A 42,431-nucleotide genomic window follows, 5' to 3' on the forward strand; every position below is an offset into this window, starting at 1 on the left:
TTCGTCACCATAATCCAAGATGGCCAGCGGATGGCTGCCTTATAGGATGCAATCTTTTCCACTCTGCGGCATAAGCGCAATGAGAAAAACCGATTTCACCAAAATCAACTTATTTCTCTTTGTTGCGGGAGACAAACCGCGCATCAGACGCGGTTTGCTGCCGATGCGGGGACCATGCGCCGTCACCGCCCGGTCGGATGGTGGTGCGCAGGAACAGGTTGCCGACCGTCTCGAAGACCAGCGCAAAATCGTAGCACAGGCTCTGATGGCGCTGGTAAATCAGATCCAGCCGCGCCTTGGCCGGCACGCAGATCCGGCAATAGATCGCGTCGGTTTCCTCTGGTGTTTCGCACCGTTCGAGCAACGCCGCCTCGTGCCGGTGATAGGCGATCGAAGCCAATCCGGTCACGCCGGGGCGCGATTGCAGCACCCGCGCGTAAAGGTCGGGAAAGCGTTCGACATATTCCCGCAGCGGCGGCCGGGGACCGACAAAACTCAGATCTCCCTTCAGGATGTTCCACAATTGCGGGAACTCATCGAGCCGCTTTGAGCGCAACCAGGCCCCGGTAGGGGTGATGCGCGCCGCCTTGTCGCCCCCCGAGACGCCCGCGTCCTGACCGACGACGGTCATGGTCCGGAGCTTCCACAGGCGGAACGGTTCATCCACCCCCTTCATCCGCTCGGCGACGTAAAACAGCGGGCGGCCTTCGCGGATTAGCAGCCAGGCCAGCAGCCCCAGCAGAACGGGACCCAGGACCACCACCAGCAGCGATGCGAAGAACAGATCCAAGATACGCTTGCGCCAGGTCATCGCGTGACGGATATGCCCTAAATTTGCGTCATTCGGCTATCGTGGTATCCGGGCGCGCGCGCGCTGTCCATCCCGGCCTGCGCCTCGGCCAGCGGTATTGCAGGTAGATGATCTTCACGGTACCGCTGGGATATCCGGCCGGACCGACCTTGGTGCCGGTAAGGTCCCAGCGAGCGAGTAAGCCATACCAAATACACTGGCCCATATTGGCGTGCAGGCATTAGTGACACGAGGACTCATCCGGCAGGCGGATATGGGTTGGATACTGGTGGGCTGCATCCTGCCCGATCTGCCTTGGATATTGTTGCGGGCCCTGCCGCTGGAGATGTCGCCCTATGAGTTGCGGCTTTATGCCATCGTGCAAAGCTCGCTTGCGCTGAGCCTCGTCGCGGTGGCGGCACTTGCCTGCCTGTCGGCGCGTCCCGCCCGGACCGCGATGATCCTGGGGCTGGGCTGTGTGCTGCATCTGCTGCTGGATGCGACGCAGACCAAATGGGCCAATGGTGTCGTGCTGTTTGCACCGCTGGACTGGCGAGTGGTTAATTTCGGTCTCTATTGGCCGGAAAGCTGGCCAACTGTGTTAATGACCGGTTTCGGGGCCGCCTATTTCATATGGGTGCTTTTGCGAGAGCGCCCCTGGACGGGCGCAGCCCCGAAATTCAGCCTCGCACCGGGGCGGCTTGTGCTCGCGACAATGGGGATCGCACTCTATCTGATCCTGCCGCTTCCCCTGATGTCTCGCGCCTTGCAGGTGGATCCGCATTATGTCGCGACCCTGGTTCAAACCGAGGCCCGTTCCGGCCGTATCGCAGGGTTCGATCGCGCCCACATGATCCGCGATGCGGCAGGCACCCCGTTTCTGCTGCCCTGGACCGGCGAGCGGTTGGCACTCGCAGGGCGGGTTCCGCCGGAAGAGGCCGACCTGATCTCGGTCACCGGATCTTTTGCGGAGGAAGGGGTCTTCGGGATCGAGGCTTTGCATGTGCATCCATCCGGGCGTCGCGATTTCCTGTCCTATCTGGGTCTGATGACCTTGCCGATCTGGGGCGCGGTTCTGCTTTACAGACGCCTTGTTCGCCGTAAAGTTGTGGGCTAGGGTGCATTTCGAGTTCGCTGGTTTCGTGGAAATCACGGCTTGACCTAAGGGCATGCGCGAGATTCCGCTGCAACAGTGGGCGACCTGGACATTTTCTTGCCACTTTGAGGACCTCAAAGTGGCGCGGAACTTCCTTCAGATTGACTAAACTTGGCCGGAACATATCTTGTGGGACAAATAAAAAGAATGACAACGTTTTGAGCAGAACATGACGGCAATCGCGGAGTTGCAGGGCAACGCACATTTAACATCGACAGAGACAAATATGTTCACCAGCATTGTCAAAGGCTACGCAGTGGCGCTGATTTTGGGCGTTGCCGGAGGCTATGTGATTGGTGGTCCGATATGGGCCTGGCTTTTGTTCGTGTGGATTGCGGGTGCCCCGATCACTCTGTTCTTCTCCGAACTCTTCGGACAGGCCCGCAGGGCTGAGGAAACCAAGTCCCGGTCGCCGGGTATCCCGAGCGCCGTCATGGCAGGCACGCAGGAAACCCCCAAGCAGTAATCTGCTGTTCGGTTAAGCGTTCTCAGTAGGCTCCAGGTGAGCGCCCGCGCAGTACCATCATCGCCGTCTTGGCGGTAATGCGCAGATCCTCCATCAGCGACCAGTTCTGGAAATACTCGATATCCATTGCGATCCGCGCCTCATAGGTCGCGTCCGAGCGGCTGCTGGCCTGCCAGGGACCGGTCAGGCCAGGGCGCATCTGGGTATAAAGCTGCGCGGCCGAGCCGTAACGCACCAGTTCCTCGCGCGTGACCGGGCGCGAGCCGACAATGCTCATGTCACCGCGGATGACGTTCCAGATCTGCGGCAGTTCATCAAGGCTCAGCTTGCGCAGGCGGTGCCCGATACCGGGGATGATGCGCGGATCGTTACGCAATTTGCGATAGATCGCCCATTCTCGCTGCGCGACCGGATCGGTTGCCAGAATATGGGCCAGACGCGTATCGGCATCCTTCATCATGGTGCGGAATTTCAGACAGTTGAACTGCCGCCCACCACGACCGACCCGCTTATGCGCATAGAACACGCCGGGGCCGTCCCGAAGGACGATCAGGCTCGCGATCAGCAGCATCAGCGGTGCGAACAGCACCAGCATCAGAACTCCGACTGTGATGTCGAACATGCGTTTTGCTAGAAATTTCAGTCTTGTGTCCCGTACTTCGGACACGTCTTCAGATATATAAAGATTGCTGCCGTGATCAAACACGTCGTAATCTCCCCCAACACAGATACACCGCTCGATTGCGGCACTCACTACCAAAAAAAACCAAAGCTCAGCCCCCAGAGCTCCGTTAGTAAATTATTTACTATTCATTAAACTTACAGATCGTTTCCCCGGGTTGGCAAGGCAAAACCCCATTGCGACCACTTTTATGCCATAATTCCAACCGCACGCTGTGCATTTTTTTGCGAAAATACCGAAAAATCTTCAGATTTTACATACATTGGTGACGTTCCGGACACAACCTCTGCTGCACCCGGCAAAAGAGTCGCATGCCCGGCTGCATATCAGCGCAGCCGTCGCCGGACCGCCTCGCCTAGTTGGTTGGCGAATCTGCCAAACGCCCGCGGGCGGCGCAGCAGTTCCAGTGTTGCAAGATCGGGGCGGGCACCCCGCAACGCCTGCATCGCGGATTCCGTGGTGGCAAGATCGGCGATACGCGCCTGACGGCGGCGCATCAGGGTCACGCAATCTGCTGGCAGTGTCGCGACATGGCGATCCAGAAACGCAGCATCGGCCCGCGCCAGCGCCCGTGCGTGACCGGGGTCGAGCCGGTTCGAGATCGACCCGGCACGGGTGGTATACAGATAGCCAGGCTTCGGTGTGAACCACAGCTCTGCGCCTCGCGCCAGCATCTCCAGCATCAGGTGGAAATCCTCGCCATTGCGTAACCGGGGGTCGTATCTCACGTCTTGCGCATTCAGAAAGCGCCGCGAAAGCAAAGGTTTGAGATAGCCAAGGCTGGGCCGGCCGGGGTGCGCCTGATTGCCGGCCAGGAATGCGGTCAGATCCCAGCGCACCGGCCCCTCTATGCCGCTTATATGAGGGCTGCCGACTGGCTGCTCCGCCTCGTCCAGCGGCTGGAAATTGTCATAGATGGCGTCAGCGCTTTTGGCGCGCGCCAGCGCGATCATCGAGGCCAACCGTTCCGGCGCCATAGCATCATCGGAATCGAGCACCGCGATCCAGTCACCCCTAGCCCGGTCGATCCCGGCATTGCGCGCCACCCCCGGCCCGCCATTCTGCGCCAGTTGCAGCACCGAAATTCGCGCGTCCTGCGCCGCCATCCGGTAGGCCAGCGCTGCGGTGCCATCGGATGAGGCGTCATCGATGACGATCACTTCGAGGCTCACGTCACGCTGCGCCAGCGCGCTCTGCACGCTGCGCGCCAGATGCGCCTCGGCCTTCCAGGCGGCGATGATCACGGTTGCGTCGGTCATGGGGTCAACTTAACTTGCGGACATATTCGAAACTCCGGACGGCGGCGGGAAGTTTTGGGTGGTTCTGGTTGTTCTATAGAGTTGGGCAAGGGTTTGGCACCATGAAATTTTACGGTCTTTTCCATCAGGCATGCGGCGTGCTGTGCGCGCTGACCCTTGCACTGGCGCTCACCCCGGCAGTGGCAGGCGCGCAGACCACGGGCGGGGGGTTTTTCTCAAGGTTGAACGATCTGGATTCGAAGGACTGGTTTGTTTCGAATTTCAGGATAAAGAATCCCAGTTTCCGAACCGGCTGGAGCCGCAGCGCCGTGTGGAGCAACCCTGCCGACGGCGCCCTGATCCTGTCACTGTCGCCGACCGTCTCCGGGGCAAATAAGGATTTCGTGGGGGGCGAGGTCCAGCGTCGCCAACCGACCTCTTACGGCCATTACGAGATCGTCATGACCGCTGCGCGGGGCGAGGGGGTGATCTCGTCCTTCTTCACCTATACCGGCCCGTATTTTGGTAACCCCCATGACGAGATCGATTTCGAGTTCCTGGGCCGCGATACTACAAAGGTCTGGGTGAACCGATTTGTCGGCGGAAAGAAACTCCCGGGACAATGGCTGGATCTGGGCTTTGACGCCTCCGAGGATCCGCATCTCTACAGTTTCGACTGGCAGCCCGACAGCCTGACCTGGTCGGTGGATGGGCGGGAATTGTTGCGCGTGACCGCCGATGAGGTCGATATCCCCGCCTTGCCGCAGAAAATCTACATCAATATCTGGGGTGGGGCCGAGGGGCAGAGAAACTGGTCCGGCGTCGCCCCGCGCGCCGCCCGCGCGCAGGCGCGCTATTATTGTATGTCCTATCGCCCGCTCGGCGCCAGCACCCGGCGCTGCTCGGATCTGCCCGGCTGGTGAGGCGCGCTCCATGACGGACCCTTCCGCCCCGCAGGTCACGGTTGTCATCGCCGCCTGGAATGCCGTTGCGACACTGGAACGCGCGGTGCAGAGCGCCTTGCAACAGACCGTGCCGGTCGAGGTGGTGGTGGTGGATGACGCTTCAACCGACGACACGGTGGCTGTGGCCGAACGGCTGGCCGCCGCCGACCCGCGGCTGCACCTGCTGCATCAGCCGGAGAACTGCGGACCATCCGCTGCGCGCAACCGGGCCATCGCCGAGAGCACCGCGCCCTGGATCGCGGTGCTGGATTCAGACGATTTCATCGACCCCGACCGCCTTGAGCGGTTGCTGGCCATCGCCACGGAAACCGGGGCCGCGTTCGTCGCCGACGACCTTCTGAAGGTGGACGAGGCTGATCCATATGGTCCGCGTGACCGGATGTGGTCACAAACCGATATCGGCCGGATCGAGGTAGATGCCGCGATGTTCGTCGAGGCCAACCTGTCGGTGCGCTATGGTGGGCGGCGCGAGATGGGGTTCCTCAAGCCACTGATGTCGCGCGCCTTTCTTGAAGCACATGGGTTGAGCTATGAGCCGCAGATCCGGCTGGGCGAGGATTACGTGCTTTATGCGGCGGCACTGGTTGCGGGTGCACGCTTTATCCTGACCGACCCTGCGGGCTATGTCGCGGTGGTGCGGCCGAACTCGCTGTCGGGGTCGCATCCCACATGTGCGCATGAGCATCTGATTGTCGCCGACCGGGCCTTGCTTGCCACCCCGGGACTGGCGCCACGCGCGAAAGCGGCGCTGCAGGCGCATTTACTGGAACAACAGAAGAAATGGGCCTGGCGGCGGCTGATCGACGCCAAACGCGCCCGTGATCCACTTGCGGCGGCGGCGGCTTTTCGCGCGCCTTTACCGGTGATGGCCGACCTGGCTGGTCGGCTCTGGCACGATCTGCGCGCGCGGCTGGCAGGCGATCGCCCGGGCGCGCAGGAATTCGATGTGCTGGTGGTGGCCGATGGTCGGTTTTCGGGCGGCAGCACCGCCGCGCTGGTGGCTGATGTCACCGCGCTTGCCGGGTTGGGGCTGCAAATCGGGCTGCTCTTTGTGCGCTCGGCCTATCTGGATGATGAACGCGATCCGATGAACCCCAACGCGCTTGCCTTATGTGATCTCGAAGGAGTGACGCAGTTGGCACCCGATCAGACCGCGCGTGCGCCGCTGGCCTTCCTGCATCACCCGCTGGTCTTCTTCAGAGGCATCGAAGAACGCGCGCGGCTCAGCGCCGACCGGGCGGTGATCGTCACTCATCATGCGCCGTTCCGCAATGACGGCTCGCTGGAATATGACCCGGTCACCACCGCGCGTCGTGCCCGACGGGCGCTGGGGCTGGCACACACCCCCTGGTTTGCGCCGATCTCGGGCGTGGTGCGGCGGCAACTGGCCAGTTTTGCGCCCCTGCTGCGGATGAGCTCCGAGGACTGGCCCAATATCTTCGACCCCGCCGACTGGCCCGACAAAAGCCCGATCCTGCAGGGGCCCAGGATTACCATTGGCCGCCATGGCCGCGCCGACGCGCTGAAATTCCCGGCCACTGGCCCCGAGATCGACGCTTCACTGCCTGCGGGACCGGACATCACCGTGCGCATTCTGGGTTGCCCCACCGAGGCGCTGGTCGAAAAGGGCGCTCACCCTGACACCTGGGAGGTGCTGCCCTTCGGCGCCGAGCCGGTGGCAGCCTTCCTCAATTCGCTCGATGTTTTCGTCTATCACTACCATTCTAAGCTGACCGAAGCTTTCGGGCGCACGGTGCTTGAGGCGATTTTGTGCGGGCGGGCCTGCCTGGTCGATCCCAGGCTGGAACCCACCTTTGGCGATATGGTCGACTATTGCGATCCTGTCGACACGCGGGATGCACTGGCCCGGATCGCTGCTAATCCGGATGCCACACGGGTGCGGGTGGCGCGGGCGCGCGACCAGGCGATCGAGATATACGGGCGCCCGTCGCTGGGCCCGCGCTGGGAGCGGCTGACCGCCGACCCGGGCGTGTCCGGGAGGGCCATGGCGGCGGTGCCGCCAACAACCGCCCTGCGCAAGTTGGTCGGGCTTTACCGGCGGCGTGTAGGCGGTGCGACGGGCTGACGGAGTGCGTATCCCATGAATTTCCAGTCCAAGATTGCACGCCGCGCCTATCGGTTGGCGCTGCCATCGCTGAAGCTGCGCCGAAGCCGCCCGGCAGATCAGGCACCGCTGTTCGTGATCGGTTCGGGGCGTAGCGGTAATACGCTGGTACGGCGGGTGCTGCTGGCATCGGAGCAGATCTATATCCCACCCGAGACCTATGTGTTGGGCGATCTGATCGAGGGCTGGCCGCAGATGGCGCTTCTGCCCTGGCGGCAGAAGGTCTGGCTGTTCTGTGCCCAGTTCGAGAAACATTATCATTTTCCGACTTTCAGGCTGGATAATCTCAATGATTTTGCTGCCGAGGCGGAAAAGCTGGAGCCCCGGACTCTGCATGCGCTGATCCTGGCTTTTTATGCCTATCTGGCGCGCAAGGATGGCAGCAAGGCCACGCGCTGGGGCGACAAGACCCCGTGGAACACCTATCACCTGCCTGCGATCGGGGCGATGTTTCCCCACGCACGCTATGTCTGGCTGATGCGCGACGGGCGCGATGTGGCGCTGTCTTATTACAAGGCTGGACTTTATGACAGCCTGGCCGAGGCGGCGGTCCGCTGGGCCGACGCCAACCGGGCCTGTCAGCGCTTCGAACGATGGTGTCCGCATCTCTACCGGCTGCGCTATGAGGATCTGGTCACCGACCCCGAGGCCACCTTTGGCGCGTTGTTTGCCTGGTCAGGGCTGCAGTTCCACCCCGATATGCTCGAGAGCCAGCCGGGGGTGATGGGCGATGTGGAACTCGAAGGGCACCACACCCGCGTGCGCGACCGGATATCATCCCGCTCGGTCGGGCAATGGCGCGACAAGCTGGGTGCGGCGGAGCTGGGCGCGCTGCCGCCGTGGTTCTGGGAGCAGCTGCGCGTCCTGGGTTACGTGGACTGATCAGCCCGCAGGCCGGGTCGCCACATAGATCGCATCCCCCCGCATGGTGGCGTATTGCGCCGCCATCTCGCCATCGGCGGTGATCACGTCCAGATCGAAACCGGCGGCGCGGATACGGTCGGCAAGATCGGCACCGAAAATGCGCACATGGTCGTACTGGCCGAAATGCAGATGCTGTTCGGCGCTGCCGCGAATGGCGGGGTTTTCATAGCTTGTTCCCCACGCGGGGATGACCGGCGTGGTCAGGATGGCGAAACCGCCCGGGCGCAGCACCCGCCGCAGTTCGGGCAGCGCTTTGCTGTCATTCACATGTTCCAGCACGTGGTTGGCCATGATCGTGTCGATGCAGCTCTCCTCCAGCGCCAGATCCTCCATGTTCAGTTCCAGATCGGCCCGGCCCGGTTCGATATCGGCGGTCTGGTACTGGTCGCATTTCGGTTTCAACTCACGGGTCAGCACCGGTTCCGGTGCAAAATGTAGGAACCGGCCAAAGCGCTGGCAGCGCGCGTCACCATCCATCCACAGTTTCAGGAAACGGTGACGCTCGCGCGAATGGCAATCGGGGCATTCCGAGGAAAACCGCATCGCATCCGAGCCGAAGATCGGATCGAACTGTCCCTGATAGCCGCAAAGCGGGCAATGGAAGGCGTGGATCTCATCCGCCGGGCGCGCCCGTTCGGCCAGCGTTTTGGCCAGGCGCTGCATGTCATAGGGTCTGAGATTGGTGGTGATGGCCTCTGCCGTGCGCCGGGCCAGCTTGCTTAAAATCTTCATACTCTCTCATACCTCTTAAAATCGGTCTCTAAGCTCTACTCTCATGGTTTTCTCATGCCATGTCCGTTTCACCCGGTCGTCGGCGCAAGTTTTGGCAGGATCTGCTCACTCATGAATCCGGTCAGCTTACGGGCATAGGCCTCGGGGCTGAATTCCCGGCGCACTCGGTCCTGCGCGGCCTCGGCAAGGCGCGCGCGCAGCGCCGGATCGGAGAGCAGCGTGCCGATGCCGCGCGCCATGTCTGCGGCTTCGGGTGCAACCAGTATCGAGATTTCGTCATCCAGCACCTGTGTATGGGTGGGCAGGCGGGTGGCCAGCAGCGGGCTGCCGCTGTCGAGATAGGAATAGACTTTCATCGGCGTATTGCGCCCCTGCGTGCGGGGCGAGACCACGATCGAGGCCTGGGCCAGATATTCACCGATACGCTCGACCGGGCGCGGGCCCAGCAGCGACACCTGATCGGCCACACCCAGCTGCTCGGCCAGGGCGCGATGCTCGGCCACGTGGGTCTCGGACCCGCCGATGATCACCAACCGCGCGTGATGCCCGTCAGAGATTGCCCGGGCAAACCCCTCGATCAGCAGACCAACCCCCTGATAGCTTTCCAGGTTGCCGATATACATCACCACCGGTTCGTCAAAGCTGCAATCCTCCGGCGCGGCTTCGGGCAGAGCCTCGGTGACCAGGGTCACATCCTCGAGCGTCTGCACCGGCAGGCCCGGCGCATACCCCTCGACCAGATCCTGCAGCGCGCGGCAGCAGGTGATGGCGCCGATGCTGCCACGTGCGGCCCGCGCCTCGGCCCCTTCCAGCAGGCGCCGCAGCCAGCCGGGCAGATCGAATTTGTCATCCATCTGCTCGGGGATTGAGCTGTCCACGTCATAAAGATAAGGCACCCGGAAAAATGGCTTGAGCATCAGCGCGATAAAGGCCGCCTCTTCGACGGCGATCACCAGATCGTATTTACCGCGCAGCATCCGCCAGGCTGCCATCGGCAGCATCACCGCGTCGCAGATCACTTTCTTCAGCGAAAAGCCCGGGGGCATGTTCCGGGTGCCCGGCAGGGCAGGGAGCCGGTGCAGTCGGACCCGTTCAATTCCCGGATCGGTGCCCTCGGCATAGACCAGCACGTCGCAGTCATGCCCCTCGACCGAAAGCACCTGCAGCAATGCGCGTACCGCGATCGGAGTGCCGCGGGGCACAAAGAAGGGCTGCGGCGCCAAAACCAGGACCCGCATGACTCAGCCTTCCGCCCAGGCCAGGCGTGCCACCGGTATCCCGAGGACGTCGGCACGGTTTGTTCCCGCCGCAGCCCACATCCTGGCAATGAGGAGATGCGTATCGCCTGCAATCATGCTTTTCACTCAAATCAGTCTGGCGACAAGCTAGTGCGGAATTGTGACAAAAGAAAGCCGCAGGCCGCACTCGCTCCGGGCTTGATGCCGGTCCGGCATTGGTGTGTAGTCGGACCGGTTCCTTATTTCCGTTTTGCGGAAGGCCTTTTCATTTGTCCGGATTGCCGGAGACGCGCTGTTTGAGCAGAAAGGCAGCATTTCCACATGTTCGCGACTTGCATGAGAGGCCCTGATGACGATGGGCCGTATCGGAATCTGGGCGGCGGATAATGGGCAAGCGCTTTCTTGCAAGTGCCGGGGCGTTGAGTGGGGCTCGTCTGCTGACTGCTCTGTCGCAACTGCTGGTCCTGCCGATCATCGCCCGGTATCTGACAGCCGAGGAGTTCGGGCTGGTGGCGCTGGCAATGACGCTGGTTCTTTTCGCCCAACTGTTCAGCGACGCGGGGCTGAGCAGGTCTCTCATACGGCAGGAACAATACCATCCAGAGGAATGGAGCGCGGTCTTTTGGTTGCTCTTCGGTATCGGGCTGGGGTTGGCGCTGATCGCGCTGGCCATCGCTCCGGTCTGGGCCTGGGTGTTCGAGGCGCCGGAACTGTTCGGGATGGTCGCCGCCCTGTCCGTGACCCCCATGTTCCTGTCCCTGGCCGCAGTGCCCAATGCGCGGCTGGAGCGTGAAAACCGTTTTGGAACGCTGGCGCTGATCCGAGCAGGGGCGGCGCTGGCCGGCATGATGGCTGCTGCGGCCCTGGCGCTGGCCGGGGCCGGTGTCTGGGCGATGGTGGTTCAACAGATTCTGCTGACGGTGATCCAATGCGGCGCAGGCTTGGCGTTCAGCGGGTTTCGCCCGATGTTGCCTCGATGGCAGTCGCAGCTGAGCAATCATTTGATCTTTGCCCGAGATTCCCTGGGAGCTTCGTTGCTGCAAACCACGCAGCGGCAGGTGCCGATGATGCTGATCGGGCATCATCTCGGTCCGGCGTCGCTGGGGCTGTTCTCGATGACGTCCCGGCTGCTCAACCAGCCCAGCATGGCGTTGTCCGGGCCGATGGCGCAGGTTGTCTATGTGCGCATGGCCGCAGCACAAGGAGATGACGGACAGCTTGGCGCGCTTTATGTCGGCAGCATCCGCCTGCTGGCCTTGGCGATATTTCCGCCTATGGCGGTTCTGGCCGGGGCCGGAGGGGATCTGTTCGCGCTGTTGCTTTCCGAACCCTGGCGCAAGGTCGGGTTTCTGTTTGCATTGGCTGCACCGGGCTTTGCTCTGGAAGCGGCTGTGGCAACAGCCGGGGTGATGTTTCAGGCAGTCGGGCGCACCGGTCTGCGGCTACGCATGATCGTCGAACGCACCGTATTGCGGCTTGTGACGCTGGCGCTGGCAGTTCCGTTCGGCATCGAGGCCGTGGCGCTGGCAATTACCCTGTTTGTTTTTGCCTATACGCCCCGCTATTGGGCCTTTGCGCACCGCGCAGTGCCCTTTGATCGCCGCGCCGCCCTGAGCGCTCTGGGAATGACGACGGGGATTTCGGTCGTCACTTGGGGGGCAATGTATTTATTGGCCCGGCAAGGCGGCGATTGGGCCACGCTGGGTTGGGCGGTCGTGATTCTGGCCGCAAGTTGGGCGGCGGCGGCGGCAATACAATGGTCGCGCCTGCGGGCCAGTCTCGCCACATTTGGCCGGTAGAAATATCTGGTCTGCCCGTCGACCCCGCAGTGCCGAGTGCAGGCTGCGAAACAATTGCGCGCGCGCGAACAAATTGGTGCCACTCTCCGAACGAACGCGGTTGCAGGTGGCATCGTGGATATGACGAAAGTGTATTTCCCTTGCGCGTCCGGCCCTCCTTTTAGTACAGTTCCCGCACGTAGTAGGGGGTACTGCTCGAAAGACGACCCGTGTATCGGAACGAAAGTCGGCGGGGGTCGGCTTGGGGCCGAGTATGTGTTTGGGGGGCGGATATTAGAATCCGCAAGTTTTCGAGCATTAGAGTTAATTGGTGTTGAGTGGGGGTTTGTTTTGCTTAACGAAACGTTTGATCAGCTTGATGAAGCTGAATTGTGGTATGTCTCCGATTTCACGGTGGCGGCCAGTTGGAACCAGACTGCCTGGAATCCCGACTATCTTCTGACGCCGCCCGGCGAGGTGGTGCTGACCTTGGACGGCACCGATACCGACGGCAAGGATTTCACCGGATCTGAACTGCAGTCAAAGGCCCTTTACAGCTATGGCAGCTACGAGGTCGACATGGTTGCCTCGGGTGATTCCGGGGTTGTTTCGTCTTTCTTCCTGTTCAGCAACACCTTCTTCGGTGCCGCCCGGCATAACGAGATCGATTTCGAGTTTCTGGGCAATGACACCACCAAGGTGAATATCAATTACTATTACGGCAACGAGAAACTGGGCGACAATGGCTCTGTCCAGATCGACCTGGGTTTTGATGCTGCCGATGCGATGCATACCTATCGCATTGACTGGCATCCCGACGGCATCCGCTGGTACGCCGATGACGTGCTGCTTTACGAGGTGGTCGAAGAGACCGCACCGCTGCCGATCCCGGACGAGCCCATGAGGATCTACATGAGCGTCTGGAGCGGCGGCGACGGGTTGCAGCACTGGCACGGGCCCATCGCCCCGGATGTCGACACGCAGGCGCGCTATTCAGAAGTGAACTTTACCCCCTATGTGCCCGAGGCACCCACCGATGGCAGCGGCGCGATTTCCTTTGCCGGCGAGGATGACGCCTATGTGATCAATCTGGCCGATGGCAGCTTTTCCCAGGCGGCGAAGGTTATGGCGACCGGAGACTCGCTCACGGTCGGCCGTGTCGATCAGAACGATCCCGACGATCCGGAAGAGGCATTCGACGGCTATCGTATGGACCTGTTCGACCTCATCGTCGAGGGTGGTGGATGGATCGACTATGTGGGCGGGCTGCAGAACGGTCCTGCCGACATGATGGACCGCGACCATGCAGCCGTGAGCGGCGTCAAGCTGCGCACCATGGTCCTCAACAATGACCGCAGCGATGCGGATCTGTCAGTCAACCTGTCGGCCAATTCACCCGACATCGTGCTGCTGATGGCCGGCACCAATGATTTCAACGCAAATCTCTTCACCAACAACCAACTGCCCCCTCTGCTGGAAAACATGCAGAAGGCGGTTGATCAATTCTATGCCTATGCCGGCAATGCCAGCAAATATCTGGTTGTGTCGACACTTGCCCCCAAGGTGCGGGGCATCCCCGAGGAATATGCCTCTTTCATCAATGAAGGCTATTCGACCGTGGGCGGCACCCCGGTGCTCGGCGATGTTGGAAACGGGACGTATGTGCCGGGGCTGCGCGCGCTGATCACTGCGTTACAAGCCGAGCATCCGACGCTGATCCTGTTCGACAACCCGGTCGGGGTCGACGGTCTGACGAGTGACGACGTGCATTTCAGCAATGAAGCCTATGCCGAATATGCTGCGGACATGTATAATCTGCTGCTGACGCAGATCGGCCAACAGGCCGGCACGTTCGGAGCGTTGGCGGGGACGCTGCCGGTGGCCAGTGATGTGACCGGCGGTAATGCCGGTGACCGTATCACCGGTGACGGGGCGGCCAATGTCATCATCGGCGGCGGCGGGGCCGATTATCTTACCGGCGGCGCCGAAGCGGACACGTTCGGCTATGGCAGCGCGTCTCTGGACGGCAAGCGCGATTACATCTCGGATTTCTCGATCGCCGAGGGTGACACGCTGGATCTGTCCGGGGTCGTCGCGCATTACGGCTGGACCTTGGCCGAGTTCCAAGCTGCCGTCAGGATCACCGAGGATGTCTCTGGTGCGGAACTGGCGGTCGACACCCCGTCCGGGCTTGTGCCGCTGGTCTACATTGCCAATATCTCTGCGGCGGAACTTGCGAATGTTCTGAATGTCGATCTGACGGATACGTCGGCGGATGCGGACGGCAATCTGGCCGTCACTGCGCCGGATGTCGCGATTTCGGCAGACGAGGTCACGGCCGTGACCTTCAACGTCACCGGCATCGATGCCGACGCCACGGCTGTGGTCGAGGTGAGCGACGGCATCAACACCGTCACCTCAGCGCCGCTGGCTGCGGATGGCAGCGTGATACTGGACCTGAGCAGCCTGGCCGATGGCAATCTGACGGTCTCGGTGACGGCATCCGATGACGACGGCAACACCGCTGCCGTGTCCGGTCCGAACCTGATACTGACCACTGCGGGCGGGGCTCTGCCCACGCTGAGCGGAACCAGCGGCAGGGACACGCTGACCGATGGTGATGGCGCGACCGAGATCCTGGGCCTGGGGGACCGCGACACGCTGTTTGGCAATGGCGGCAACGACATCCTTGATGGCGGCGCCGAGGTCGACAAGCTTTATGGCGGGACAGGGGCGGACGTGTTTCGCTTCACGCCCGATAGCCTGGATGGCAAGAGCGACGTTCTGTACGATCTCTCGATTGCCGAAGGTGACAAGATCGATGTGTCGCAGATCGGGGCGTTTTACGGCTGGGATGCCGGACAAACGCTGGGTGCGCTGACTTTTCAGAATATCAAAGTCGGCACGAAAATCACCATTGCAACCCCGGATGGCACCTACAATCTGGCGACTGTTCTCGGGCTGTCCGCAGCCGAACTTCAGGCGGCGGATATCCTGATCCTGGAAGCCGGGCCGCCGCCCGATACCGGCGACGATGACGGCAATCTGGCGCTCATCATCCCGGACACCGAGATCGACGCCAGCGAGGTGGGGACGGTCCAGGTCGATGTGACCGGCATCGACGCTGACGCCACAGCCGTAGTGACGCTCAGCGCCGGCGGCACCGATCTGACACAGAACATCAGTGCCGACGGGACGCTGTTCTTCGATCTGAGCAGCCTGCCGGATGGCCCGGTGAGCAGCTCGGTGGTCGCCACCGATGGCAGCGGCAATGCAAGTGCGGTATCGGGCTCGACCCTGACGCTGGACACCGCTCCGGACCTGTCGGCGGACGAGGACGGAAATCTTGCGGTTACTGCGCCGGATACCGACATCACGGCGCTCGAGATCGGTTCAGTGACCTTCAACGTCACCGGCATCGATGCCGACGCCACCGCGGTGGTCGAGGTGAGCGACGGCAGCAACACCGTCACCTCAGCGCCGCTGGCTGCGGATGGCAGCGTGATACTGGACCTGAGCAGCCTGGCCGATGGCAATCTGACGGTCTCGGTGACGGCATCCGATGACGACGGCAACACCGCTGCCGTGAACGGTCCGAATCTGACGCTTGATTCCACCATCGTGGTGGTGCCCACGCTGAGCGGAACCAGCGGCAGGGACACGCTGACCGATGGTGATGGCGCGACCGAGATCCTGGGCCTGGGGGACCGCGACACGCTGTTTGGCAATGGCGGCAACGACATCCTTGATGGTGGCGCCGAGGTCGACAAGCTTTATGGCGGGACAGGGGCGGACGTGTTTCGCTTCACGCCCGCGTCCCTGGATGACAAGAGCGACGTTCTGTACGATCTCTCGATTGCCGAAGGTGACAAGATCGATGTGTCGCAGATCGGGGCGTTTTACGGCTGGGATGATACAGAAACGCTGGATGCGCTGCGCCTTCAGAATATCAAGATCGGCACGAAAATCACCGTTGAAACCCCGGATGGCGACTACCGTATCGCGACGGTTCTCGACCTGTCCGCAGCCGAACTTCAGGCGGGGGATGTTTTCATCCTTTGAGGGCAACATACGGTGGCGCGTGAACGGGTCCCCGTTACGGCCAACCGTTTAGCGATCCACACAAGGTCTCCGTCCGTCATAATTGGCGGGCGGAACTTGTCATCGTGCCTGCTCGACGCCGTTGAAACGATCCAGATCGGTGCAAGACACAACCAGCCGACGATTTCCTGTGCCGCTCTTCCAAACGGCCCCGGTATCTGAAGGCGGCGCTTCCAGGCGTGCACTGACGAGTGTGGTTGATGCTTGAAAGCCTGCCGGCGGCACGGTTTTGGAGCGTGGGGATGATGACCTCAAGCGGCGGCCTGTTGGCACACATCAAGATGCAGCGAAACATGCCAGACAGAACCTGTTGGACCAACTGGGTTGACGCTTTGTGTTCTCCGACGCGCCGTTCAGACACCAGGGATGGAACGGTCCGGCCCCGGGGGCGATATCCGGTGATCGAGGCGTCGCTCAGCGCGCGCCGCTCCGCTCGAAATGACGGGGCGTCAAATTCCGACCGCGTTGGATAACCCCGCCCTCCTGCCCGATCAGTGGTGCCGAAGCGGTGGGGACACAACGCTGCGTTAAGATTTCACGGCAGGCTGGAATCCGCTCAAAACAATGGTTTTATAGCCAAAAGAACAAAATTCCGCCACAGGATTGTACGTCAACAGGCGCAATTCTGCCGGGTTTTGCCGGGATTGTTGACCAACTACCGGAACTGATTTTAGGACGACGGAAAGGTTTTCACACTCACCACCGAAAGCCGAAGGTGAATCGAAGATAAATCAGAGCGGAGAAAGGGCCCAGAAAAGGGAGCAACGCAGGCACTTCTGTTTTAAACACCACCTTGTATCCGTTTAGTGAGTATCCCCCGTTTGACTCGGTCGCGAATAGTTGACCGGTCCGGTTTTGTTGTGTGCCTTCACAAGGGCTGTTGGCCTGCAGGTAGCTTTTCTTATTTGGCGAACTGTCTCCGACCTGGCGAAACGCCGCGTTGATATGCGGATTTTTTGCAATGGATGCTCCGGCAGGATGGGCCGGACGAAGAAAAGGACGGTAACATGGACACTCACATGGACATGGGCGGGCATGCCGGACATGCCGAACACGCCGCTCAGGTCAATGCCCTGTTCGCCCCCGCAGACGCCACTCACGTCGCGGTGAAGGACGGTAACTGGTCGGACGCATCGACGTGGTCGAACGGAAAGGTCCCCGGCGACGGGGCGATGGTACACATTCCCGAGGGCAAGGACGTCACCTACGACGTCTACAGTGCGAAGGAACTGGATATGGTCCGGGTGGACGGCACCCTGTCCTGGTCGCAGAACAAAGACACGTCGATGCATGTCGATACGATTCTGACCAGCCACGGATCGCATCTGGAAATCGGTACGATGGACAACCCGATGCCTGCGGATGTCTCGGCCGAAATCACCTTTGTGGACGGGCCGATCGATCTCAAGGAAGATCCCGGCCAGATCAGCCGCGGCCTGGTGGCCTTTGGCGAGGTGGAAATCCACGGTGCCGACAAGGCAAGCTATCTGACGATGAACGGTGGCGCGCAGGCGGGATCCAAGACGATCACCGTCGAGGGCGATACGGACAACTGGGAAGTGGGCGACCAGATTCTGCTGGTCGGCACCGGAGACGGGAGCCGGGATGAAACCCGGGCGATCGTGTCGGTCAATGGCAACAAGATCACCTTCGACAAGGCGCTGAACTACGATCACGAACCGCCTGCGGGGTTCGATTTCGACACCTATGTGGGCAACCTGTCGCGCAACGTGGTGCTCCAGTCGGAAAACCCCGATGGTATTCGTGGCCATTTCATGATGCATAACGGCATGACCGACGCGGGGCAGGACTATGCCAACATGGTGCTCAATGCCGAATTCCGTGACATGGGCCGCACCGATCACAGTCGGACAGTGGGCACCGAACCGGGCGACAGCAACCCGCAGGGGCGTTATTCGATCCACATGCACCAGATCGGCACGGAGCCGGATTCGGCCGTTTCGCTGATCGAAGGCAATGCCGTGGCCGGCAACCCGGGCTGGGGCATCGTGCAGCATTCCAGTCAGGCGATGATCAACGAGAACATCGTTTATGACGTCACGGGCGCAGGCATCGTGTCGGAATGGGGCGATGAAACCGGTGAATGGAATGGCAACCTTGTCAGCTCGGTCACCGGACCAACGGTTTCAAAACAGGTCGGTTCCGAAGGGGCGGCCTATGAAAACCAGTCCCGGGTCATCGTACAGCAGGACAACATTGCTGCGAACTCTCTGATCGGCTGGAATTATTCGGGCCGCGAAAGCTTCCCCGAAGACGAGCTTCATAGCGGCGCACCCAAAGACGGGATGCACCGCAAGCAGTTCGAGCGCGAACAATTGCCCTACGATCCGTCACCTTTCGACATGGCGATCGACCATGAAGAACCGGCGATTGTCGATTTCGACAACAATACTGCGATTGGCACCGGTACCGCTTTTCGTGTGTTCCACCGCCAAATGGCAGAGGACACCGACACGATGAGCGTGATCGACAACTTTACCGTCTGGGGCGGTGAAGATGCGGTTAACCTCGATAATTATTCCTCGAACTACCTGTTCAAGGATTCCACCTGGCAAGGGGACGGAATCGGCTTTCGGGTCGAACGCAAAACCTCTTCGGCAGTGTTCAACAATGTCGATATGCACGACTTCAGCATCGGGTATAAGAGCCTGGGCTTGAATCATGAAATGGTGCTGATCGATACGGATTTCCACAATGTGAGAACCGAGTTCGACCTTGCCGACCTGCTTATCGGTGTCCACAGTGATTCACTGCGCAAGGAACTGATCAGCTATTTCAAGAGCAAACACGGCATCAATTATGAAAACCCGATGCCCAAGATCGTCGACAGCGACACCCTGACCCCAGTCAATGCGGTGACCTTCAAGGCCGACGGCGACGCCGACCTGACAATCACACCCAAGGACAGGGGCCTGAACATCACCGGGACGATCACCGATTCCGTCGGCGTGCGGAACTTCAATGAATACGTGATCGCCAAGACTCCGAAAGGCACCGGCACCAGTCAGGATTTCGAAGGGATCAGGCTTACTCTCTTTGCCGAAGCCCACGACGAGCCGTTTGTGCAGAAAGAAATCACGGTAGACCAGTTTCTGGAATTGCACGGCACCTATCAGAAGGGTGACGGCAGTTGGGTCTCGCCTGTGGTCAACTGGATCACCGACCGCCTGACCGGGGATCAGCACCCGGTGATCATCGAGATCAAGCTCGACGGGTTTGACCCGGCAACGATGAAAGCCCATGAGCTGTCAGCCTATCCCGATCCCGGAATCAACAACCCGGATTTCGACTACAATCTCGCCGGCGGCGGTTCGGGTCATGGCGGCCATACCGGTGGCGGCGACGGCGGCCATACCGGTGGCGGCGACGGCGGCCATACCGGTGGTGGTGATGACGGCCATACCGGTGGCGGTGATGACGGCCATACCGGTGGCGGTGATGACGGCCATACCGGTGGCGGTGATGACGGTCAGACCGGTGGCGGTGATGACGGCCATACCGGTGGCGGCGACGGCGGCCATACCGGTGGTGGTGATGACGGCCATACCGGTGGCGGTGATGACGGTCATACCGGTGGCGGTGATGACGGTCATACCGGTGGCGGTGACGGCGGCCATACCGGTGATGACTCAACGGGTGTCAAGCTCGTGGGCGGTAATGAGGCAGACGTCTTCACGGGCACGATGAACAACGATGTACTCGAAGGCGCCCGCGGCAACGACACGTTGACCGGTCGCGCGGGTCATGACGAGATCACCGGCGGCCTAGGCAAGGACAAGATCTATGGCGGCAACGGCCACGACACACTGGATGGCATGAGTGCCCCCGACGAAATCCGCGGGGGGCTCGGGCACGACCTGGTGTACGGTGGTGGTGGCAACGACCTGATCGGTGGCGGCATGGGTAAAGATACGCTCTTCGGCGGATACAACCATGACGTAATCTTTGGATCCGGAGGCAATGACCTGATCGATGGCGGTGCCGGCAATGACAGGATGTCCCTTGGTCGCGGCGATGACGTTCTGATCTTCTCTACCGGGCAAGATACCGTGCGGGATTTCGACGCCCAAGGAGACGACCTGTTGAACCTGTCGCTGGCCGAGGGCATCACCAATTTCGCCGATCTGAAGGCCAATCACCTGAGCAATGTCGGGGGCAAGGCGGTCATCACAGACGATGCCGGAAACTCTCTTACCTTTGTAGGAGTTGACGTCGGAAGCCTCACTTCGGATGATTTCATCTTCTAGAGCGCAATCCGAAAACCGCAAAACGGTTTTGGAGCAGATTGCGCATCAAAACAAACAGATAGAGCGGCGGTCATGAATTAGACATCATGGCTGGCGCCCTAGGGCATACCCTTCAGGTCAGGCCGGCGCACGTTCGGTCTGACCATCCTGCTCCGGCAGTTTTCCAAGCGGCGGATCACGGCGTTCGGACAGGTTTCCGGCGGCTTGACGCGGCCGCCGGGTGCCTCCGGCGGACAGAAGGCGGGCTATAAACCGTCCCAGGGTTGCTGCCATGCTCCAGTCACGGTCCCGGAGCGCGACGCGCAGGCGCCATGCCGTTCCGCGCATCAGCGCCGCAGATATCTCGGCCCCCAGTGGTGAGGCCGCCGCCAATTCGGTCAACGCAGCGCACATGTCAGGTGTCAACGCCTCGGTAATGCCATGCTTGCCCGCCATCGCGCGATGGCAGATCTTCTTTTCTACCGGCGACAGCGCCATGTCCGGCAGCAATTCGGCGGCCATGCGGAAAGCTTCCAACGCCATGGACCAATCGGTGCGACGCGCATGAACACAGCCGCGTTGCAGCCGTCCGGCGCGGGCGGCATGATCAGGTGTTTCGGCCTCGAACATTCCGGTGAACAGCGTTGGTTGCAGAATGTCCCGCAGCCCTTCGAACACTTGCTTGTCGGTGGTTTTCCAGACCGCATCGGACTGTGCCGCCGCATGGCGTGACGCTACCGATCCGCGGGCGCCGTCATGCTTTCTTTGATGAAACAGGGCCTCTTCGGTGACGGCGACCGGAAACCGTGCCGCCAGCCGCACGATCATATCATAATCGATCGAGCGGGGCAGGTTCTCACGGAATGGTCCGACCGCGTCATAACAGGACCGCCGCACCAGGGTCGCGTTCTGGAACAGAAAGATGTCTTCGAGCAGGTGGCGTAACATCGATCCTTCACTCAGATCGGGCCAGTAGCCGGGACCCGCCAGGATTCGTTTCCCGCCGGCGGGATCGTCAGAAAAGCGCTTGTACCCGCCGCCGGCCAACCCCGCCGATGGATGTGCCCGCAGCAATCCCGTCAGAGTTTCGGCAGCATGGGGCAGAACGATATCATCATCGTCGCAAATCCAGATTAGGTCGCCGCGCGCCTGCGCTAGGGCAGCGTTAAGCGCCCGCGACTTGCCGCCATTCTCGGACCGGAAATAACGCACCGGTCCCTCGGCGGTGCGGACCACTTTTTCGGTATCGTCCGTGGAGCCGTCGTCCCAGACGATGATTTCGTTAACAATCCGGGTTTGACATGCCAGACTGTTCAAAGCTTCATGCAAAAACGCCGATCTGTTGTACGTCGGCACAATGGCTGTGATAGTCGTTTTATCAGGAGTCATTAATCACAAAACCAAAACGGAGACGTCCGTTGACTGAAACATTTCATGCGCCGCGCAGGATTTCAATCGCGACCTGCGCCGTGCAACTGGACCTGCGGCATTTTCTGCGGTTACCGGGCCTGCTGCCGGTCATCGCGCTTTGGATCTTTCTGGCCCAATCGGCGTGGTCCCAGCAAGTCGGATCGGGCACCGCCTATGAACTGGGCGCGACGGATCAGATCGAGGTACGAATAGTCGCCTGGGATTCCAACCAGCAGGCCTTTGTTCAGTTCGATGAACTGAGCGGGGCATTCAGGATTGGCCAGGACGGAAACGTGATGCTACCGCTGGTGGGAGCCATCGCAGCCGCAGGTCGGGCGCCGGTGGAACTGGCCGAGAACATCTCGGAGGCAGTGCACCGCAAGGTCGGTCTGAATCAACCGCCCAGCACCACGGTCGAGGTGCTGCAATACCGGCCCATCTATGTTCTGGGCGATGTGATGCGGCAGGGCGCCTACGACTACCGCCCCGGTCTGACTGCGGTGCAGGCCGTGGCGCTGGCCGGGGGGCTGTACCGGTTGGGCAGCTCCGATGCGGGCGACCTGATTAACGCCATCCGCACCTCGGGCACCTTCCGCGAGCTTGGAATGGACAGGGCGCGGATGCAACTGCGCGCCGCACGCCTGCGCGCCGAGGCCGATGGTCTGGAGGATTTCGATGCCCCTGCCGGGTTGCGCTCGCCAGGCGGCGAGACTGCGGTGGCGGCGATGCTCGAACAGGAACGCACCCTCTTTGCCAGCCGCCGCGACACGCTGGTCAATGCGCTCGAGGAACTGGCCGCCTCGCGCAAGTTGCTGGAAACTGAAATCGCGGCGCGCGAGGAAAAGCTGGCAGGGCTGAAGCGGCAGGTAGAGCTGGTCAAAGAATCGGTCGGCAACATGGAAACGCTGGTTGAACGCGGATTGTCGCGGTCGCAGAATCTGATCCTGGTGCAGCAGACGCTGATTGATCTCGAGGCGCGGGCCCTGGATACCGAGACTGGCATCTTCCGGGCTCAGCAGGAGATTTCTGAGCTGAACCGGGACGAGGCGGATCTGATCTCGGCGCGACGGCTGGAGACGCTGCGCGAACTTCAGAATACCGAGGCCGAGCTGGACCGCCTGGCAACGCGGGAAGCGGTGAACCGCCGCATTCTGCGCGAAACGGAGGTTGGAGCAGCGCTGGCCGGAGATTTTCCCGAACAGCCGATTTCGGTGATCCGCTACCAGATCCTGCGCGAAGCCGAGGATGGGCAGCAGCCTGTGCCCGCCGACCGCGCCACGGTGCTGCAGCCGCTCGACGTGCTGGAGGTCATTCTGGAAACGCCCGAGACTTTGCCCGACAGCATTAAGGGGGGATGACCCCATGCAGCGCTATATGTTTCAGTAGCTTCTGGTCCAGCCCATTCTGGTCCATCGCAATCCGGACAGGAGCCGATCATGACCGGTACAACCCATTCCAGGACCCCGCCCGAGATCGATATTTCGGTCTGCGTGCCGGTCTATAACGAGGAAGACAGCGTCGGCCCGATGCATGCGGCGATCACCGCTGCGCTGGACGGGCTGGGGCGGCCATATGAGATGGTCTTTGTCGATGATGGCAGCCGCGATGCGACGATCCCGCGCCTGAAAAAGATCGCCGAGACCGATCCGCGGCTGACCATTGTCCGGTTTCAGCGCAATTACGGCCAGACCGCGGCGATGATGGCCGGGATCGACCATGCGCGCGGGCGCTTTCTGGTGACCATGGATGGCGATCTGCAGAACGACCCGGCCGATATCCCGATGATGCTGGAAAAGCTCGAAGAAGGCTATGATCTGGTGGTGGGCTGGCGCATCAACCGGCAGGACAAGCTGCTGTCGCGCAAAGTTCCCTCGAAAATCGCCAACTGGCTGATCGGCAAGGTCACCGGCCTGCCGATCCGCGACAATGGCTGTTCGCTCAAGGTCTATCGCGGCGAACTGATCAAGCGGGTGCCGCTTTATTCTGACATGCACCGCTTTATCCCCGCAATGACATTGCCGCTGGGCGCGCGTGTGGCGCAGGTCGGCGTGCGCCATCACGCCCGCCAGTTCGGCGAGTCGAAATACGGGCTGTCGCGGATATTCAAGGTGCTGCTCGACCTGGTGTCGATCAAGACGCTGCTGATCTTTGCCCGTCGGCCCCTGGGCGGTTTCCTGCGGCTGGCTGGTCTCTCGGCGCTCTGCGCGCTGCTGGCGGCGCTGCTGATCGGCTCGGACGGGACGTCGCGGGTGGTGGAAATGGCGGTGGTGGGCCTGTTCGGTTCCCTGTCGCTTTATCTGATCCTGTTGGGCATGGTGACCGGCGCGATTTTTCAGGATGGTGATGCGAGCCTGCCTCCGGACCCGGTGGAAACCCCGCCGGAGCAGGGGTGACCTTGCGGCGAAACAAAAACCAAGTATCTGATATTAATGAATTGATGTAGAGTGTAACGATGACCCTTGAACTGGTAGAGCAAAACCTCCGGCCTGAATTTTCGGCCATTGTCGCGGTCAGCGACGTGGCGCGTCTGGCCGACATGCTTACAAGCTACCGCGCGGCGCTGGATGCACCGGGGCGCAGCTATGAGCTGATCTGCGTGACCGATGGCCGCGAAGGCACCACGATGGAAGCCCTGCACCGGCTGGCCTCGGACTGGCCGGAACTGGTGGTGCTGGGCCAGCATCCCTGGAGCGATGACGACGCCGCGCTGCTGGTCGGGGTCAAGCGGGCGCGCTCCGATCTGGTTTTGACCCTGCCAGGCTGGCCCGAGATCGACACCACCGATCTGCCGACACTGTTCGAAGCGCTTGGCGACAGTGACATGGTGATCGCGGCGCGCAGCGGGCGCGACAAGGGCGGGCTGCGCCGAACCCTGTTTCACGGGCTGCTCAAACGGCTCTTTGGGCTGTCGGTGGACGATCCGTTCTGCCGGGTCCGGCTGGCCCGCAAACCGGTTCTGGAAGATGCCGGCGGGCTGGGCGTGCGCCAGCATTTCATTCCCTCGATCGCGGCGCAGCGCGGCTATCAGGTGACTGAGGCCCAACTGCGCCCCGCCGCCGCCGAGGAAGAGGCCGCACATGGTCGTTTCGTGTTCAAGCCGCTGGGCCATGTGCGCGCGGTGCTGGATGCGCTGATGCTGTTTGTGGTGCTGAAATTCCTGCGCCGCCCGATGCGGTTTTTCGGCGCCATCGGGGTACCGATCCTGCTGGTCGGGCTGGCGACCACGGCCGTGCTCGTGGCGTATCGCCTGTTCGGCGCCACCGCGCTGGCGGACCGGCCGGTACTGATCTTTGCCGTGCTGATGGTGGTGCTGGGCATCCAGATCATCGGTCTGGGCCTGGTGGGCGAGATCATCATCTTTGCCCAATCCCGTCGTATGAAACAATACACCGTCCGCTCGATCCAGCGCGAGGATGCGGACGCCATCGCCGAAAAAACCAAGGAAGCGGCCGGTTCTCCGCCCCAGCGCGCGGGGGAATAGGCCATGACAAAACCGCTTTATCTGGTCACGGGGGCCGCCGGGTTCGTCGGGCGACACCTGGTGGAACATCTCGTGGCGCGTGGCGACCGGGTCCGGGCCATGGTGCGCAAACCCGAACAGGCCGGGGATCTGAAAGGTCTGGCCGAAGAGGTGGTGATCGGCGATCTGCAGAAACCCGAAACCCTGGCCTCGGCGGTCGAGGGCGTGGCCGGCATCTATCACATCGCCGCCGTGTTCCGGGTCGGGCACCTGCCGGACGAGGTGTTTCACGAGATCAACGCCGAGGGCGTGCGCCGCATGCTGGATGCCGCCATCGCGGCGGGCGTGCCGCGGTTCGTGCATTGCTCGACCAATGGCGTGCACAGCCATATCGAACATCCCCCCGCGGCTGAGGATTACCCGTTCAGCCCCGGCGACGTCTATCAGGAAAGCAAGCTGGCGGGCGAGTTGATCGCGATGGAATATTTCAACGCGGGCAGGATCTGCGGCGCGATCCTGCGCCCGGCGATGATCTACGGCCCTGGCGACACACGGATGCTGAAACTGTTCAAGATGATCGCCAAGCGCCGGTTCTTCTATATCGGGCGCGGCGAGGCGCTGGTGCACTGGCTCGACGTGCGCGATCTGGCCGAGGCGTTCCGGCTGGCGATGATGGCCGAGGAGGTGAATGCCGAAGCTTTCCTGATCGCCGGGCGCGAGTACATGACCCTGGCCGAATCCGCCCGCGAGATCGCCCGCCAGCTTGATGTGCCCGAGCCCTGGCTGCGGCTGCCGGTCGGGCCGATGATGACGCTGGCCCATGCCACCGAACTGGTCTGCGTGCCATTGGGCATCGATCCGCCTCTTTTCCGCCGCCGTGTCGCCTTTTTTCTGAAGAACAGAGCGTTTAATATCTCCAAGGCGGAAACAATGCTTGGCTATGCGCCGAAACAGGATCTGGCCGGAGAAATTGCCGATACCATTGCCGATTACCGGGCAAGGGGAGATTTGCCACCGGTCAAAACGGAGATGACAACACCTGGAGCCGGCGATCTGCCCCGGCAAGAAAGACACGAATGAACCGACATGCTCTCGACCCCGGCCCGCTGCGTCCCTGGGAAACGTCCGGCAGCAGCACAGATATCCAGCTCGATTTCGCCCGGGTGCTGCAGATCATCCGCAAGGGCTGGTGGATCATCGCCCTCGGCGCTTTTCTCGGCGCGCTTTTTGCCGCCGTCATGGTCCTGCGCGCCACACCCACCTTCACCGCCACGGCGCAGATCATGCTCGGTCAGGAGAACCGCGCCGATGTTACGCTGGGCAATCTGTTCCAGGAACTCAACCTGGACAATGCCGATATTGCCGGGGAAATCGCGATCATCACCTCCGGGCAGATTCTAAAAGATGTGTCAGAGCAACTGGATCTGGTGTCGCGCCCGGAATTCAACCCCGCCCTGAAGGAACCTCAACCGGAGCCGTCTCTGGCTGCGCGCCTATCCGGCCTGGTGAAAGACAAGATCAAGGCGGTTCTGGGTGGCGACACATCCGCCTCGGGCGATCAGGGCGGAACCGATAGCGCGCCCTCGACAGATCCGGTCGTGCGCGCCGCCGCCGCCGTGCGTGAGCAATTCGGCGAACAGGCGGATTATGTTGGCGCCCTGGCTGCCGGGCTGCGGGTCCGGCAGGTGGGCAGTACCTATCTGGTGGATGTCAGCTATTCATCCAGCGACCGCCAGTTGGCCGCCGCGGTGCCGAATGTGGTGGTCGATAGCTATCTGCGCGAGCAGCTCAACCGCAAATTTCGCGCCATCCAGCGGGTTACCGCCGGGCTGGACAGCCGGTTGGGCAGTCTGCGTGACCGGCTCGAAGCCTCAGAACGGGCGGTGATCGATTATCGCAACCAAAACCTGGCCGACGGGTTCGGCACGCAGGAACGGCTGGATCAGCAGTTGCGCGAATTGTCCAGCCGTCTGGGCGCGGCCCGCGCGGAACAGGTGTCGCTGGCCTCGGAATTATCAGAGATCGATACGCTGATGGAAAGCGGCGGGGCGGCAGCGGCGGCGGGGCTGTTTTCCTCTGATTTGCTGAATAATCTGCGGGGCGAGATCGCCACCATAGAGCAGCGCCGGAGCCAGTTGAACAATCGGTTCGGCGCGGACAGCTCACAGGTGCGCGCTGCCACCGAGGAAATCGATAGGCTCCAGGATGCGCTCGCTACCGAGATCGCCCGGCTGCGCAATGACAAGGTCAATCTCGAGATGGTTGCCCGGGCTCGTGAAACCGCGCTGAGGCAACAGATGCGCGCGCTCGAACAGCAGGAACTGGAGCTGTCGGGGCGGGCGGTCACCATGGCGCAGCTCGAACGCGAACTGGCCGCCAACCGCGTCACCTACGAGACGTTCCTGGGCAAATTCACCGAGACCAGCGAGGTAGTCGATCTGCAGGAGGCGGATGCACAGGTGATTGCCTACGCGAAACCGCCCGCTTCTCCGGTGGCGCCTCGCAGGAAGCTGGGGGTTGCGCTGGGGCTGATCGCTGGCGCTGCTCTGGGCCTGGGTGTCGTGTTCGCCCGCTCCATCGGCGACAATGCGGTGTCTTCGGTGACTCAGCTACGCAGCCTCGTGCAGGACGCGCATGTGCAGACCCTGCCGCGGCTGCGCGGGCTGCTGCGCCGTCCCGATCCGATGGGATATGTTTTGCAGGCACCGCATTCTGCTCTGTCCGAGTCGGTCCGGTCGCTGCGGGGCCATCTGCTGCTATCCGCACCGGACGATCGGCAGAGCGTGGCGATGATCTCCTGCGGGCCGGATGCCGGCAAGACAACGACCAGCGTGATGCTGGGCCGGTCGATGGCCCAGATGGGCAAGTCCTGCATTCTGGTCGAAACCGACCTGCGCCGGGGCAATGTCGGAAAGATGATGCATATGCCGTCGCGCCCGGACATCGTAGATGTCCTGACCGGCTCGGTGACCCTGGAAGAGGCGCTGCAGCCGGATCCGCACTCAAACATGTTCGTTCTCAGCGCCCGGACAAAGATCAAGGATCCAGCCGCGTTGTTGATGTCTCCGCAGATGACCCAGTTGATCACCCGCCTTGAGGAAATGTTCGAAATAATCATTTTCGACACACCGCCGCTCCTGTCCACTGCGGATGCGGTGCCGCTGATCGGGATTGCCGACAATGTCGTGCTGCTGGTTCCGGAAGGGCAGACCACAACGAGCGAGTTGGAAAACGGCATGCGTCTGCTGAGAAACGCCTCAGCGAAACTGTCCTGTGCCGTCCTGTCCATGGCCAGAGAACAGAAGGGCGAAGGCTACGGGTATTATTGATCAGGCGGGACATGCTCGAACCGCCGCCTTGTGCCACGCGACCCTAAATCGGTTGTATGAGAGGCCCATATGAGCCGGTGTGGCAACACACAAGGAGCAACGACAAGATGCAACATCCCCCGTCAGCGCGGCACCATACAGGCCACCCGACCGCCTGCGCGCCCGAGGACATCCTCGTCGCCGTGCCGACACTAAACGAAGCGGCCCATATCGACGCCTGCCTCGCCTCGCTGATTGGTGACGATCCCTTCATGGCCGGGATATGCGTAGTGGTGGCCGATGGCGGCAGTCAGGACGGGACTGTGGCGCGGGTTGACGCGCTACAGTCCCGTTATCCGGCATTGCGACGGATCGACAATCCACGCCGACTGCAATCGGCAGCGATCAATACGGTGGTGGCGACCATGGCCGAGCCCGGCCACAAGATCCTGGTGCGCTGCGATGCCCATGCGATCTATCCGCCCGGCTATGTGCGCGCCGTCGCCGAAAGCCTTGCGGCCCGGCCCGAGGCCGCCTCGCTCGCCACGCCGATGGATGCGACCGGCGAGGGCTGTTTTCAGCGTGCCGCCGCCTGGATCGTCGACACGCCGCTGGGCTCGGGCGGTGCGGCCCATCGTGGCGGTGGGCGGTCGGGCTGGGTCGATCACGGCCACCATGCGGGGTTCCGGCTAAACTGGTTCCGGCGCGTGGGCGGCTACGACGAAAGCTTCAGTCACAATGAGGACGCCGAATATGACCACCGGCTGGGGCTGGCCGGCGGCAAAGTGTGGCTGGATGCCGATATCCGGCTCGATTACAGCATGCGCGCCACCCCCGCCGCGCTCTGGCGGCAATACTGGAATTACGGCCGGGGTCGGGCCCGCACGGTACTGAAACACCGGATGCGGCCCCGGGCGCGGCAGATGATCCCGGTGATCAACCTGCTGGGCATGATGGCGGGGCTGATACTCGCGCCGCTGACCCCGGTGACACTGCTCTGGCCGCTGGCCTATCTTGCCGCGTTGCTGGTGGTGTCGCTCGTTGGGGCGGTCCGCCTGCGCGGCCCCTGCGGGCTGTGGGCCGGGCCGGTGCTGGGGATCATGCATAATGCCTGGGGGGCCGGGTTCCTGACCCTGCTGACCGCCAGCGATGCGCGCAGGCGCGCCCGGCCGGAACAGGAGGGGACGCCCACATGACACGCGTCGATATTGCGCTCTGCACCTTTCGCCGCCCCGCAGTGCGCGAGACCCTGGCCTCGTTGGCCGCGCAGGATTTGCCCGCAGATGTCTCGATCCGGGTGATCGTGGCCGATAATGACGATAGCGACAGCGCCCGTGCCACGGTCGAGGACGCCGCCGCATCGCTGTCTGTCCCTGTGCAATATGTACATGCGCCTGCCCGCAACATCTCGATCGCGCGCAACGCCTGTCTCGATGCTGCCAACGCTGATTGGGTCGCCTTTCTCGACGATGACGAACGCGCCGAGCCGGATTGGCTGGCCCGCCTCCTGGCCTGTGCCACGCAGACCGGAGCGGATGCGGTCTTTGGTCCCGCGCTGGCCGAATACGGCCCCGAGGCGCCCGGCTGGATGCGGCAGCAGGACCACCATTCCAACCATCCCGCCCGCCGCGGCGACGAGGTTGAGACCGGTCATACCTGCAATGCGCTCTTACGCTGGCGCGGCGCGCCCTGGCAGGACCAGCGCTTCGATCTGGCGAGGGGCCGGTCGGGGGGCGAGGATACCGAACTCTTCTTTCGCCTGCACCACGCCGGGGCCCGGTTCGAGATCTGCGAAGAGGCCATCGTTCGTGAAGCGGTTGCGCCCGACCGGCTGGAGCTTTCCTGGCTGTTGCGGCGCAAATACCGCGCCGGGCAAAGCTTTGCCGCCCGCGCCGGGGGGATACCGACACGCACCGCGCTGATGGCCAGTGCCGCAGCCAAGGCGCTGTTCTGCGCCGCGATGATGTTGGCGACCTGCTGGTCGCCGGACCGGTGCCGGTTCTGGTATCTGCGCGGGGCGATGCATCTGGGCGTGATCAGCGGGTGCCTGTCGCTTGCACAGCCCGAAATCTATGGCCGAGGCTAGCAACTGTGTCTAATCGCTGCACTAAGTTTGTCATGGGGCGCGGCGCTTGTGATCGCGTTTGCAATCGGGGGCCCATCCCGGCTTCCAGGCAGTTCGTGAGCAATTGTTTCGCTTGTACCGAAGCGGTGCTTCCACTATCGTTTAAGTGTAGCCAAACTCTTCATAGAGCCTGAAATAAAAGATGACTGCCAGCGCGCCTGACTTTAAGGGCAGAACAGTTCTTATTCTCGGTGGAGACGGCTTTTGTGGGTGGCCCACCGCGTTGCGCTTCTCTTCCCTGGGCGCAAATGTTGCTATTCTGGACAATGAATCCCGACGCCAAATCGATGCCGAACTCAAGGTTCGCTCGCTGACCATGATCAGCAGCCTGCCGGAGCGTATCCTGGCCTGGGCTGGCGAGAGCGGCAATCACATGGGGCTGTTCCGGTTCGATCTGGCCACGGATTATCCGGCGTTGCGCAATCTTCTGGCCGAACTTCAGCCGGATATCATCGTGCATTTTGCCGAACAACGGTCGGCGCCGTATTCAATGCGCTCCTCCGAGGGGGCGCGCTATTCGATCGATAACAATGTTCGTGTCACGCATAATCTGCTGGCGGCCCTGGCAGAAACAGGTCTGGACCCGCACCTGATCCATCTCGGCACCATCGGCGTTTACGGATATGCCAACGCCGGGTTGCAACTTCCCGAAGGTTACTTGCGCGTCACCGCGCATGGCCCGGATGGCCGGGACGTAAAAAAGGAGATCGTCTATCCCGGCAAACCGGATTCGGTCTACCATTTGACCAAGGTGCTCGATCAACAATTGTTCGCCTTTTACAACCAGTATTACGGGCTGAGAATTACCGATCTGCACCAGGGCGTCGTCTGGGGCACCCAGACCGCCGAAACACGCCGCAATCCACATCTTGTGAACCGCTTCGATCACGACCCGATTTTTGGAACGGTCGTGAACCGCTTTATCGTGCAGGCGATCGATGGCACGCCGCTGACCGTCTATGGCAGCGGAGAGCAGGCCAGGGCCTTCATTCACATCAGGGATATGCTGACCTGCATCACGCTGGCAGCAGAGACACCGCCCGAACCCGGCGAACGGGTGAGGATCGTGAACCAGTATTCCGAGATTTGCACGCTCAACGCTCTGGCGGCACGGGTGTCGGCATTGACCGGCGCCAAGATAGACTATCTGAAAAACCCGCGCCGGGAGCCTGAAGACAACGAATTCGAGGTCAGCCGCACAATACTGACGTCCTTGGGGTTCGAACCCAATACCTTCGAGGATATCCTCGCGGCAGAGATTGCGGATATTACCGATATTCTTGCCACCCAGTCACCGGACAAGTCAGAGTTTCTTAAACCCGGCATATGAGGGCGCAATTTCCCGGATCGTATCGAGCAGGGCTCGTGTATCCGTACCGTCCTCCAGAAAAAGATCCCGGCGCCGGTCCATGATCTCGGCCCGTTCTTCCCGATAGGCCTCCACCGTGGTGTTCTCCAGGAACCGGGCAATCGGTTCTGCGTAGGGGGCGGGAAGCGCATGCCCGATGCCGGCTTCGCTGACCCAGCGATCCATTTCCGATCCCGCCGGCACCAGCGGCACCGCCCCGTAAAACCCGCCCTGATACATGCGGCAGGCCAGCAGCAGCGGCGAATTGCCATGCTCGTCGAGAAAATCGAGGCACCACGAGAAATGCACCCGCCCATACATCTCTTCGAGATCGCCCGGGATGGTGTATTCGCCCGCATAGGTCCAGTTCGGATGCCGGTTGACGATCTCCATATAGGCGTCAAGCCCGGTTTCTGTGGGATAGCCGCGCGTGTAGATCTCGACCTTGGGGCCGAGCCGCTCGGCGACTTCCTCCAGCAGTGCCATGGATTTCGGGCAGCGCAACGTGCCGAACCAGCCGATCACCCAGCGATCGGTGATCTCTTCCCAAACACGACCGGCACGGGTCGGTTCATCGGACTGATCGCCGAGCTGGATCTTGTTCTCGAGCACGAAGCTCGGCCCGGTATAATTCTGCACCGGCTGGAAATATCCGCGCAGGAAGCCCGGAGACAGCGGCACCAGAAGATCAACATGTTTCAGCGCCCAACGTTCGAGCCAGCGAAAGATCTTGCCCTGGAGCGTCTTCTTGAAAAACACCTCCTGAATGTCTTCGACCTCATACACCATCCGGGCCGGGCTGCCGGATAGCCATTTACCCAGAAGCCCAAGCAGCAGCAGATCGATCTGCCGGGCATAGATCACATCCGCCCGCCGCAGCACCTGACGGTGCTGCGCAACAACATAAAGCGCGCGCAGCAGGCTTGGCAGTCGGCGCAGATAGTTGCGGTCCACGGTCCTGCCAAGATGGATGTTTGCCCATTCCGGCTGATAGTCGGTGTTGAATTTCCACCGCCGGAAGGTGAAGCCGGTGACATCGGCCCCGGCCCGCAAAAACGACCGGATGCGCAGGATCAGGGTCGGATTCGTGGCATCACTGCCAAGAAAAACCATGCGGAGTACCGGACGGTCTGCCGCCGCCTGATCCGGCGCGGACGCGTCTTGTTTTTCCTGTGCCACATGCTTTTCCTCAACCAATACCGAAATCCTATTTGCAAAGGTTGGCACATTTGTGTCGCATACCGCGCTCATTCGCTGCGATAAGGCCCAAACTCACCCCGTTTTTCAAGCACCAACCGCAACCCGCATGCCGCCGATCACGGCGCCTGATTCAGGATTTTTGTGAGTCGGATTTGATCTTCGGTCAATGCTGCGGCGATCATCTCCTTGATCTCCCGGGGCAGTGGCTCTGTCCGGCGTGCAGCGCGCCCCTTGCTGACCAAGGATTTCAGCTGGCTTATCGCGTCACGCGACAACCGGCGTTTCAGAGCCGAAGCAAGCCGTGTTTCCCGGAGCGCAAAGACCCAGGGGGGCAGTCGTGCCAGCGATTCCGCAGAGTTGGATGCGATCTCTTCCGCGTCCGACCATTCGTCGCGAACGCCGAGAAACCCGGCCACCGAACTCAACACGGCCCGGGGGTTCTGCACCAGAGCTTCGAATTCCAGGATCAGGAAGTTCTCGCGCGGGAACAGGGTGAGATAGGGATCCAGCTGCGCCGCATAGCTGCTGTTGTCGATGAGGTGCCGCAGGATTTGAGACTTGGGCAGGTCGCGCACATCCGGCGTCGGCGTGCCGCTCAGCGCTATATGGCGATACTCGCTTTCGGCGCGCCGGACCGGGTCTCGGGTAAGGAAAATAAATTTGCAGTCCGGGATGGTTTCCGCGATCCGTTCGGGCACCCCCGCAAAGATGTTTCGCTTGGTGTAATTGGGCGAGGCCTCGGCATAAATCTCGGAACCGGGTCGAAACTGGCTGTGATACCAATCCAGCCCGCGCGACCAGTTCTTGCCGACGACGAAGAAATCCGTTTCCTTTTCAGCAGATACGCCGATCTGGCCATGCCGTGACATATGCTCATAGAGGCTGGTGGTACCCGCCTTCATCGCACCGATGACGATCACGTCGGGAAGAATCTGATCGCTCATTCCTGTGCCTTTGATACGGGCTGTAGAAATGCGGGCAGCGGAATGGGACGGAAAATCAAGAAAGCTGTCGTCAATTACATGCCTTTTTCGCATACGCAAATGAAACCAAGGGGACTTTACGCGCTCGGGGTACAGGTGCCAACCATGGTTCGAACCCCACATTGCAGATGATGTACACGGTTGAACTGGCCACCCGGTGCAAGCACGATTACGGTTGTGGTGCAGCCCGCCATTTGTATGAAAATACGGCGGAATTCGAAAGGACTCGTTGCATGGAGATTGAGCGGACCGCGCTGTCGGGGATTCTGGTTCTGACACCGGCGCGGTTCGGGGATGTGCGGGGTTTCTTCAGTGAAAGCTGGAATCGGCGCACACTGACTGACTTCGGTATTGAGTTGGATTTCGTACAGGATAACCATTCGCTCTCAGCGCGGGCGGGCACGGTCCGGGGGCTGCATTTTCAGGCGCCGCCCCACGCGCAGGACAAGCTGGTGCGTTGTGGGCGCGGGGCACTTTTTGACGTGGTGGTCGATATCCGCAAGGGCAGCCCTACCTACGGGCACTGGACGGGCGTGGATCTGAGCGCCGAGAACGGCAAACAGCTGCTTGTTCCAACCGGCTTCCTGCATGGCTTCGTCACCCGCGAGCCGGATACCGAGATCTGCTACAAATGCACCGATTACTACGCCCCCGACTGCGACGGCGCAGTGCGCTGGGACAGTTGCGGCATTGACTGGGGCTTTGCCGGTGATCCGATATTGAGCGACAAGGATGCCATAGCCCCCGCGCTGGCCGAATTCGATAGCCCCTTTTTATGGGAGGGCGCGGCATGAAGCTGTTGGTCACCGGCGGGGCCGGGTTCATCGGGTCGGCGGTGGTGCGCCGGGCGATCCGCGACGGGCATCAGGTGGTCAACCTCGATGCGCTGACCTATGCGGCCTGTCTGGACAACGTGGCGCAGGTCAGTACCGCGCCGGGATATGCCTTTGTAGAGGCTGATATCCGCGATCGCGCCGCCCTTGATACGGTGTTTGCCGACCATCACCCGGATGCGGTGATGCATCTGGCCGCCGAGAGCCATGTGGACCGCTCGATCGACGGGCCCGGCAGTTTCATCGAGACCAATGTGACCGGCACCTATACCCTGCTGGAGGCCGCGCGCGCCTATTGGGTGGGGCAGGGCAAGCCCGAACAATTCCGTTTCCACCATATCTCGACCGACGAGGTCTATGGCTCGCTGGGTCCCGATCCCGACCGCGATGGCCAGTTCACCGAAGAGACCTCTTATGATCCGCGCTCGCCCTATTCGGCCTCCAAGGCGGCCAGCGACCATCTGGTGCGCGCCTGGCACGAGACCTACGGGCTGCCGGTGGTGCTGACCAATTGTTCGAACAATTATGGCCCCTATCATTTCCCCGAGAAACTGATCCCGGTGGTGATCCTGAACGCCTTGGCGGGCAAGGTGATCCCGGTCTATGGCGCGGGCGAGAATGTACGCGATTGGCTTTATGTCGAGGATCACGCCGAGGCGCTTCTGCTGGTGGTGCAAAAGGGGGCGCTGGGGCGCAGCTACAATATCGGCGGCGAGAACGAGGTGAAAAATATCGATCTGGTGCGGATGATCTGCGCCATTCTCGACCGCAAAAAGCCCAGGGGTAGACCCTATTGCGAGCAGATCACCTTTGTCGCTGACCGCCCCGGTCACGATCTGCGCTATGCCATCGACCCGACCCGCATCCGCGACGAGCTGGGCTGGCGGCCCAGCGTGACGCTGGAACAGGGGCTGGAGAAAACCCTGGACTGGTATCTGAACAACGAGGCCTGGTGGCGTGCGTTGCAAAACCGGTCAGGCGTGGGCGAGCGGCTGGGGGTCAAAGCCTGATCCGCATGCGTCATCTGGCTGAAAATATCCCCACCGGAGGCATCAAGAAATCACGCCTCTGGTGGGCGTATCTGGCGCAGGAAGAAACCCGGAGAAGACACCCATGACCATTCTCGTTTTCGGCAAAACCGGCCAGGTGGCGCGGGAACTGGCAGGCCATGCGGGCGTGACCTGCCTGGACCGGGCGGCGGCGAATCTGGCGGAATCCGGTGCTTGCGCGGCGGCGATCCGGGTGGCGCAGCCCGATGCCGTGATCAACGCCGCCGCCTACACCGCTGTCGATCGCGCCGAGGAAGACGAGGTGCTGGCCACAGCAATCAATGGCACGGCACCGGGCGAGATGGCGCGGGAATGCGCGGCTCTGGGCATTTCCTTTGTCTCTATTTCGACGGATTACGTATTTTCCGGAGCAGGTGAGACCGCTTGGAAACCGGAAGACACAACCGGGCCGTTGGGCGCTTACGGGCGCTCGAAACGGACCGGTGAGCAGGCAATCTCGGCGGCAGGCGGGCCCTCGGCCATTCTGCGCTCCTCCTGGGTGGTCTCGGCGCATGGGAGCAATTTCGTCAAGACCATGCTGCGGCTGGGGGCGGAACGCGACCGCCTGAGTATCGTGGCGGATCAGATCGGCGGCCCGACGCCTGCGCGCGATATCGCGGCGGCCTGTCTGGAGATGGCCGGGCAGTTGGGCGACGATCCGGGCAAAGCGGGCCTCTATCATTTTGCAGGCCACCCGGACGCCAGTTGGGCTGATTTCGCGCGCGAGATCTTCGCGCAGGCGGGCATAAGCTGCGCGGTCGAGGACATCCCCAGCAGCGCCTATCCGACCCCGGCGCGTCGGCCGCTCAATTCCCGCCTTGATTGTTCCTCACTAGCGGCGACATTCGGTATTAGCCGTCCGGACTGGAAAACAGGTTTACGCGATATTCTGAACGATTTGGGAGAGACCCGGTGAGCACACGCAAGGGGATCATTCTGGCGGGGGGCAGCGGCACGCGGCTCTATCCAATCACCATGGCGGTCAGCAAGCAGCTCTTGCCGCTTTATGACAAGCCGATGATCTATTACCCGCTGTCGGTGCTGATGCTGGCGGGCATCCGCGAGATATGCGTGATCACCACGCCGCAGGATCAGGACCAGTTCAAGCGCACGCTTGGCGATGGCAGTCAGTGGGGCGTGTCGCTGACCTATGTGGTGCAACCCAGCCCCGACGGGCTGGCGCAGGCCTTTATTCTGGCCGAAGACTTCCTGGCGGGCAGCCCCAGCGCGCTGGTGCTGGGCGACAATATCTTCTTTGGCCATGGCCTGCCGAAGTTGCTGGCGGCAGCAGATGCGCAAGCATCGGGCGGCACCGTCTTCGGCTATCACGTGGCCGATCCCGAACGCTATGGCGTGGTGGATTTCGACAGGGATGGCCAGGCGAAAGAGATCATCGAAAAGCCCACGCACCCGCCCTCGAACTATGCGGTTACCGGGCTCTATTTCCTTGACGGCACCGCGCCCGAGCGCGCGCGCCGGGTCAAACCTTCGCCCCGCGGCGAGCTGGAGATCACCGATCTGTTGCAGATGTATCTGGAGGAGGGGTGCTTGCGGGTCGAAACCATGGGGCGCGGTTATGCCTGGCTTGATACAGGCACCCATGCCAGCCTGCTGGATGCGGGCAATTTCGTGCGCACGCTGGAGGAACGCCAGGGGTTGCAGACCGGCTGTCCCGAAGAGATCGCCTATCAGGCAGGCTGGATCAGCACCGACGCGTTGCGCGCGCGCGTCGAGATGTTTTCCAAGAACGCGTATGGCACCTATCTGGCGGGGCTTTTGAAATGAAAATTCTGTTCGTACATCAGAACATGCCGGGCCAGTACCGTGAACTGGTCCAGTGGCTGGCGGCGCAAGGCGGGCATGAGCTGGTGTTTCTGACCCAGCGCGACCCGGCGCCGCAGATCGCGGGGGTGAAAACCGTTCAGTACAAGACCCATCACCGCCCTGCCGAAAATGCCTATGGGCTGAGCAAGGTCTGGGAAGAGGCTGCCGGCGCAGGCTTTGGTGCGGCGATGGCGGCGCGGCAGTTGGAGCGCAGTCAGGGCTTCAAGCCGGATCTGGTGCTGGGCCACACCGGCTGGGGCGAGCTAAGTTTCTTCAAGCAGATCTGGCCGGACGTGCCGATCCTGGGCTTCTTCGAATATTTCTACAACATGGAAGGCGGGCTCGTGGGCTTCGACCCCGATGAAGTGGTTACAGAAAGTGTGCCTTTCCTGAACCATGCCCGCAACATGGTGCCTTTCGCCAATATCCAGAGCGTCGATCTGGGTCATGTGCCCACTGAGTGGCAGAAAAATACCTTCCCCGAGAGTTTTCATTCGAAATTCTACACCTGTCATGACGGCATCCGTACCGATCTGCTGGCCCCCGATCCGGGTGCCAGTCTGAGCCTGTCGCGGCTGGGCCGCGCGATCACCCGTGAGGATGAGATCTTTACCTATATGGCTCGCAACATGGAGCGCGCCCGGGGGTTTCATATCTTCATGCGCGCTCTGCCCAGGATCCTGTCCGAGCGCCCCAAGGCACGGGTACTGATCATCGGCGGCAATGAGGTCTCCTACGGACGTCAGAGCACCCATCCGCACGGTTTCCGCGGCGAGATGGAGGATGAGGTCGGCCACATGCTCGACTGGGACCGGGTGCATTTCCTGGGCCGGGTGCCCTATACCGAATATTGCCGGATCGTGCAGCTCAGCCGCTGCCATATCGCACTGACCATGCCGTTTGTGATGTCCTGGTCGCTGCTGGAGACGATGGCGATGCAGGCCACGGTGGTGAGCTCGGATGTGGCTTCGGTGCGTGAGGCGATCACTCATGGCGAAACTGGCCTGCTGGTGGATTTCTTCGATCCCGGCAAGCTGGCCGATCAGGTGGTGGACGTGCTGGCCAATCCCGGCGATTACGCCCATATCGGCCCGGCGGCGCGCGCGCATGTGGTGGGCACATATGATTTCATGACCCGCTGCCTGCCTGAACATATCCGGCAAATGAACAGTCTGGTGCCGAGCGACCGCTGGATTTCGCTGCCCGGCTAGGGTGCGGACGTTCCGATCCGGCGGGCGCGCAGGATGATGGGATTTCCATAACGCGTGGCCAGTGGCGCGAAGGGCTTTTCTAGCAGCCCGGAGAGGCCGGGTTTTTTCAGTGCGCGGTGCAGCGCCATGGGCAGGACGAACTGCCCGTCATGCATGTCGACCCGAAACCCGTTTGCTTCAAAAGTCTCGGTCACCTCGGCCAGCGAGATATTGCGGAACCGCCTTGTGTCCTTTTCGATCAGCTTCTTGGCATGGAACAGCAAAGACCCCAGTCCATTGGCCCCGGACGGGTTGGGAAAATCGATGATCACCGCATCGCTTGAGGCCCGGCAGAGCCCGCCGACAAAGGCCTGCCAGTCGGCAATATGGGCCATCATGCGAAAGGCGGTCACCACATTGAAGGCGCGGTCTTCAACCGGCGGGTGGGTCAGGTCTCCGACCACGATCTCAGGCGTGGCTTCGGGTCGGTGCCGCAGCCGGTCCCCGGCGCTGGCCACGCTGACCAGAACCGTGACGTCATGCCCGTCTGCCGCCAGCGGCGGCGCGATCTGGGCATGCCCGCCGCCCACATCCAGCACCTGCGCGCCCTGAAACGGCGTCATGAACTCCCGCAGGATCACGGTCTGCCGGTCCAGCAGCCAGCGGCCCGTGGGTCCGGCAAAGCGCTTGGCATAAGTCTCGGTGGACGATTCGATGTCTGGTTGGGTCGCTTCCGTCACTTCGAACCTGTTCCTGAAATTCCGACCATATGATCACTTCAACAATTGCCCGAAGCATTCTGCAGACCCGGAGGGACGTCAAGGGTCACGGATCGGGCAATGCAACAGGGAAACAATCGGGTTTATGTTGACCGGCTGTTTCCTGGCTCCCGTTGATGTGAATTGCGCGGAGAAGCGACATCGGCGGGAGATGAGACGGAAAGCTTCGGAGTGATCATTGAGATCAATAAAAGCATCTGGGATATACCGGGGCAGGTCGGGCGGTTGCCGCACGTTCATCCCGACCGGAACCCTGCTCGCTCAAGCGATGTCGGATTGCCACCAACCGTTCCGGTCGTCGTTCAGTTCGACAGGTTCTGGGTCGCGTTGAACACGCCGACGAAGTTGCCGATGATGTTCGAGACGGTCAGCACATCGTTGATCGGCGATTCCGTGGCGATCAGCAGATCGTCGGGATTGATCTGGAACCGACGCGCAGAGAACAACCCGTCAGCGCTGGTCAGATCGACCGAGAACACCACCCGTGCCTGTTTTGGCCCCTTGGAATCGGCACGTACTGCCGCTCCGGGATATTCACGCAGGATCAGCAACCCTTTGGGGTCAGCCTTGTTGTCCTGCAGCCCCCCCATGATCACGACCGCGTCCATGGCCGATATCTTGTCCTTGGTGAACGGATGCAGCGCCTCCTGGCCGGTCGCGCCGAAGGACAGGAAATAGCGTTCGTCTTCTTCGACGAAAACACGGTCGCCGCCGCGCAGCAGCGTATCAAGCCGCGGTTGGTTGAGCAGCCGGTCCACCGAGGTGCCGTAGATCGCCTTGCCACGGATCAGCCGGACCTGCGGATTGTTGAGCGTGGAGCTGATGCCGCCCCCCGCCGAGATCAGGCCCAGAATGGTGAAGTTGCGGTCGGGCATGGGGTAAATGCCGGGCTGGGCCACACCGCTGACCAGATCGACCGAATTGTTGCGCCCCTCGGTCATTTCCAACTGCAGCTGTGCCGATGGCACGATCACCTCCAGCTCCGATTGCAGCTTTTCGCGGGCCAGATCGGGGGTCAGGCCGATCACGCTGATATTGCCCACATAAGGCATAAAGACCGCGCCGTTTGCAGCGACGGTGACATCCTGCAGCTGAACGGCCTTCTGTTCGATCGAGGTCAGCAACGAGTTCTCGCCGCTGTCCCAGATCTGCAGGGTCAGCCTGTCCCCGGGCTGGATGATCTGGGTCTTGGCGCCTGCATTGTTGGCAAGCCAGTTCAGGTTTTCCTGCTTGCCCGTGGGCGGCCATTGCGCCACGGCTGGCAAAAAAGCGCGGCTGATAGAATAGAGCGCGAAATCCGGGCTTTCCTCGGCGGCTTGTTCCAGTATCTCTTCGCTGACGGGCGCACCACCCGGCAACCGCCCACGGCTGCAGGATGCAGTGAGCAGGATCAAACCGGCCATAACGAGAATATGGAACAGAAACCGCATCTGAACTGCCCGGTACAAGGTTATTGTTTTTTTCTGCCGGAAAGATACCCGTATCGTAACGAGCGTCAACCTGAACGAAGGGACTCATGCAATTTCCGCAAATATTTGTGACCGGAGCGACAGGCCGGATTGGCCGGATGCTGCAGCATTTCTGGGCCGCATCCGCGATCGGCGAGGGGGTGCGCTGGCAGGCCCGCAGGCCGCAGGCGGACCGAAGCCTGGACTGGGCGGTTTTTGACCCTCTGGACGGGAATGCGGGTCGCGCGCTGGCCGAAGCGGCCCGGGGCCGGGATGTCATCCTGTGCCTGGGCGGGGTGACACCTGAGCGGGCCGCGCAGGCGGATGGATGCATGACGGACAACACCGCGCTGGCCAAGGCGGCGGTCCGGGCCGGAGCCGAGACCGGCGCACGGGTCCTGCTGACCTCATCGGCAGCCATCTACGGTTCCCGAACCGGCTTGCTGAGCGAAACGATGGCGCCGACGCCGGTGTCGGATTACGGCCGCGCCAAGGCTGACATGGAGGAGGCCTGCGTCAAGCTGGCCGACCGGTTGGGGGTCCGGGTCACGTCGCTCAGAATCGGCAATGTGGCCGGGGCGGACGCTATTCTCGGCAACTGGCGGCCCGGCTTCGCGCTGGACCGGTTTCCGGACGGGCGGACCCCGCGGCGCAGCTATATCGGCCCGCAAACACTGGCGCGGGTGCTGTCCGACCTCTGCGCCACGCCGGACCTGCCCGCGATACTGAACGTCGCTGCTCCCGGGGTGGTTGAGATGGGCGCGCTTCTGGATGCAGCCGGGCTGGACTGGACAGCGCGCCCGGCCACGGGTCGCGCGATTGCTGAAGTACGGCTATCGGTGGCAATGCTGGAGCGGGTAACCGGTTTTGCCACAGCCGACAGCCAGCCAGAGGTTATGGTCGCCCAACGGAACCGCCTGACACCCGGCACGTAACGGCAACCGATTGCCCGCTATCGCTGTATACCGCCCCGTTTCGAGCTTTCCGAAAGGCGCAGCAACGTGGTAAATCTATTGCATGTTGTTTTGAGTT

The 42,431-nt window shown here is 61.7% G+C and carries 31 protein-coding genes and 1 pseudogene; 22 read left to right on the forward strand and 10 right to left on the reverse strand.

Annotation, left to right across the window (positions count from 1 at the left end; translation table 11 throughout):
• Positions 1-205: 205 nt before the first annotated feature.
• Positions 206-811 (reverse strand): annotated as a pseudogene (locus M3P21_RS19020) (sugar transferase); the annotation flags it as partial.
• A 223-nt stretch (positions 812-1,034) separates the two neighbouring features.
• Between M3P21_RS19020 and M3P21_RS19025 the strand changes: the two are divergent.
• Entirely contained in the window at positions 1,035-1,907 is an 873-nt protein-coding gene (locus M3P21_RS19025; RefSeq protein WP_249712595.1) for a hypothetical protein, read from the forward strand.
• Between the two features lie 265 nt (positions 1,908-2,172).
• On the forward strand, positions 2,173-2,412 hold the full coding sequence (locus tag M3P21_RS19030) for a hypothetical protein (protein WP_249712598.1): 240 nt from the start codon (positions 2,173-2,175) through the stop codon (positions 2,410-2,412).
• A gap of 22 nt (positions 2,413-2,434) precedes the next feature.
• On the opposite strand, the gene M3P21_RS19035 is transcribed toward M3P21_RS19030, so the two are convergent.
• Positions 2,435-3,118 (reverse strand): sugar transferase, encoded by a 684-nt coding sequence (locus M3P21_RS19035; protein WP_505973658.1) that lies wholly within the window; start codon positions 3,116-3,118, stop codon positions 2,435-2,437.
• Positions 3,119-3,420: 302 nt separating this feature from the next.
• A complete protein-coding gene (locus tag M3P21_RS19040) occupies positions 3,421-4,353 on the reverse strand; it encodes a glycosyltransferase family 2 protein (protein ID WP_249712604.1) in 933 nt (310 codons plus the stop codon).
• A gap of 101 nt (positions 4,354-4,454) precedes the next feature.
• On the opposite strand from M3P21_RS19040, the gene M3P21_RS19045 reads away from it, so the two are divergent.
• Genes M3P21_RS19045 through M3P21_RS19055 form a run of 3 tightly spaced genes read left to right on the forward strand, consistent with a single transcriptional unit; the run spans position 4,455 to position 8,304 of the window.
• A complete protein-coding gene (locus M3P21_RS19045) occupies positions 4,455-5,255 on the forward strand; it encodes a family 16 glycosylhydrolase (RefSeq protein ID WP_249712605.1) in 801 nt (266 codons plus the stop codon).
• 10 nt (positions 5,256-5,265) lie between these two features.
• Entirely contained in the window at positions 5,266-7,383 is a 2,118-nt protein-coding gene (locus M3P21_RS19050) for a glycosyltransferase (protein WP_249712607.1), read from the forward strand.
• Positions 7,384-7,398: 15 nt separating this feature from the next.
• Positions 7,399-8,304 (forward strand): sulfotransferase family protein, encoded by a 906-nt coding sequence (locus tag M3P21_RS19055; protein WP_249712609.1) that lies wholly within the window; start codon positions 7,399-7,401, stop codon positions 8,302-8,304.
• Here the strand turns inward: M3P21_RS19055 and M3P21_RS19060 are convergent, their stop codons facing one another.
• The gene (locus M3P21_RS19060; protein WP_249712612.1) at positions 8,305-9,078 is read right to left on the reverse strand and encodes a methyltransferase domain-containing protein; all 774 of its coding nucleotides are present in this window, start codon (positions 9,076-9,078) and stop codon (positions 8,305-8,307) included. It abuts the gene before it with no gap.
• Between the two features lie 68 nt (positions 9,079-9,146).
• Positions 9,147-10,316 (reverse strand): glycosyltransferase family 4 protein, encoded by a 1,170-nt coding sequence (locus tag M3P21_RS19065; RefSeq protein WP_249712613.1) that lies wholly within the window; start codon positions 10,314-10,316, stop codon positions 9,147-9,149.
• Between the two features lie 386 nt (positions 10,317-10,702).
• Between M3P21_RS19065 and M3P21_RS19070 the strand changes: the two genes are divergently transcribed.
• The 3 genes from M3P21_RS19070 (at position 10,703) to M3P21_RS19080 (ending at position 20,463) form a co-directional block, all read left to right on the forward strand.
• Complete coding sequence (locus M3P21_RS19070) at positions 10,703-12,115, forward strand: oligosaccharide flippase family protein (RefSeq protein WP_249712616.1); 1,413 nt, start codon at positions 10,703-10,705, stop codon at positions 12,113-12,115.
• A 330-nt stretch (positions 12,116-12,445) separates the two neighbouring features.
• Complete coding sequence (locus M3P21_RS19075; RefSeq protein ID WP_249712618.1) at positions 12,446-16,156, forward strand: family 16 glycosylhydrolase; 3,711 nt, start codon at positions 12,446-12,448, stop codon at positions 16,154-16,156.
• Between the two features lie 1,046 nt (positions 16,157-17,202).
• Entirely contained in the window at positions 17,203-20,463 is a 3,261-nt protein-coding gene (locus M3P21_RS19080) for a G8 domain-containing protein (protein ID WP_249712619.1), read from the forward strand.
• 117 nt (positions 20,464-20,580) lie between these two features.
• On the opposite strand, the gene M3P21_RS19085 is transcribed toward M3P21_RS19080, so the two are convergent.
• Positions 20,581-21,831: a glycosyltransferase family 2 protein gene (locus tag M3P21_RS19085; RefSeq protein ID WP_283781056.1), complete on the reverse strand. Its 1,251-nt coding sequence runs from the start codon at positions 21,829-21,831 to the stop codon at positions 20,581-20,583.
• A 29-nt stretch (positions 21,832-21,860) separates the two neighbouring features.
• On the opposite strand from M3P21_RS19085, the gene M3P21_RS19090 reads away from it, so the two are divergent.
• From M3P21_RS19090 to M3P21_RS19125, 8 genes are all read left to right on the forward strand, one after another.
• The gene (locus M3P21_RS19090; RefSeq protein WP_249712623.1) at positions 21,861-23,210 is read left to right on the forward strand and encodes a polysaccharide biosynthesis/export family protein; all 1,350 of its coding nucleotides are present in this window, start codon (positions 21,861-21,863) and stop codon (positions 23,208-23,210) included.
• 78 nt (positions 23,211-23,288) lie between these two features.
• Positions 23,289-24,245, forward strand: coding sequence for a glycosyltransferase family 2 protein (locus tag M3P21_RS19095; RefSeq protein ID WP_249712624.1), 957 nt, complete (start codon positions 23,289-23,291; stop codon positions 24,243-24,245).
• Between the two features lie 59 nt (positions 24,246-24,304).
• A complete protein-coding gene (locus M3P21_RS19100) occupies positions 24,305-25,333 on the forward strand; it encodes a glycosyltransferase family protein (protein ID WP_249712626.1) in 1,029 nt (342 codons plus the stop codon).
• Between the two features lie 3 nt (positions 25,334-25,336).
• Positions 25,337-26,392: an NAD-dependent epimerase/dehydratase family protein gene (locus tag M3P21_RS19105; RefSeq protein ID WP_249712628.1), complete on the forward strand. Its 1,056-nt coding sequence runs from the start codon at positions 25,337-25,339 to the stop codon at positions 26,390-26,392.
• Positions 26,389-28,641 carry a GumC family protein gene (locus tag M3P21_RS19110; RefSeq protein WP_249712630.1) on the forward strand — a complete coding sequence of 751 codons (2,253 nt, stop codon included), beginning with the start codon at positions 26,389-26,391 and terminating at the stop codon, positions 28,639-28,641. Before M3P21_RS19105 ends, M3P21_RS19110 begins: the two co-directional genes overlap by 4 nt.
• 107 nt (positions 28,642-28,748) lie before the next feature.
• Entirely contained in the window at positions 28,749-29,816 is a 1,068-nt protein-coding gene (locus M3P21_RS19115; protein WP_249712632.1) for a glycosyltransferase family 2 protein, read from the forward strand.
• Positions 29,813-30,706: a glycosyltransferase family 2 protein gene (locus M3P21_RS19120; RefSeq protein ID WP_249712634.1), complete on the forward strand. Its 894-nt coding sequence runs from the start codon at positions 29,813-29,815 to the stop codon at positions 30,704-30,706. The genes M3P21_RS19115 and M3P21_RS19120 overlap by 4 nt, the downstream gene beginning before the upstream one ends.
• A 181-nt stretch (positions 30,707-30,887) precedes the next feature.
• Positions 30,888-32,075: an NAD-dependent epimerase/dehydratase family protein gene (locus tag M3P21_RS19125; protein ID WP_249712636.1), complete on the forward strand. Its 1,188-nt coding sequence runs from the start codon at positions 30,888-30,890 to the stop codon at positions 32,073-32,075.
• Here the strand turns inward: M3P21_RS19125 and M3P21_RS19130 are convergent.
• Together M3P21_RS19130 and M3P21_RS19135 are read right to left on the reverse strand one after the other, a co-directional pair.
• Complete coding sequence (locus M3P21_RS19130; RefSeq protein ID WP_249712638.1) at positions 32,049-33,272, reverse strand: glycosyltransferase; 1,224 nt, start codon at positions 33,270-33,272, stop codon at positions 32,049-32,051. The two genes, M3P21_RS19125 and M3P21_RS19130, sit on opposite strands and share 27 nt — an antisense overlap.
• A 137-nt stretch (positions 33,273-33,409) precedes the next feature.
• Entirely contained in the window at positions 33,410-34,237 is an 828-nt protein-coding gene (locus M3P21_RS19135) for a sulfotransferase family protein (RefSeq protein WP_249712640.1), read from the reverse strand.
• A 272-nt stretch (positions 34,238-34,509) separates the two neighbouring features.
• Between M3P21_RS19135 and rfbC the strand changes: the two genes are divergently transcribed.
• The 5 genes from rfbC (at position 34,510) to M3P21_RS19160 (ending at position 39,193) form a co-directional block, all read left to right on the forward strand.
• On the forward strand, positions 34,510-35,070 hold the full coding sequence (gene rfbC, locus M3P21_RS19140; protein ID WP_249712642.1) for a dTDP-4-dehydrorhamnose 3,5-epimerase: 561 nt from the start codon (positions 34,510-34,512) through the stop codon (positions 35,068-35,070).
• The gene (gene rfbB, locus M3P21_RS19145) at positions 35,067-36,119 is read left to right on the forward strand and encodes a dTDP-glucose 4,6-dehydratase (protein ID WP_249712644.1); all 1,053 of its coding nucleotides are present in this window, start codon (positions 35,067-35,069) and stop codon (positions 36,117-36,119) included. Before rfbC ends, rfbB begins: the two co-directional genes overlap by 4 nt.
• 103 nt (positions 36,120-36,222) lie before the next feature.
• A complete protein-coding gene (gene rfbD / locus M3P21_RS19150) occupies positions 36,223-37,074 on the forward strand; it encodes a dTDP-4-dehydrorhamnose reductase (RefSeq protein ID WP_249712646.1) in 852 nt (283 codons plus the stop codon).
• Positions 37,071-37,943, forward strand: a complete 873-nt coding sequence (rfbA, locus tag M3P21_RS19155; protein WP_249712648.1) for a glucose-1-phosphate thymidylyltransferase RfbA — start codon at positions 37,071-37,073, stop codon at positions 37,941-37,943. The genes rfbD and rfbA overlap by 4 nt, the downstream gene beginning before the upstream one ends.
• Positions 37,940-39,193 carry a glycosyltransferase gene (locus M3P21_RS19160; RefSeq protein ID WP_249712651.1) on the forward strand — a complete coding sequence of 418 codons (1,254 nt, stop codon included), beginning with the start codon at positions 37,940-37,942 and terminating at the stop codon, positions 39,191-39,193. The genes rfbA and M3P21_RS19160 overlap by 4 nt, the downstream gene beginning before the upstream one ends.
• On the opposite strand, the gene M3P21_RS19165 is transcribed toward M3P21_RS19160, so the two are convergent.
• Both M3P21_RS19165 and M3P21_RS19170 read right to left on the reverse strand, forming a co-directional pair.
• Positions 39,190-39,912: a class I SAM-dependent methyltransferase gene (locus M3P21_RS19165; protein ID WP_249712653.1), complete on the reverse strand. Its 723-nt coding sequence runs from the start codon at positions 39,910-39,912 to the stop codon at positions 39,190-39,192. The genes M3P21_RS19160 and M3P21_RS19165 overlap by 4 nt on opposite strands.
• 341 nt (positions 39,913-40,253) lie before the next feature.
• On the reverse strand, positions 40,254-41,381 hold the full coding sequence (locus M3P21_RS19170; RefSeq protein WP_249712654.1) for a polysaccharide biosynthesis/export family protein: 1,128 nt from the start codon (positions 41,379-41,381) through the stop codon (positions 40,254-40,256).
• Between the two features lie 86 nt (positions 41,382-41,467).
• On the opposite strand from M3P21_RS19170, the gene M3P21_RS19175 reads away from it, so the two are divergent.
• A complete protein-coding gene (locus M3P21_RS19175; RefSeq protein ID WP_249712656.1) occupies positions 41,468-42,334 on the forward strand; it encodes an NAD-dependent epimerase/dehydratase family protein in 867 nt (288 codons plus the stop codon).
• Positions 42,335-42,431 lie beyond the last annotated feature (97 nt).

Source organism: Ruegeria spongiae, assembly GCF_023502395.1.
GTDB lineage: Bacteria > Pseudomonadota > Alphaproteobacteria > Rhodobacterales > Rhodobacteraceae > Ruegeria_C > Ruegeria_C spongiae.

Coding starts and splice junctions, on each gene's coding strand:
- M3P21_RS19030 (WP_249712598.1), top strand. CDS start 2,173: ATGTTCACCAGCATTGTCAAAGGCTACGCAGTGGCGCTGATTTTGGGC.
- M3P21_RS19040 (WP_249712604.1), bottom strand. CDS start 4,353: ATGACCGACGCAACCGTGATCATCGCCGCCTGGAAGGCCGAGGCGCAT.
- M3P21_RS19045 (WP_249712605.1), top strand. CDS start 4,455: ATGAAATTTTACGGTCTTTTCCATCAGGCATGCGGCGTGCTGTGCGCG.
- M3P21_RS19050 (WP_249712607.1), top strand. CDS start 5,266: ATGACGGACCCTTCCGCCCCGCAGGTCACGGTTGTCATCGCCGCCTGG.
- M3P21_RS19055 (WP_249712609.1), top strand. CDS start 7,399: ATGAATTTCCAGTCCAAGATTGCACGCCGCGCCTATCGGTTGGCGCTG.
- M3P21_RS19060 (WP_249712612.1), bottom strand. CDS start 9,078: ATGAAGATTTTAAGCAAGCTGGCCCGGCGCACGGCAGAGGCCATCACC.
- M3P21_RS19065 (WP_249712613.1), bottom strand. CDS start 10,316: ATGCGGGTCCTGGTTTTGGCGCCGCAGCCCTTCTTTGTGCCCCGCGGC.
- M3P21_RS19070 (WP_249712616.1), top strand. CDS start 10,703: ATGGGCAAGCGCTTTCTTGCAAGTGCCGGGGCGTTGAGTGGGGCTCGT.
- M3P21_RS19080 (WP_249712619.1), top strand. CDS start 17,203: ATGGACACTCACATGGACATGGGCGGGCATGCCGGACATGCCGAACAC.
- M3P21_RS19085 (WP_283781056.1), bottom strand. CDS start 21,831: ATGACTCCTGATAAAACGACTATCACAGCCATTGTGCCGACGTACAAC.
- M3P21_RS19095 (WP_249712624.1), top strand. CDS start 23,289: ATGACCGGTACAACCCATTCCAGGACCCCGCCCGAGATCGATATTTCG.
- M3P21_RS19100 (WP_249712626.1), top strand. CDS start 24,305: ATGACCCTTGAACTGGTAGAGCAAAACCTCCGGCCTGAATTTTCGGCC.
- M3P21_RS19105 (WP_249712628.1), top strand. CDS start 25,337: ATGACAAAACCGCTTTATCTGGTCACGGGGGCCGCCGGGTTCGTCGGG.
- M3P21_RS19110 (WP_249712630.1), top strand. CDS start 26,389: ATGAACCGACATGCTCTCGACCCCGGCCCGCTGCGTCCCTGGGAAACG.
- M3P21_RS19115 (WP_249712632.1), top strand. CDS start 28,749: ATGCAACATCCCCCGTCAGCGCGGCACCATACAGGCCACCCGACCGCC.
- M3P21_RS19120 (WP_249712634.1), top strand. CDS start 29,813: ATGACACGCGTCGATATTGCGCTCTGCACCTTTCGCCGCCCCGCAGTG.
- M3P21_RS19125 (WP_249712636.1), top strand. CDS start 30,888: ATGACTGCCAGCGCGCCTGACTTTAAGGGCAGAACAGTTCTTATTCTC.
- M3P21_RS19135 (WP_249712640.1), bottom strand. CDS start 34,237: ATGAGCGATCAGATTCTTCCCGACGTGATCGTCATCGGTGCGATGAAG.
- rfbC (WP_249712642.1), top strand. CDS start 34,510: ATGGAGATTGAGCGGACCGCGCTGTCGGGGATTCTGGTTCTGACACCG.
- rfbB (WP_249712644.1), top strand. CDS start 35,067: ATGAAGCTGTTGGTCACCGGCGGGGCCGGGTTCATCGGGTCGGCGGTG.
- rfbD (WP_249712646.1), top strand. CDS start 36,223: ATGACCATTCTCGTTTTCGGCAAAACCGGCCAGGTGGCGCGGGAACTG.
- M3P21_RS19160 (WP_249712651.1), top strand. CDS start 37,940: ATGAAAATTCTGTTCGTACATCAGAACATGCCGGGCCAGTACCGTGAA.
- M3P21_RS19170 (WP_249712654.1), bottom strand. CDS start 41,381: ATGCGGTTTCTGTTCCATATTCTCGTTATGGCCGGTTTGATCCTGCTC.
- M3P21_RS19175 (WP_249712656.1), top strand. CDS start 41,468: ATGCAATTTCCGCAAATATTTGTGACCGGAGCGACAGGCCGGATTGGC.